Consider the following 55,598-nt stretch of genomic DNA (forward strand, 5'->3'; position numbering starts at 1 on the left):
GCGGGTAACTGAACAGGATCAGCAAGAACTGCCGCCGATTGAAAAAATGGAAGACCTTGAATTTAAGAAGTAAAGGAGCGATTTTATGGGACTACCGGAAATTAATATCACGTTTACCGGAAAAGCTCAGACTCTTGTCCAACGTAGTCAACTTGGAATTGTTGCGTTGATCCTTAAGGATGACACAGGAGAGTTTGATAGTATCGAATATAAAAATCCAGAAGAAGTAGAAACTTCTGATTGGACAACTGAAAATGCTGACTATATCGCAAATGCATTTAAGGGTGATCCTAGTAAAGTAATTGTTGAGCGCTTAGAGACCACAGCAGTTGACTACTCAGCAGCACTTTCCCGCCTGAGAAACAAACGATTCAATTATCTGGCCGTGCCTGCCATCGAGAGTGCAGATGTTCCAGTCATTGCGGAATGGGTTATCTCAAATCGGACTGACAACAAAAAGACATTCAAGGCCGTGTTACCTAATGCAGCTGAAGATCACGAAGCGATTATTAACTTTACGACCAATGATATTAAGGTTGGTGAAAAAGTTTATGACACTGCAGAGTTCACCTCAAGAATTGCCGGCATTTTGGCAGGACTGCCATTTACACGGTCTGCGACATACTTTGTGCTTGATGAAGTAGACAGCATTACAGAAATTGAAGATCCTAATGCTGCTGTTGATGCAGGGGAGCTCATTCTCATTAATGACGGAGAAAAAATTAAGGTCGGTCGTGGTGTGAATAGCCTTGTAACGATTACGCCAGGCGGAACTAAGAATGATGAGTTTAAGAGTATCCGGGTTATTGAGGCAATGGATATGATTCATGATGATATTTACTCTACTTTTGATGATGAATATGTCGGTAAAGTGAATAACATTTATGACAATCAAGTTATCTTCATCAACTCTGTAAATCGTTATTTTGCTAGGTTACAGACTGATGAGATTCTGGATCCTAACGCAACCAATCAAACTCGAATTGATACACCCGCCCAGCGTAGTGCATGGGAAGATGCCGGATTTGATACAACAGACTGGGATGAGCAAAGAGTCAAAGAGACTTCTTTCAGAAAGAGTGTCTTCTTAGCAGGAAATATTAAAATTGTAGATACAATGGAAGACCTCGACTTCTCAATTGCGATCTAAAGGAGGATAAGCATGAACAAAATTCCAAGTAAACGCGTCATTAATGGAACTTATGGCGCCGTATGGGTTAACGGTGAAAAATGGCTTGATGTTGAAACGTTTGAAGGGAAAGTCGTCATTAACTATGAAGATGTAAATATGCCAGGAGATGGTGCAACTCATAAAAAAATGACTGGATGGGCCGGAGAAGGTACTATGACCGTAAAAAAAGTATATAGTCGTGGATCTGCTCTTCTGGCGGACTTTGTTAAGAGAGGTCAAATTCCTGATATTAATATAGTGGGCAAAATCGCGGATCCTGATGCCTTTGGTGCTGAGCGAGTAGCACTCAATGAAGTCACATTCAATGAATTCATGCTTATGAAATTTGAACAAAAAACACTGGGTACTGAAGAAATGCCATTCAACTTTGCCGACTATGATCCAATCGATCTGATTTCAGCGTAAAATACTTTAAATCATGAAGGAGAATATTGATGCCAAAAAAACTTTCTATCACAGATATTTTGCGTGAAAAAGAGAAGTATGAACTTAAAAAAGATACGAAAATGGAACTGAATATTAAAAGGCTTGATGCTACCATTACAATCCAAAAACCAGAACGATCACTTTGTGTTGAAGCAATTGGTATGACGCGGGACCCTAACCAGGCGGCACAAGCAGACATATTTTTGGTTTATAACATTGTGGTCGAACCGAACTTGAGAGATAAGGAGCTTCAAAAAGCTTTCGGTTGTGTGGAACCGACCGATATTGTGGAAAAAATCTTCGAAGCCGGAGAAATCCCACACATTGCTCAAACAGGTCTCGATATGGCCGGATATGGTGATGGTATTGCAAGGGTTACCGATATAAAAAACTAATAAATAGTGATGATGATTTTTATTTTCTTCATCACTACCTCAATAAAGGCTTCAAATTAGAGTATCTAATGGGGTTGCCGGAGGACATGAAAATATTTATGGAAGCAAGTATGTCTTTGTATTTTGATGAAGAGAGAGCTAAGTGGTCAACATCCACGTAGGCTCTCTCTCTTTTTTGTAAGGAGGTTCAGACATGGCCGGAAACCGTGTTATATCTGCGGTGCTTACCCTTAAAGATAAAGACTTCGCTTCAGGGGTTAAGAAAGCAACTGGAGGAACACAAGACTTTCAGCGGAAGGTTAAGCATGCCCGTAATGAGGTGAAGGAATTTGGTGCGGCTGCTGTATCGAGATTCACTAGCATTGCAGAAGGTGCAGCTGGTGTGGCGGCCGGGATGGCTACTGTTGGAGCTGCAGGGGCAGCAGCACTTGGCGGACTTGCAATGAAAGCTGTGACAGCTACATCAGAAATAACTAAGTTCAGCCAGGTTGCAGGTATGAGTACAGAAGGGTTCCAACAATGGGACCACGTTATGAAATCTTATGGCTACTCTGTTGAACAGGCTTCCGGAGATTTAGCTGCACTTGGTGAAAAGGCAATGGACGCATCTAACGGTGTTGGCGAAGGTGCCGAGCTGTTTGGAAAACTCGGGGTTGCTGTTACAGATTCGTCAGGGGCGCTCAAGACCCAGGAACAACTCTTCAATGAAACAATCACTGCCCTTCAAGGGATGGAAAATCAAACGGAGCGAAACGCTATCGCCTCAGCCTTGCTATCTACTACTGGGGAAGAGCTCGTTCCTGTACTAAATATGACCGGTCAGGAACTTGATAACCTAAAAGGGAAAGCAAATATTATCAGTGAAGAAGATTTGGCTAAATCTGAAAAATTTAAGATGTCCTTAAATAACGTAAAGGCTCAAGCAATGGGGTTTGCTACAGAGTTAGGTGTAGGGGCTATTCCGTATCTTCAGAAATTCGTGACCTTCGCCTCAAATAACATGCCGGCTGTTCAAGACAAAGTTTCCTCTGCGATGTCTATTGCTAGCGGAGCCTTATCATGGGTAGGTGAACAAGGAACTATTGCCTTTAAAAATATTAAAACGGCTATCGACGAGAATCAGCCAACCATTGATGCCTTTAAGACAGCTGCTTCAGAAACAGGAGAGTTTTTAATATCAGGACTTGAAGGAGCTCAGCCTTATTTGATATGGATGCGAGATGAAGGATTGCCATTGGTGGTCGATGCCATGACGGAGGTCGTTGACGGTGCAGTGGGAATTTATGAAACAATCACAAACAATTGGTCCACTATTAGTCCATTAGTTTATGGAATTGTTGGAGCTATGACAGCTTATAAACTCGGTATTCTTGCAGTTGCAACGGCAAAAGGAGTGTGGACGGGTGTTACAACCGGTCTGACAATCGCCCAGGGGTTACTCAATGGTGTTATGGCTATGTCTCCTCTTGGATGGATTGCTATTGCCATTGGTGCAGTTATCGCTGTAGGAATTCTACTGTGGCAAAACTGGGATACTATCCGAGCAAAAGGATCGCAATTATGGACTTCTTTGACAGATTCTTTTTCTGGTATCGGTAATGGCTTCAGCGGAATGTGGACCGGGATGAAAGCAGCAGCACGCATAGGCGTAAATTATATTATAGATAAACTAAACCGGATGATTAACGGTTTCAACAACTTTGCAAGTATTAAAATTCCGGATTGGGTACCTGGTATTGGTGGAAAGGGCTTCGAAATGAATGTGCCAACGATTCCGAAGTTTGCTCAGGGTACAAGTTACTTCCGAGGAGGTCTTGCACAGATTAATGAGCGCGGTGGCGAGATCGTTGACCTTCCAAACGGTTCAAGAGTATATCCACATGACCGTTCCGTTCAGATGGCACGTTCAGAAGGTGGCGGAGTATCGATTGGAGAAATTAATATCAATGGTGCAAATATGTCTGTTATAGAAATGGCAGACGAACTGGTACGAGAAATAAAGAAACGCTTGAGTAACTCATAGGGGGTGCAATAGGTGGATGTCTTTTTAAGTATTAATAACCGGGAGCAAGTGATTCGGCTGCCTATTGTGCCGGAAGAGTTTGAAATTTCATTTCCGCATAATAACGAAACTTTTACCAGACTGAATCAAAAAGCCTTGAGACTGATTGGTCTTGAAGGATTAAAAACTTTAACTCTTCAGTCATTTTTCCCTAATCGCTATTATTCATTTGCCCGTGATCACTCCTATATGGGCTTTGAATATATAGATATCATTGAATCTTGGAAAGCTCGCAGGGTACCCATAAGAATTATCGTCACTGATACGCCTATTAACTTGGCGGTGACAATCGAGGAGCTTACTTATACACCCAGGGATGGTTCTGGTGATGTGTACTATACTCTGTCATTAAGTCAATTCAATTTTGTTCATGATTGGCAGGATCGAAATGCAACTTAAATTATGGAGAGCGAGAGGTAATGAGCTTCTGGACATCACGCCAATCACGGATCAAATCACCTGGCGCTCCAATAAAGATGAATTAGGGGTAGAGCTCAATTTCGGCAACGCTTTTGGAGACGCCATCCACAATCCCAAGAAACAGGTTAACCTTGGAGATATGGTGATATTAAAAGACGGGAATCGGGAAGTAACCAGATGCATTGTAGTCGATGAGGATATAACCGGTAGGCAACCGATTCCGTTTACAGCGTTTGACTTAGCCTATTATTTAAATGAGTCAAAACGGGTTTATCAATTCAACAGCATTTCTGCAGATCAGGCAATTAAGCGCATTTGCAGTGATTACAACGTACCGATTTACTACATTGTAAAAATCCCAACGAAGATTGACAAAATATACATGAACGATACACTTTCAGACATCATCAAGGACGTTCTCCTACAGGCTGAAGCTGATCAGGGGATTCACTATCAATTTGAAATGTTCGAGGGTAAATTCCACGTCTATAGATCAAAAGATATTATGATTGTTCCGAGACACCATAACGGACTCATATACGCCCCTAATGGAACTGACGTTATGCAGGCTCCTTCTCGCAAGCGAACAATTAAAGGGATGAAAAATAGCATTCAAGTCACCTCTGACGGACAGGTACTAGCTTCAGAGAGAAACAATGCACTAATACAGTCCTATGGCCTGTTGTCAGAGATTGTGGATGTACAAGAAGAGGATCGCCCACGTGCCCGCAACATTGCAAGAAATACATTGAAAGAGTTAGGAAGGGTCTTTGAGGAAAACTCTTTGAATATGTTGGGGGATAGCCGGGTTCTGGCGGGTAGATTAATCGAAATCACGGAGCCAATAACAGGGATGAAAGGACAGTATATGATTGAATCTGTTCAACACACGGCGCAAAACGGTATTCATATGATGAGTTTGGACTTAAGTATGAAAGGGGTGAGCTGATGGACCCTTTCACAGAGATGGCCAAGCTTTTAAAGGAACGTGAAAACAAACCATATATTGGTCCTCAGACCGGTACCATAACAAGGGTATCACCACTCGAAGTTAGGTTGAATGAAAATATCTTGTTGAATAGCAACCATTTAAGAGTTTCAAAGACGTTTGCTGACGCCACCAAGGAAGCTGGCGAAAAAGTAATCTTAATTCCGTCTGGCGACATGCAGCGATTTTATATCATAGATCTGGAGGTGTGATATGCTTCCAAAAATAACAGAGCTTGAATTCAATGAAGCGATTACCTCGAATGAACAGCCTTTTGTTCCAGGTAAATCGTTTCTTTTTGATTTCGAGACCGGAGAATTTGTATTTATAAACGGCAAAATGGTTGAAATCACTGGTAAAGAGGCACTCAAACAGTGGATTCATAAAACCGTTCTAACGGCTCGTCAAAGATTCCTTGTCTATATTGATAATCCCGAACACGGCATCCGAGCAGAAGACTTAATTGGAACCAATTACCCAGCGGATTTCATTAATAAGTCGATGGAGAATGAATTAACTGGAGCATTGTTAGTCAATAAAGAGATCATTTCTTTAACAAATTTCAGTGCAGTCAAAAGTGAAGGGAAGTTATCAGTTCTCTTCACTGTGAATTCGATATATGACACGTTCCAGGAGGAGGTGACCATTGGTGGATAGACAACAGATACATGAAAATATGCTCAGCGAAATCAGTGATCAATACGACAAGCGAGCAGGAACCTTCACATTCGATATGACTAAGCCAGCAGCCATTGAGATTGAAAAAGCATACCAGAAGAATGAAGAGATTTCTGCAAAGCTTGATATTGAAAACTTGTCCGACTCCGAACTCGCTGCTCGAATTAAAGAGCGCACTGGTATTGAAAGACGTATTGCGACTTTCTCAATTGGGACTGTAGAAGCTGCAGGCAACGGGACGATCTATGAAGGTGATCTATTTGAGACAGATGACGGCATCCAATTTGAAGCGACTGAGACAGTATCTGTATCCGGCACAGGTTCCATACCAATCCAAGCGCTCATTGCCGGAGAGGACGGTAATGTTCCTGCCAATCAAATTATATCCATGCCCGTTACGCTTGATAATATTAACAGCGTGACTAATCCCGAGCCGACATATGACGGTTTTGAGCAGGAGTCAGACATGGACCTTCTCCAACGGTATTATGACAGGATCAGAACGCCCGCCACTTCCGGAAACAGATATCAGTATATGAACTGGGCGAAGGAAGTACCTGGTGTTGGAGATGTGAAGGTCTTTCCTTTATGGAATGGCCCTAATACGGTTAAGGTGGTCATCATTGATAACAACCGGGTACCGGCAAGCACTGAGATTGTGGAAGAAGTTCAAGACTACATCGATCCTGGTATTACAGGATTAGGTGATGGTGTTGCTTCAATTGGTGCTTATGCCACTGTAGTCAGTGCCTCTGGAGTTGATATTGACCTTTCATTCACCCTCACGGTAAATGAAGGATTCACGGAGCAGCAGGCGCTAGATGAAATCACGGACAACGTGACAGATCATTTGCGAGATATCGCATTTCAACAGGACTATGTGTCTTATGCACAGATAGGGTCCATCATAATTAATTCAAATGCTGTTGCTGACTATACTAATCTCACGATAAACAGCGGAACATCGAACATTTCTGTTGCGGATGATCAAGTCGCTGTGATGGGAGTGATTAATCTTGTCTGACATGATTAAGACACTTCCTCTTTTTATGCGTAAAAGTCAGTATATCAATGACGTTTTTGATGCTGAAGGGAAACAGATTGCTGCACTAAATACGGACTTGGATGATATCAGGTTACAGATGGATGTTGATACAGCAACTTGGGGTCTGGACATTTTTGAAAAGGGATTGGACATCCCGGTCAATCACCAGAAGTCCTTTCAGGAGCGTCGCGGAGTCATTAAGTCAAAAATGCGCGGGTCCGGAAAGGTGGACGCAGTGCTGCTGAAAGTGGTAGCTGATTCTTATACAAATGGCGATGTAGTGGTTGATTTCGATGGTGCGATTTTCATTACTTTCACTTCTCAGATCGGCCGGCCGCCAAACCTTGAAGCATTGAAAGAAGCAATTGAGAATACGAAGCCGGCACACCTGCCAGTAACCTATGAATTTAGGTTCATAACGATGGGGGAAGTGAGCGCTATGACAATCGGAGAAGTAAATGCATTGCTGCTTGAAAATATGGGAGGAGGGGTCAACTAATGGCAAAGAAATATTCACCGGAATTAGATTTATATCTACCTGATCCGGTAACCGAAGGAAATGATAACTTCAACCTGGATACAATTTTGAATGAGAACTGGGGAAAGATTGATGAGTTCGCCAAGACACATCAGGCGGAAAGAGCGACACCAACTACTCTTGGTCATGTCAAAGCAGAAACCGATGAGGAAGGGAATTTAATTTTACCCGAATCCCAAAGTGTTTGGGAAGTCATAGCAGATGTAGAGTTAGCCTCGCACACTTATAGTGTCGTTTTTCAGAATTTAGACCTTAATCTATACAGATATTTAAAACTAATTATTAAGGCTAAAATTTACAGAGAATATGATTATAGGCTTAAACTAACTTTTAATGATAATGAAAATGAAATATACAGTTCTAACGCAGTCGGTGGGTATAACTCTGCTGGGATGTATTACAAAACAGGGCAAAGACGGTTTGCTATAGATAATTTACCAAAAGCATCAGGTAAGTTTGCTAGTATTACCGTTGACATCCAAAACTTACCCTACAAAGAAAAAACAATCGACTTCTCTAGTTTTTACATTCAAAACGGGACAGCTCCTTTCAAATATGCAGGTTCAGGAGTAATGGATTATACATCTCAAATTACGAAGATTTATCTTTCGTCTGAGGGACCTGTCGGAGAGAATTTGGCTGCAGGTTCAACTTTTACATTGTTAGGGGTGAAATAGTGTCTATTGAAAAGTTAATTATCACAAAAGAAGGACAGAATGTTTCTACACTGACAAATGAAGAGTTAGTTAGTCTGCAAATACAACAACAGGAATTAGAGAAAGAACAATCTACGCCTAAACCTCCTACTGCAGAAGAAAGAGTTTTGCAATTAGAACAAGAGAACGTCACTAACATGCTTGCTATGACGGATATGTACGAAGAGAACATTAAACTCAAGCAGGAAAACGTTGACACCATGATGGCGGTTACTGAACTGTATGAAATGATGTTAGGAGGTACTGTCTGATGGCTCAAATTTATGCAAACTTGATTCATAAAGGTTATAAAACAATTGATGATGTTCCTGAAAATTTAAGACCTGAAGTAGAGGCGTTGTTAGCAGATGCAGCTAATTAAACGTCTTTTTTATTTACTAAAATTAACTAAGGAGATGACTGATATGGCAACAATTTATGCGACTCTTATTGTAAAAGGATATAAAACTTATGCAGAGGTTCCAGAAACGATTAAACCACAGGTTGCGGAGGTATTAACGCAGCTGGAAGCAGATCACCTGATCACTGAGTAATGTCGCTTCAGGAAGATTATGTGCAGGATTTACAATGAGATTGTCGAATCCCTTTTATGAGGTGATAGAATGATAACCTACAAGGTTGCAGCAGTAAGGTTAGATGTAGTAAATGAGTCAGAGGAAATTGATTCTTATGATTTGCCGGACTTTGAAGTGAACGAAATTGATGAGGGATTTCTTTTGGATCTTGCAATGAATCATAACCCTAAAAAGTATAGGATTGCTAATCTATACGGTACTTATTCGAAGTATGAGAATGGAGTGCATATCCATACCGAGGATAGGGATTACGAGGGGGCTTATGATAATAGCAAGCTGAAATTAATGCGATTATCAATATATGATGGCGATAATATTATTGAATTAGTCAACCATTATCCGGATATTAAAGAAATGTATGATTATGAGTGAGGGCCAATATGGTCCTCTTTTTAATTGGGGAGGAATAGTGAATGGGGGAAACTTGGTTGTTTTTTGACTTTGAAACTCTTGATGTAGCGAAAGCTTATTTTTTTGGAAATGTTAAATTCTTAGATATCTTAATCTGGTTAACCATCGGGGATATAATCACTGGAATCGTCAAGGCATGGAAGTTTGGTAAGCTGCGCAGTAGAAGCGCCTGGTTTGGGTATGTTCGAAAGATGTTGACCTTCTTGGTGATTATAGTTGCAAATATGATGGATCAAGTCCTTGGCTTAAGTGGTGTCCTGACATTCGGGACCGTGCTCTTTTATATCAGCCAAGAAGTATTGTCCATTACTGAAAACCTCGCTCAAGTGGGTGTAAATGTTCCGAAAGCCATCACAGATCGCCTGCAGGTGATAGAAGATAAAAGCCAAGAAAATAAAGACCAAGGAATGAAGTAGGAGCTGCCAATCGGTGGCTCTTTTTAGTTTACTAAAAGGAGTGGTATACATGATTTATGTTGTCTTAAGAGATGGTGGCCATGGAGAGGGAACCCTCGGCAAACGAACACCATATATAAAATCCCTTGGCCGCCAGATAAAAGAGTATGAGTTCAATGAACCTGTCAGTCATCTATTCGGTGAAGAGTTAAAAAGACACGGTGTGATTGTACACGATATCTCACCTGGCACTTCTGATATCTCACTCACCAATAGAACAAATGAAGCTAACCGGCTGTTGAATTATTACATTAGAAAATATGGAGCTGCTAATGTAAGAGTGGTCTTAGTAAGCTTCCACTTCAACGCATTTGACGGTACATTTGAAGGAGCAAACCCAAGTGGTATCTCTGTTCACATACAGCCTGGCAGTATACATGCAAGGCGTTTAGCTGAACATGTAGGCAAATACCTTCGTCAAGGTACTAAACAGGTATATAGGGGCATTGTAGAACAGAATCTACACATCACCAGAGAGTTTGAAGGCGTGGGGATCCTAACGGAAAATGGATTCATGGATCACCAAATCGAAGCGGAGTTAATGCTTGATAAGGATTTCCAAAGAGAAGTAGCAAGGGAAACGGCTCAAGGCGTGCTGGAATACTTCGGACTATCGTATAAAAAGGAGGTTACTAAAGTGGCAGCACAAAAAGACGATGTAAAAGGGCATTGGGCAGAGAAGGAAATACTCAAAGCCAAGAAAGCCAAAATCATTCAAGGTCATGAAGATGGAACTTTTCGTCCAGATGAGCCAGTTACCCGAGGGCAGTTAGCTGTAATATTAGACAGAGCCGGGTTATTGAAATAACAATTTGGAGATGATATATAATCAACATTGAATTACTCCACAAAAAAGCCCTCATTCCTTATGGAGTGGGGGCTTTTTTCTATGTAACTAAATCATAGAAACTAATTTACTATATTCTTTCCCATTCGTTCTGAAGTAAAGAGTGTATTCGATACCATCATCTTCTACTGTCATAATAGTGCAGGATGTATCTTTCTTTCGGCCACCAATAGCCGCCCCGGCAATTAGTCCAAGTCCACCGGTTGCTACGCCACCAATTATTGCACCTGCTGCAGCTTTACCTGCACTTCGTTTTCCTTTTTCATCCCATTCTACCTTTTTTACGTTAAGGGTCACTAGACCAATTTTAAGTACTTTAGGATCAGCTCCCTGACGAATTGAAACTTGTTTTGGTTTTATTGTCGGATGACCGCCAATATAATCAAGCCTTATTTCTTTGGTTCTTCCAGCTTTGATAGCACGTTTTCGATCTTCGCTGTTCTTATTGGCTTGTTCTTTAGCGTTATTCAAATCGGCTTTAACTTGCTCTTTAATTTTATCGAGAAATCCCATACAATAGTCCCTCCTTAAGTCTATATATCTATTGTATTACAAATATTGGGTGAATAACCAGACAAATTAAAAAGGTAAGTTATCAAAATCAAACCCCACCTCTCCTGAGTTTACTATATAAATAATACCTCAATAACTCTTCAACCTTATTCCGGATCCTGGGATTAAAATAACTATGTAATTCTTCATATCCCTTGTAGAAGAACATGAACCTTGTAAAAGTATCGTCATGCTCAACCTGTTCAACCCTCATCCTACATTTTCTCATAGCCAAGTTAGTATCCTTCAAGTCCTTTTGGACAGCTTTCATTGCATTCTCAATCAAGTCCATATATGGCCGGTTTAACTTGAAATTACCTTGCTCAAAAACTTTCCAGTCCCGGTCAAGAACTGTGAGGAGCATAGGAAGGTACATGGCTTGCTCAATAATGTCACGGTCATGTTCAGGTATCCTGGTCATCTTTATTCCCTCTCAGCAGCAATGATTTCTTCAATAAGAATTCTATGGATATTATCATCAATTTCAAAAAGTATGTATTTCATTAGCATATCCACTTTTGCCACAATTCCAGTTAGTTTTCTAAAGAATCCACCCCTCCACACTGTGAGCTTAATAAAAACCGTGTAGTTTAATGATTCCATGACGATGATGCCGATTTCTTCAAACTCTTGCTCGTCCACTTCCGGCTTTCTTTGCCTGACTTCATCAATTGGTATTTGTCTTATTAATTTTACATGTTCAGGCATAAAGAAAGCCGACTGCCATTTTATTTTCCCTCGGTCATTGATCATCCCGTTTCATCTCCTTATACCATTAATTATACAAACATTTGTTCGTAAATCAACTTGAAATCGAACTATCGTTCGTATAAAATTAGGTCAAAAGGAGTTGATACTGATGAACTGCTTGTTTAAAACCTCATTGAAGAATAAGTTACCCATTGAACTAATCTATATAAATAACCAGGGAGTAATCTCACAAAGAGCTGTGATTATGAGGAAAATAACGCCTGATAGCATATTAACTTATGACATGAAAAAACAGCAGCTGAGGTCCTTTAAACAGGCAAACATCTTATCAGCTGCCAAACAACGAAGGAGACTAAATCATGGCTGAATTAACCCAGAGACAGAAAGAAGTACTGGAAGCAATAAGCGAGTATGGAAACAAAAATAACTATCCACCAGCATACCGAGATATCGGTGAAATGGTTGGTCTAAAGTCATCATCCACAGTGAGCTGGTTTCTTCATAAACTCAAAGAAAAAGGATATATCAGTTGGGAGCCCACTCAACCAAGGACTCTCCGTGTAATAAAAACCGCCTCTTAATTGAGACGGTTTTTTTGTGTTCAGTAAAGGAATATTTGTCTACATACTGTCATAACCATTTATCAAGTAGTTCAGAAGTGGACTGCAAATACAAGGGTAGGGGAGAGGTTGAAATGACAATCAAAAAAGTATCACTCTGTTTAAACGTTGATGATCCGGAACAAAAGGTGCTTCATGATTTCGTGACTAAACTTCCTAATGGGGGCAAACGAAACGGAAGCCAGTTTTTGAAAACTCTGGTGGACAGAGAGTACCAAAGATCACTCCAAAAAAAAGAGGTAATTAAGACATCTGGAGGCGGGATCACCTTAAGATTATGACCTCCCTCCTCCATGTCCCTTTTGTTACATTGTTACACGGTTGACACTGTCAATTGTCATGACATTTGGAAGGGGGTGTTTTGATGATAGAAGGAAAGGGGTTAGGAAATAAGAAAGTAAATCGAGTGAACATCTCACTGAACAATAAGATGAGCGCAAAACTAAATAGGTTGTCCACAGCTTGTAACATGAAACCTACCACTCTCGCCTGTCTCTTGGTTGAGACTTGTTTGAATGATCCCGAGTTCGTATTTAAGTTGCAGCAGGAACATAGTATTGATTCTGCTTATAGAATTGTTCCTGTGAAAGATTTTAATACCGGGGAGCTGCAATACATTCTGAATGAGAGGTGATTGATGTGGACTGGGTAAGTTTTGGGACCGGCGTAATGAGTACCATTTTTCTGTTTGCTATTTGGCCAGACAAAGATGAGTCTGAAGAAGATGATGTAGTGATGCAAGACGATGAAATGAAAATCAACGATTTTACGGTCAGACACGTCACACTATCCTGCCAGACCTGCCGAAAGTTAAAAAGGCATAAGGAAATCCAACCGAATCTATTCCAGTGTGTGAAGTGCAAAAGGCACGTTGATATACGAACTGCATAGAAGTATGATATAAAAAAAGGAGCTCCTATATGGAAGCTCAAAATTTTAATTACATACCTGTATAAGAGTTAATTACGCATGTGCAAAGTTGATGACAGGATCACTTGAACCCTGTGAATCAACATAAATAGTCGTCTCAGAACCAACAAGTGCGATATCGGCGCCATCGGCAAGCAAGGTTGTCATCGTTTTATCGCCGCCCCATGTCGTCGTTAATTCAACGTCGAGACCTTCGTCTTCAAAGAAGCCTTTTTCCAGGGCGACATACTGAGGTGCATAGAAAATGGATCGCGTTACTTCAGCAACTTTCACTTTTTGCGCTTTCTGTTCTTCTTGGGCGCACCCCCACATACCAACTGAAAGAATGAGAATCATAAATAATAAAACACTAAGTTTCAGCAGCCTTTTCAAAATGGTTCCTCTCCTTTAGCCTGCCAATCCCCGCCGCATATGGCTGCATAGAGTCGATGCAGGCGGGATGAAAGACAGATATTGTTTGCTACATATCGTATGTAAAAATAAAATTTGTGTGATAGCCTATAAATCGAAGAAAGGGTGAGACGATGAAAAGCGGCACAATTCTTGAAAAAACAATCTTCCCGTCACCGAATCCGGCAGTTGAACTATTTTCTGTTACCTACTGTGCAGACGGCCTCCGGGTGAAGGGCTTGCTTGCCCAGCCAAAAAATGATGGAGTGTATCCCGGCTTTCTATATCTTAGAGGAGGAATCAAAAATATTGGGCAGGTAAGACCTGCGCGTATTGCGCAGTTTGCTTCTGAAGGCTTTGTCGTCTTCGCGCCTTTTTACCGGGGCAATCAAGGAGGAGAAGGGAATGAGGACTTTGCCGGAGACGACCGACACGATGCTTTCGCTGCCTTTGATTTACTCGCTGACAATCCTAAAGTGGCAGGGAGGAAAGTCCATGTCTTTGGGTTTTCCAGAGGAGGCGTAATGGCTCTCCTCACAGCTATCGAGAAGCAGGAAACAGCATCGGTGGTCACTTGGGGCGGGGTATCCGATATGGTTCTGACTTACCGAGAACGAAAGGATTTGCGCAGGATGATGAAGAGAGTTATTGGGGGAACACCCAATAAATATCCGATGCGGTATAAATGGAGGACCCCGCTGTACCATTTAGAGGAAATAAGTGCACCTGTACTTATCATACATGGCGAGAAGGATCATAATGTATCCATTGATCATGCATATAAGCTTGAAAAAAGACTAAAAGAACTGGACAAAATGGTAGATACCTATTATTTTGAGAACTATACACATTATTTTCCGCCGGCAATCAACCGTGAAATTGTTCAGATGGTCTGCAGCTGGATGAAGAAACAAAGCGTGTGACATAGCAGGATGGAACAATTAAAGTTTAAGGGAGTGTTCCTAATGGGAATGGGTTTGGAATTAAATACAATGATTGTGACCAAAGGAAATGAAGAACGAATGGAAGAGAACTTTTTCCAGCTTGTAAAAGAGGGATATCGTTTATATCCGATGGAAATACCAGTCGAAGTGAAAAAGACGAAGGAAGCAGATACGAATGGGATGGGTGTGATCAGGAAGCTTCAGTGGGAAAATGGCCAAACGATCATTACTTATCAATTAACATCCTTGAACAGCACAAATTGATAAAAGGCTGATTCAAAGAGATTGTTGAGCGGGCGAAAAATAACTAAATTATCAGGACATAAAAAAGAGGCAGGCTCAAAATTGGGAGCATGCCTCTTTTTCATATTATGCGTTAAGTGGACCGCCTTTAGATTGAATTTCTTCTGGAACGTTATTGAACTTCGTGAAGTTTTTCTTGAACTTGCCTGCAAGCTCTTTCGCTTTTTCCACATAAGCTTCTTCATCCGTCCATGTTTTACGCGGTTGCAGTACTTCATCAGGTACACCTGGTACATGAATTGGAATTTGAAGGCCGAAAATGTCGTCAGTCGCTGTTTCAACATTAGCCAGTTCACCTTCAAGTGCAGCTTGAACCATAGCGCGTGTATAAGAAAGCTTCATTCTGCTGCCGACACCATACTCTCCGCCAGTCCAGCCAGTGTTCACAAGGTATACTTGAGCATTGTGCTCATCGATTTTCTTACCTAGCATCTCTGCATATACTGTTGCAGGAAGCGGCAGGAATGGAGAACCGAAGCATGTTGAGAACGTTGCCTGTGGAGAAGTGATTCCTCTCTCAGTGCCAGCCAGTTTAGAAGTATAACCACTTAAGAAATGATACATTGCTTGTTCCTTTGTCAGTTTGCTGATTGGAGGCAATACGCCGAAGGCATCAGCAGTAAGGAAGATGATTGTGTTAGGGTGACCGGCAACACTTGGATCAACAATGTTATCGATTGCTTGAAGCGGGTATGCTGCACGTGTGTTTTCTGTCAGTGTGTTATCTTCGTAATCCGGAATGCGGGTGTTTTCATCGACAACCACATTTTCAAGCACAGAACCAAAACGGATCGCATCAAAGATTTGGGGTTCTTTTTCACGAGTAAGGTCGATAGTCTTTGCGTAGCATCCGCCCTCTATATTAAATACCCCATTTGGAGACCAGCCGTGCTCATCATCACCAATCAAGCGGCGGTTAGGGTCAGCAGATAGAGTTGTTTTACCTGTTCCGGAAAGTCCGAAGAACAATGCTACGTCACCTTCCTGGCCTACGTTAGCCGAACAGTGCATGGAAAGGATATCATTTTCAGGTAGCATAAAGTTCATCACAGAGAAGATTGATTTCTTCATTTCGCCCGCGTACTCTGTACCGCCGATCAGTACGGTTCTTTTTTCAAAAGAAACAATGATGAATGTTTCAGAGTTTGTGCCGTCAACAGCTGGATCCGCTTTGAAAGTTGGAGCTGAAATGACTGTAAATTCAGCTTTGTGGCCTTTTATCTCATCTGCACTTGGACGGATGAAAAGCTGGTGGGCAAACAGATTGTGCCAAGCATATTCATTCACTACACGGATTGGCATGCGGTGCTTTGGATCAGCGCCGGCGAATCCTTTGAATTCAAAAATTTCTTCTTTATCTTGTAAGTAATCAATGACTTTATTATAAAGATTATCAAATTTATCTGAAGAAATAGGCTGGTTTACAGAACCCCAAGAAATTTTATCTTTTGTTGAAGGTTCTTCTACAATGAATTTATCCTGTGGAGAACGGCCTGTATATTTTCCTGTCTCTGCACGGACTGCCCCTGAAGCCGTAAGAATTCCTTCATTGCGGTTCAGAACTTTTTCAACTAATTGAGGTACAGATAATTGTACTTTTGTATTTTTTCCGTTAAGTAATTCATTTAGTTTATTAGACAGGCTAATTGAAGTCATTTTTTTATAACCTTCCTTTGTTCTGTATTTAATGCTCTGCCTCAAAGGCTGAAGCTTCTCCCATAAAGCTTCAGCCTTCAAAAAAGAGCCTTATTTAATTACCCCTTTGCTTTCTCAAGAATTAGTATAACACAATAAAACCATTAGTCTATACTATTTAATTATTTTTACTCGATGTTTTTAAATTGTCACAATTTTAAAGGTGAAATACAAGAATTTTTTGAGAGCGCTGACATAATTGCTGTATTAATGATTTAGTCATAAATGGTGGTGAGTAAACATTTATTTCTGAAAAACCCCGGAATAATATATATTAAGTTATGCTATTACGATTTTATCGAATTGTGAACGTTTGTAAAGAAGTTTCTCTTATATAGGAAGGTTTAATTGAATAACGTGGTTTTCAGGGGTTATAAAAATGGTTGGTTTGTACGTGATGAAAAGCTTGTTTCTCTGTTACAGAATACTTTGCAGTGGGCCTTTCTCCTTGTGGCTGTAGGGAAAGTTACGATGGTGAGTGGAAAATTAAGTGTTCTTAGAACGGTTGTAGAGACAGTTAGAGAAGAGTATGCGAAATTAAATGTTCTTTAATCTGCCCAGAGACACTTAGAAAGGAAATTACTAAATCAAGTGTCTTTAAAATGGTGTATAAGAACCAGCAGAAGCAAGTAGATTTGTGCAGCTGAAATAAGTTGCACAATAAGGAAATAAAACTGTTGACACGTTTTGACAAAGTAAGTTAATATTGACCCTTGAACGGATACTCTTATTCCGAGCTGGTGGAGGGACAGCCCCAATGAAACCCAGCAACCTGCTTGAAAAATATACTTGTCAGAAGTATTCAAAAGGATTGGTCCAAACAAGGAGATAACCTCTTTGTCTGTTTGTTTGAACCAAAATCATTCTTAATGATTTAAGCTGTATTGCTTATCCTGATGACACAGTAATCTGATATAAGGTCATTTTTTAAGCAAAGGTGCTAATCTGATGCAAGGTTCTCCTTGATCAATAAGAGTGAAAGGCGCGGCTTTAAATCATAACCTTTCCTCTTTAATAGACGGGAAGGTTTTTTTTATTGAGAATTTCTGCCCCTGCAGATGAAGTCTTTTGATAAAAACACCATGTTTACTTCATACTACTAAGGGAATGAGTACCGTGATTAACTACCTGAGAACAGGCCATTCTGTTCAGCCAATTATTTTTCTTAAGGGAGGAACACCGATGTCAAAAAAACGTCGTCTGTTTACATCTGAGTCCGTAACGGAAGGACATCCAGATAAAATTTGTGACCAAATTTCCGATTCAATCCTAGATGCAATTCTAACTAATGACCCGAACGCACGTGTAGCATGTGAAACGTCTGTTACAACTGGTCTTGTTTTGGTTGCTGGAGAAATTACAACTAGTACTTACGTAGATATTCCGAAAATTGTACGTGAAACAATCAGAGGAATCGGCTATACTCGTGCGAAATACGGTTTCGATGCTGAAACATGTGCTGTCTTGACTTCCATCGATGAGCAGTCTGCTGATATTGCAATGGGTGTGGACCAGGCGCTTGAAGCACGTGAAGGACAAATGAGCGACGAAGAAATCGAAGCAATCGGAGCTGGTGACCAAGGTCTGATGTTCGGTTTCGCTTGTAATGAAACGAAGGAGCTTATGCCTCTTCCAATCTCATTAGCTCATAAAATTTCCCGCCGCTTGACTGAAGTGCGTAAAGACGATGTGCTTCCATATCTTCGTCCTGATGGTAAAACTCAGGTAACGGTTGAGTATGATGAAAATGACAAACCTGTCCGCATTGATACAATCGTTATCTCTACACAGCATCATCCGGAGGTTTCTTTAGAGCGTATCCAAAGAAACCTGAAAGAATATGTCATTGATCCGGTTGTACCGAAAGAGCTTATTGATGAAGATACAAAGTACTTCATCAACCCTACTGGACGCTTCGTTATCGGCGGACCTCAAGGGGATGCCGGTTTGACTGGCCGTAAAATCATCGTTGATACTTATGGCGGTTATGCTCGTCACGGCGGCGGTGCATTCTCAGGAAAGGATGCGACGAAAGTTGACCGTTCCGCTGCTTATGCTGCACGTTATGTTGCCAAAAACCTTGTCGCTGCAGGATTGGCTGATAAATGTGAAGTTCAGCTTGCCTATGCAATCGGTGTAGCACAGCCGGTATCAATCTCTATCGACACATTCGGAACAAGCGATGTTTCTGAAGATGTTCTGATCGACGTTGTCCGCAACAACTTCGACCTTCGTCCTGCAGGCATCATCAAGATGCTTGATCTTCGCCGTCCGATTTACAAACAGACAGCTGCTTACGGCCACTTTGGCAGAAGCGACCTTGATCTTCCATGGGAGCGCACTGACAAAGCTGCGGCCCTTAAAGAGCAGGCAAAAGCGTAATAGAATAATGACTGTTAAAGCCCGGAGTATATTGCTTCGGGTTTTATTGTATGTGAAACCAGGATTACTTCGGCTGGTCAAGCACAGTTAAAAGGAAAATTTAACATTTTCGGTGTCATGAAGAGGGGTGGGACCGTGGAATTGGAAAAAACAAAAATTGGCGTTATCATTAGGCTGCTATGGCATCACGGAATCGGAAAAATCAAAAACCGGCGATGTCAAAAGCTCCAAAACTAAAAACCCTCTCCATCAAAAAGGAGAGGGCTGCTACTGCAAATGATTACTTTCCCGATGAAAGAATAACTCCCATGGATAATGGGTAAAAAAACAGTAAAATCTATTACTTAAGAGGTTTCAATGATTTGTAGTACTGTCCTTTTTCGGCGTACTCCCTTGAGATCCGCTTCATTTCGCTGATATCGTGATCATTCAATTCCCTGATGACCTTGGCCGGCCTTCCGAAGGCCATGCTGTTCGGCGGGATGACCGTTCCAGGGGTGACAAGGCTTCCGGCACCAATAAAAGCCCCTTCACCTATTTCGGCATTATCGAGTATGGTTGACCCCATGCCAATCAGTGCCTTTTTCCTGATTTTACAACTATGTAAGATGACACTGTGACCGATGGTGACTTCGTCTTCCAAGATCAATGGATTGTCAGGGCTTTGATGGAGAACAGAATTATCCTGAATGTTGACCTTGTTCCCAATGATGGTAGGTGCGACATCGCCGCGGATGACGCTGTTAAACCATACTGAGGATTCTTCGCCTATCTCGACATCACCTGTAACTGTTACATAATCAGCAATATAGGCGCTTTCGGCTATCTTTGGCTTTTTGCCATTATATTCATAAATCATTGTACTACTCCTTTCAAAGGACAGTTATAATTAGTCTTAATAATTTGAGTGTATCATTATTGAAAGTAACTATCATTATTTTAGAATGAAGATTTAAGGAGGAATTGCCATGTGGAAATGGGAAACGGATCAGGAGGCTAAGGCGGTTATCGTCATTATACACGGTGCTATGGAGCATCATGGCCGTTACGGGTGGCTCATTGAAATGTGGCGGACATCCGGGTATCATGTCATCATGGGAGATCTGCCGGGGCAAGGCATGACATCAAGGGCTCAAAGAGGACATGTTGATGCCTTTGACGAATACATTGTCGAGGTGAAGGACTGGATTCAGGCTGCCTATCAATTTGACTTGCCTGTATTCTTGATCGGCCACAGTATGGGCGGGCTGGTTGCAGCAAGGCTTATGCAGGAATCCCATATCAACCTTGCAGGCCTGATACTTTCATCTCCATGCCTGGGCCTTGTGGATTCACCGCCAAAACCGCTTCAATTCATTTCCCATATTTTAAACAAAGTGGCGCCGCAAGTGAGATTTTCATCAGGATTGACTGTTGACCTTGCGACTCGAAACCAGGATGTAAGGGAAATAGACAGCAATGATTCATTGTATGTCACCAAAGTGTCTGTGCGCTGGTACAGGGAACTCGACAAGGCAATGAAGCTGGTTTTTGCCAACATGGATAAAATGCCGGATGTTCCTTTGTTGGTCATGCAGGGCGGAGATGATAAGATTGTAGATAAGTCACTCGTGAAAAAATGGTTCAATGAGCTCTCCCTATCTGAAATGCATTATAAAGAATGGTCGAAGTGCTATCATGAAATATTTAATGAACCTGAACGGGACGATGTATTCGAATATGCCAAAACCTTTGTAGAGTCAAGATTGAAAACGATCGGTTATGTAGTCAAAGAATAGCTTTTTCAAAACCTAATTGAGCGAGGTGAAGTATATGTCCATTCCCACTCATCCTTTTTCATTGATGAGTCAGGTTTATCGAAAGGTATTCCCTGTGGTCCACAGCGAACTTGAAGGGTGGTCAAGCAAGGCTGAAGCTATTCCGAATGATGAACTGAAAACCCAGGCCCTTGCAAGTATCCTCCATAAAACGTTCCATTGTGAAGGGGGATCGATCCTGGCCCTGCTTGCTCAATGGAAAAGGGAAAGTGCAATCAGATTCATAGTCGCGTATCAGACAATCAGTGACTACCTGGATAACTTATGTGACAGAAGCACTTCTCTGGATCCAGAGGATTTTTCAGCTCTCCATGAATCAATGAAAGACGCTCTTACAGTAGGTGCTCCACTGCGCCAGTATTACAGACACAGAGAAGATCAGGATGACGGTGGTTATCTGAATGAGCTGGTGCTGACATGTCAATCCGTGCTGTCAGATGTTCCGGGTTATCCTGTCATAAAACCTTATTTACATGAACTCTGTGATTATTACTGTGACTTGCAAATACATAAACATGTTAAAAAAGAAGAGCGAACCGACCGGTTAAAAAGCTGGTTCGAGCAGTATAAGGATACACTGCCAGAAATGGATTGGTATGAATTTTCTGCCTGTTCCGGCTCAACTCTGGGGATTTTTTGCCTTGTGTCCTATGGGCTGCGTGAGGATTTTGAAAGCTTTCAGGCTGACTCTATCCGAAACGGATACTTTCCATATATTCAAGGTTTACATATTCTGCTTGACTATTTTATCGATCAGGAAGAAGATATTGAAGGCGGAGACCTCAACTTCTGTTTCTACTATGAAAGCGAAGAAGAAATGAAAGGGAGGCTTCTTCATTTCCTCAAAAAGGCTGATGAGAATACAAGCCAGCTTCCCCATGCAGGTTTCCATCGTCTAATAAATAAGGGGTTGATAGGAGTCTATCTTTCAGACGAGAAAGCTTGGAGACAGCAAAATGTTTTCAGCTTTTCAAAAGAGTTCCTTAATGCATCAGGCTGGATAACCAAATTTTTTTATTATAATGGAAAAATATACCGGAAGCTGCAGGGCTGGAAGAAAAGCTCCTGAATGATGAAGATGACCATGAAAAATGGTCATCTTTTTTTTTCGTGAATTTGGGGTAATGAGTCAATCTGAACCATTTCCAGGACTTGGATTGGTTCAATTTTACATCCTTGCAGGACAAATGACCTTAATTCAATCCCGGGTAATAAAACAAATAAATTCCTAATTATGTAATAGAGTGTATCTTTCATCCTAAATAGGGGTTTTTATTATAGTGCTATAGATTCTTTTTATTCAGAATTGCTGTATTTTTCAGAAAAATACGGTATATTTACAATTGTTAAAAAGTTATCACATTCAATTTACATAAAGGAGGAATCACGTGTGAAATCACGTAAAGTTTTATCTTTAGCGATGACGGCTGCAATGAGTATTGGCGCATTTGCCGTTCCCGCATCTGCAGCAAGTGTCGCACCTGAAAATGTTTTGGCCAATCCGGGTAAAGCTGTAGAACATCATCATGGTGGTCCATTCGACCTCGGAATTGCCAATGATGACCGCTTAATTGAAATGCTTCAAAAGGAAGGCAAAATCGACAAGAATGCCACAGCTGCCGAAGCCCAGAAGGCGTTAAATAAGTTCTTGGCGAAGAAAGCTGAATCGGCTGAAAAAGAAGCCGGAGAACTTCATGGCGATGAAAAAGAAGTGAAAGCAAAGCTTCAACAAGAAATGAAAAACAATAGTTTGACAAACGGAAAAGGAAACAAGCTTGGACAAGCTAAGAAAAATGCTCCATCATCAGTGGAGAAAGAAGCATACGATGGAGAAATGCGTACTGATAAAGTATTGGTCCTTCTTGTTGATTATCCGGACAAGCCTCATAATTCCATGACTGCAGATGAAACGGACATGTATTATGAAGGTGAAGATGCCTACTCCCGTGAGCATTATCAAGACATGCTATTCGGAGAAGGCGGCTGGGTCGGCCCTGACGGTGAAACATATGTATCGATGAAACAATATTATGAGAAGCAGTCAGGTGGAAGCTACTCTGTTGAAGGTGAAGTTGCTGGATGGTATACAGCTAGCAAGCCTGCTGCAGCATACGGGGGCAACGATCCTCAACCAGACGGCAGCGATGTAAATGCACGAGGGCTTGTTAAGGAAGCATTAGAAGCAGCAGCTGCGGATCCATCAGTAAACATCGCAGACTATGATCAATGGGACCGATATGATTTGGACGGTGATGGGGACTACCTTGAAGCCGATGGACTTGTCGATCACTTGATGGTCATCCACTCCGGTGTCGGTGAAGAAGCTGGCGGAGGTTCTCTTGGATCTGATGCAATTTGGTCACACCGATGGAATCTTGGTGGAGTAACACCAATCTCCAACACGGAAGCAACTGTCGGTTATTGGGGCGGTTCTATGGCAGCTTATGATTACACAATCGAGCCGGAAGATGGAGCGGTTGGAGTTATGGCGCACGAATTCGGACATGATTTAGGTCTTCCTGATGAATACGATACTCAATATACAGGGCAAGGCGAGCCGGTCAGCTACTGGTCCATCATGTCGAGCGGAAGCTGGGCCGGTGACATTCCTGGAACAATGCCGACAGGATTCAGTCCTTATATGAAAGAAATGCTGCAGGCTTCTGCGGTAGTTGATAATAAAGGAACTGAAGGAAACTGGTTGACTGGTTCTGAAGTGAACCTAGAGGATATTGATGGAAATGGACTTGAGTTCCTTCTTGATGAAGCAGCTACAAAAGGAACAAATAATGATGTGGTAAAAGTAAAACTTCCACAAAAAGAAACACTGATCATTACTCCTGCAAGCGGAGAAAATGCTTACTTCTCTGGAAGTTCGGATGACTTGCATAATGTACTTTCTACTACTGTAGATTTAACAAATGCCACAAGTGCAGAGTTCAATTTCAAAGCTTGGTATGATATTGAAACAGATTGGGATTATGCATATGTAACAGTGAATGGCGAGCCGGTAGAGAGTGGAATCACGACAAATACTGATCCGAATGGATCCAACCTTGGGAATGGAATCACTGGCTCATCTGACGGATGGATTGACGCTTCATTCGACCTTTCCGCTTATGCTGGACAAGAGGTAGAAGTGGCAATCGAGTATGTGACGGATGCAGCGGTTTCAAATCCTGGCCTGTATGCAGATGATTTATCCATCGTTGTAGACGGTGAAGAAGTATTGTTTGATGATGCAGAAGGTGATGCACTTGTATCACTGGACGGCTTCACTAAGAATGACGGTATCAAACGCTCTGACCATTACTACCTGTTAGAGTGGAGAAGCCACAACGACGTTGATGAAGGTCTTAAAAACATCCGCCGCGGTGACAGCTTAATGACATTCGATGATGGACTTGTCGTATGGTATGTTGATAAGCAGTACAGTGAAAACTGGACTGGAATTCACCCGGGTGATGGTTTCGTAGGTGTTGTCGATGCTGACCAGCATACAAACTATTGGAGCGACGGGTCTGTAGGATCATCTCGCTACCAGGTTCACGATGCGGCATTCAGCCTTGATAAATCTGAGAAAATGTTTTTGGATTACACGAACTTGCTTGGAATCACTATGAAAGATAATTACACAAAGCGTACTCCATTATTCAGCGACAGTGCTGACTACAGCAACCCGGGTCTTGTTGATGCAGGACGTAACGTACCTAATTACGGATTGAACTTCCGTGTAGTAGGCCAGAGTGAAGATGGAACTGTAGGTAAAGTATTGCTTTACAAAAAATAATGAGTGACTGTTAGAGGGTGGGGGCCATTGGCTCTCACCCTTTAAGCATGTTAATGGACATTTCTTTTTATAAAAATGATAATAATAGACACAAGTGAGAGAAGGAGTTGTTAAAAGGAATGTCTTTAAAATTAAGTGTACTGGACCAGTCACCGATTGCAGAAGGAATGAGTCCTGAGGCAGCTCTTAAGAATACAGTAAAACTTGCTCAGTACGCGGAACAATTAGGCTTCACCCGTTTCTGGGTATCTGAGCATCATGATACAACAAGCCTTGCCGGATCTTCCCCTGAAGTCCTGATTGCCCATTTAGCGGCTAAAACAGGAAAGATCAGGGTCGGATCGGGCGGTGTGATGCTCCCCCATTACAGCCCATATAAGGTAGCAGAAAACTTTAGAGTATTAGAGGGGTTGAATCCCGGTCGGATCGATTTGGGGATAGGAAGGGCCCCGGGGGGAATGCCGATAGCGTCCATGGCGTTGAATAACGGACAACATAGGGATGTTAATCAATATCCTGAACAAATAGATGATCTGTTGGCCTATTTAACAGATGATCTTCCTGATACACATCCTTATCAAGGATTGAAAGCATCGCCTTTAATAAGTACATCACCCGAATTGTGGATGCTGGGCTCAAGTCCATCAAGTGCAATGCTCGCTGCCGAAAAGGGACTTCCGTATACATTTGCCCAGTTCATTAATGGAGAAGGCGGACCCAACTATACCAGTCATTATCGAAACAACTTCAAGCCGTCAGAGGTTCTTGGCCAGCCCAAAAATATGGTCGCTGTTTTTGTGATTTGTGCAGAAACAGACGAAGAAGCGGAAAGTGTGGCTTCAAGTATCGACCTGTCCATCCTGATGGTTGAGCAGGGAATGAAATCCAATGGAACCCCCAGTCCGGAAAGAGCAGCACAATACCAATACAGCCCTTTTGAAAGAGCGAGGATTCAAGAAAATCGCAAGCGGATGGTAATCGGAAATCCCCAAAAGGTAAAGAAACGGTTGCAGGAGTTAAGCCAACAATATGAAACAGACGAAATCATGCTCGTGACGATCACGTATGATTTTGAGGCTAAATTGAAGTCATTTAAGCTTGTGGCTGATGAACTTCTGTAAGTAAGTATTATAAAAAGGATGCCCCGCCAGCGGGTCATCCTTTTTATCGTTTCTCCAATGCAATAATGAACGGCGGGTTATTGATCCCATTCATAAATTGATAACGAAGGACATGTACATAATTTTGGTCTAGTCGTTCAACATATCTAAGGATATAATCTCTTTCTACTGCGCCTTCACGATGGCCGTGATAGATGACAAGGACGATGATTCCTTCTGGTGCCAATACATCCAGGAGTCCCTCGATGGCTTTGATGGTCGTTTTAGGTCTGGTAACAATCGTTTTGTCCCCGCCGGGAAGATATCCCAGGTTAAAAACGGCTCCTGTCACTTCACCATAGTGGACGGGTGGAATCACATTGTTTACGGTTTCATGCCCCTGCTTAAATAACGTGACCCGATCCTGCAAATTGTGGGTTTCAAGTCGTTCCCTCGTGTTGAAAATGGCGTCATCCTGAACATCGAATCCATACACTCGTCCGTTTTCTCCAACCAGCTGTGCTAAGAAAAGAGTGTCATGGCCATTACCAAGTGTGGCATCAATGGCGATATCACCGGGTTTTACGGAAGCAGAAAGGAGCTTGCGTGCAAAGGGGAGAACTTTTTCAAGCTTCATGCTCTCACCTCCGCAATATAGAATTTTCCTTGCCAGCTGTCTCTGCGCTGAAGCTCAGCATCAATCGCATTCAGCACATTCCACTTATTCACACTCCACATCGGCCCAATCATCAGATCAATCGGACCGTCACCTGTGATCCTGTGTACAATCATTTCAGGCGGCAGTATTTCAAGCTGGTCACAAACCAGGCCTACATACTCATCAAATGAAAGGAATTCCAACTGGCCTTTTTCAAATTGTTTCACCATCGGAGTTCCTTTTAATAAGTGAAGCAGATGAATTTTGATCCCTTGTACATCAAGCTTTGCGACTTCCCTCGCAGTTTCCATCATCATACTGTAATCTTCCTGGGGCAGGCCGTTAATAATATGAGAGCAGACACGGATTCCATGTTTTCTAAGCTTATTGACACCTTCTGCATAACATTCATAATCATGTGCGCGGTTGATGAGCCCGGCTGTTTTTTCATGGACGGTCTGAAGGCCGAGCTCGACCCAAAGATAGGTGCGCTGATTCAACTCTGCCAAATATTCGACTACATCATCAGGAAGGCAATCAGGTCTCGTGGCAATCGAAAGCCCGACGACATCTTCCTGTCTTAATACTGTTTCATATTTTTCCCGAAGCTCTTCAACTGGAGCATGGGTATTGGTGAACGCCTGGAAGTAGGCCATATACTTTCCATCCTTCCATTTGCGGTGCATTCTTTCTTTAATATCATTAAACTGTTTTTCAAGCGGATCGACTCTGCTTCCTGCAAAATCACCGGAACCCGCTGCCGAGCAGAATGTACAACCGCCATAAGCGACGGTGCCGTCCCGGTTTGGACAATCAAATCCGCCATCAAGCGCTACTTTAAAAACTTTGTGTCCAAAATGATTTCGTAAATGATAATTCCATGTATGATACCGCTTTACATCAGCGGCATATGGAAATGGGTTTGTCTGGCTGATGACAAACACCTCCTCAACAATCTTTCTAAAAGAGCAGAATTTGCAATAGAAGCATTTTATCATGAAAGGCCTGTATATCCAATAACAGCAGCATTACAGTCTGTTGCAGGAAAAAATTTCTACTGATGATTCTCTTCTGATTACAAACAATAAACAAAGAAGCATAGCTTCATTTCTGAAGTTTTGGAGGGATTACAATGGCGACTAGACAATCAATGGATGAATGTTTGCAAAAGTGCGAAGATGCACTTCGTTTTGCACAAGAACAATATAAATCAGGTACCCAACAAGAACACTATCATGATGAGGAATATACAGATGCCATGCAGAAGGTGGAAGAAGCTGTGAATGATATCAGGCATTTGGCGAACAGCGCCAATTCCCAGCAGCGTGAACAGCTTCACAGAATGCGCTTGCAGCTCCAGCAATTCCAAAATGAAATGGTTCTGTTAGACCATGATCCTGAATCAGTAGGAGGAAAATTACAGTGAAAAAACGTTCAAAGCAAAATAATCCAGAGCAAAAGACAAGAACTGCAGAAAGAAACCTCGATACTGAATTTGGCGAAGAATACAATCCTGTGAAGGAAGCCAAGAAGAGATATGAAAAACAAGGGCAGCCGGTAAAGTCAAAAAACAGGGAAATAGAAAATCAATAAAATATTGAATTGGAAAGCACACCAATCATCAATTTAAGGTGTTCACTTTAGAGGTACAAACGTAAAAATACAAAGTCTTTAGCATACGAATTCGCACCATTATTCGTATGCTATTTTTTATTGGTATTACAACAAGTCATCTACTTTCAAGTGTTTTTTTCGCATCTAGTTTCGCACACGTTACCACAACACTGAAATAAATATTGTAGTCTTGCGATTTTTGTAGCGAATTAACTCCACCCGGCCATCCAAGAGCGGAATCACATGGGTCCAAAGGAAATCAGCAACATGAGCTGATAAAAATAAGGGGAGAAACTTCCCTTATTTAGGAAATGACACTGAAAATAGTTGAAATAAAGGGAATATTTACCGCTATTCATTTGAAAGTCATGAAAAATGGGGTGCTGAACCAGGAATAAGGGGAAAATCTCCCCTTATTTATAGTGAACTCAGCTATGTTTTACAGTTTAAGGGGAATTTCTCCCCCTATTTATGGATATCTGTGACCCTTCACTTAAGGATAGGACTTTCTATAATCTAATCAATTCCGTTCAGTAAGGCCGACAGTTTTGGTTGAACTTTACCTTACGAATCAGGGTGCAGATTAGTTTGCGATTTTATAGAAAAAAGCAATTCAATTAAGGGGACAAATAGTGTTTTTGTACTCAAAACTGAACTACTTGAACATCAATTAGGCGGGCTTTTTACTTTATCAAAGATTCACCCCTCCTTTTTCGTGGTAAAAGAAGAGTAAAGACCATGAATGAGGAGGATTCGTATGGAAGACCTTAAAGATCTTTTAAAAGAGCTGCTTCTGATAAACAGCTCAACAAGAGAAGGAAGCAACAAAGCCATAGAGTATTGCGGCCAATGGCTGGAGGAAAACGGACTGGGCGTTAATATCATTGAGAATAACGGTTATAAAATGCTTGTCTCGGAGATCGGAAGCGGAGATAAAAAGGTAATCTTCAATGGGCATGTTGATGTCGTAAGTGGAAAGGACGAGCAATTTATACCGAGAGAAACCGATGAAAAAATCTATGCCAGAGGTTCAGCCGATATGAAAGCCGGTGTCGCTTCGATGATGTATGCGATGGTTGGATTAAAAGATAAAGACCTCGATGTGAAAATTCAGTTGCAGATCGTGTCAGATGAAGAAATCGGCGGATTTAACTGTACAGGCTATTTAGTTGAACAGGGTTATACCGGTGATTTCGTCATTTGTTCAGAGCCGACGCAGCTTGGGATTGCCCTTCAGGCAAAAGGTGTATTAAGGCTGAACGTGGAGGTGGACGGAGTCCCTGCGCATGGAAGCAGACCGTGGGAAGGAGAAAACGCCATAGAAAAAGCGTTTGATGTTCATAACAAAATAAAAGAACTGCCATTTATGCAGGAAAGTTCCGAATATTATCCGACCCCTTCTCTCAATCTGGCTATTATTGAGGGGGGAGACGTATATAATAAAGTTCCCGGTAAATGTATGCTGAAGTATGACATCAGGTACTTGCCGGACCAGACAAAAGACAGGGTTGTGCAAGAGATTGAAGAGGCGGTTGAAGGTCCTGTGTTTGTTTCCATGTTCAGTAAGCCGGTCAGAACCGACATCAATGATTACTATGTTCAAAAAATCAAGACGGCCCTGGAGGAGCATACCGGAACGGAAGCGGTCTTCTTCGGCCAGCACGGATCAGCAGATACTCAATTCTACGCACAACAGGGAATCCCTGCAATCGAATTCGGCCCTGTAGGAGAAAACTGGCATGGAAATAAGGAGAATGTAGAGATTGATTCTCTTTATTTATATCAGAAAATGCTTGTTGATTTTGCGCAGGAGATTTGAAGATAAGATAAGTTTGTTAATTAGTTTTCCTGAATCTATAAAAGGCAGCTTAGGCTGACGAGTTCTATTTTGAAGTACCAACTTCTAATTAACAAACGAATTGGTTGAGTTATCCACAGCAAATAATGCATAAAAAATCGGTCAGTGGCTGATGCCGCTGACCGATTTTTTATGCAGAACACTTCATCGAATTGTCTAAGAAGGGTTGGGTATCCTATATATGTTCCTATTTTACAAGTTAACCAAAACAATAAACTAAAAGGAGAAAACGATAATGGAATTATATGAAAAGTGGGATATTGTTGAAGTGAAATTAAAATGCTTAAAATTGCTCAGTTTTTTGGAATATGATGAAGTTTACACAAAAAAACACGCAACTAAAGAATTAAGAACAATTATTCATTTACTGGACATAATGGATCAGGAGTTGTAAAAAAGGAGGAATCGATGCCATCAAAATAGTATCTGTCCGTAAAGACACTTATTCCGAGTGAATAAGTGGACTTAAAGCTACTGCTTTCCGGTGCTGTTTTTCGAATTATCTCTCTATTTCAAATCGTATTGCACAGGAGTATGAAAACCCCTATAATCATTTTGGGAATCGAAATATCTAGGGGAGGAAGCGCTAATTTATGCCTAAATCTTTATGGCTTTTAATCGCTGGTATGATGGTCAATGTCACGGCAGCGTCCTTTTTATGGCCGCTCAATACAATATACATTAGCTCGCACCTTGGCAAGTCGCTATCAGTTGCAGGACTTGTACTGATGTTGAATGCTGGTGCCAGTGTCATTGGAAATCTTTTTGGAGGAAGTCTTTTTGACAAAATTGGCGGATACCGTTCCATTTTAACGGGAATTATTATTACGCTACTGGCCTTGACAGGTATGAATTTTTACCATGGCTGGCCACATTATGTAATCTTTCTTGCTATTGTTGGATTTGGTTCCGGCATCGTGTTTCCTTCTGTGTATGCCATGGCCGGTTCTGTTTGGCCAGAAGGCGGAAGGAAAGCATTCAATGCCATCTATGTCGCACAGAATGTCGGTGTCGCGGTAGGTGCGGCGCTTGGAGGATTAGTCGCTTCTTACTCTTTCCAATATATCTTTCTTGCAAACTTGATCATGTATGTCATCTTCTTTTTAATTGCCTTTTTCGGATACAAGAATATCTCTGTCAATACCGGCAAGCAAACTTCATTGCTTAACGAAGGTGCTTTTATAAAAAATAAATCAAAATTCACTGCGCTTATCTTAATTTGTGCTGCTTATATTCTATGCTGGATCGGTTATGTCCAATGGCAGTCAACAATTGCAAGCTACACTCAGGAGATCAATATCAGCTTGAAGCAGTACAGCTTGCTATGGACGATAAACGGTGCCTTGATTGTGTTAGCGCAGCCATTGCTTTCCAAACTTATCCGCCGTTTTGAAAATAACCTTAAGATGCAGATCCAGATCGGGATTGTGATTTTCATGATTTCATTCGGGGTAGCCGGTACCGCTGATGTTTTTCAAATGTTTGCAATTGCGATGATCATTATGACACTTGGTGAGATGCTGGTATGGCCGGCAGTTCCTACAATCGCAAATGACCTTGCGCCTAAAGGGCGGGAAGGATTTTACCAGGGAATCGTTAACAGTACAGCGACAGGCGGAAGGATGATCGGTCCTTTATTGGGGGGTATCATCGTCGACGGATTCGGAATTTCTACAATGTTTACGGCTCTGATTGGATTGTTTGCTGTAGCTATCATCTTTACTGCTGTGTATGACAGGTCACTGAAGAAAAAAGAGTCTGTATCAGTTTCAATCTCTTAATCTTGAAGACTATCCTTTTAGAAGGTTAGTCTTTTTTGTTTACTGAGCAATTGCAGGGCGGGTAATTGCTCAGTTGATGTAATAAGAACTAAATCAATGATTACAGTCATTATGAATGACCAGGTTCCTTATACAAATCTTCTTTTATTGGAATAAAATATTTCAAAATTTAGGCTTGCAACGCAGTATATTTTTGCATAGAATAGTGAATACAATAGTTGTAATATATTTCAACGTTGATAAGGAATAGTAGTGATGAGGGTCCGCATTAGAGAGTTGACGGTCGGTGCAAGTCAACCGGAAATCATCATGAACTCGCCTTTGAGTTGCAGGCGTGAACTAAAGTAAGGCCTGCCGTTTTCCGCGTTAAGGATGGAATCAAGTGAGTGCGTGTACACTAATCTGGGTGGTACCGCGGGAGATTATCAAAGACCTCTCGTCCCAATTATTATTTATTAATAATTGGGGCGGGAGTTTTTTTGTTTTTTACAAAAGCTTTTACTAAGAAAAAGGAGGTTCCGACAATGAGCTTTAACCACAAAGACATCGAACAAAAGTGGCAGCATTATTGGGAAGAACAAAAAACATTCAAAACAGAAACTGAAAAGGATAAACCGAAGTTCTATGCACTGGATATGTTTCCGTATCCATCAGGTGCCGGCCTCCACGTAGGGCACCCGGAAGGATACACGGCAACAGATATTCTTTCCCGCATGAAGAGAATGCAGGGATACAACGTCCTTCATCCGATGGGCTGGGATGCATTCGGCCTGCCGGCAGAGCAATATGCGCTTGATACTGGTAACGACCCGGCTGAATTCACGGAGAAGAACATCAACACATTCCGCCGCCAGATCAAGGCTCTTGGATTCTCTTATGATTGGGACCGCGAAGTCAATACGACGGATCCTCACTACTATAAATGGACGCAATGGATTTTTACAAAGCTTTATGAAAAAGACCTTGCTTACGTGGATGAAGTAGCGGTGAACTGGTGCCCTGCACTTGGAACGGTTCTCGCAAACGAAGAAGTAATCGATGGTAAAAGTGAGCGCGGCGGGCATCCGGTAGAACGCCGTCCGATGAGACAGTGGATGCTGAAAATCACGGCATATGCAGACCGCCTTCTTGAAGATCTTGAAGAGGTTGACTGGCCGGAAAGCATCAAAGACATGCAGCGAAACTGGATTGGCCGTTCTGAAGGAGCGGAAGTTAATTTTGCCATTGAAGGCACTGATAAGAAATTCACTGCCTTCACAACCCGCCCGGATACTCTTTTCGGCGCAACATATGCGGTATTGGCTCCTGAGCACCCACTTGTAGATGAAATCACAACAGGTGAACAGAAGGATGCGGTTTCTGCTTATATCGATAAAGTCAAAGCAAAAAGCGACCTTGAACGCACAGACCTTGCAAAAGATAAATCAGGTGTCTTCACTGGTGCCTATGCGATCAACCCGATCAACGGCGAGAAAATGCCGATCTGGATTGCAGACTATGTATTGATGAGCTATGGAACAGGTGCAATCATGGCGGTTCCGGCACATGATGAAAGAGATTATGAATTTGCGAAAAAATTTGAGCTTCCTATCAAAGAAGTCGTAGCCGGCGGCAATGTGGACGAAGAAGCGTACACAGGCGACGGTGAGCATGTAAACTCCGATTTCCTTAATGGTCTCGGAAAAGAAGAAGGAATCACAAAAGCAATCGAGTGGCTTGAAAAAGAAGGTGTCGGCGAGAAGAAAACGACTTACCGCTTAAGAGATTGGCTGTTCAGCCGCCAGCGTTACTGGGGCGAGCCAATTCCGGTCATCCATTGGGAGGATGGCACGACAACGACAGTTCCTGTTGAAGATCTGCCTCTCACACTTCCAAAGACGACGGAAATCAAACCTTCAGGAACAGGTGAATCTCCGCTTGCCAATATCAGCGAGTGGGTGAATGTCACAGACCCTGTAACAGGGAAAAAAGGACGCCGTGAAACGAATACGATGCCGCAATGGGCAGGAAGCTGCTGGTACTACCTTCGCTACATCGATCCTCATAACGATGAGGAGCTTGCAAGCGAGGAAAACCTTAATCATTGGCTTCCGGTCGATATGTATATCGGCGGTGCTGAGCATGCGGTCCTTCATTTGCTGTATGCACGTTTCTGGCACAAGTTCCTTTATGACATTGGTGTAGTTCCAACAAAAGAGCCGTTTCAGAAGCTGTTCAACCAAGGCATGATTCTTGGTGAAAATAATGAGAAGATGAGTAAGTCGAAAGGTAATGTCGTGAATCCGGATGAAATCGTTGCAACACATGGTGCTGATACCCTTCGCATGTATGAAATGTTCATGGGGCCGCTTGAAGCATCTGTTGCCTGGAGCGAGAATGGGCTTGACGGTTCCCGACGATTCCTTGACCGTGTCTGGAGACTTCTTGTCGATGAGAACGGAAATATCAGTGAGAAAGTGAAAGACGAAGAGAACAAAGACCTTGAGAAGAGCTATCACCAGACAGTGAAAAAAATTACCGAAGATTTCGAAGGACTTCGTTTCAACACTGGTATTTCTCAATTGATGGTATTCATCAATGATGCTTATAAAGCAGATGTGCTCCCAAAAGACTATATCGAAGGCTTCGTGAAATTGCTTGCACCGGTCACTCCGCACCTTGCAGAGGAGCTTTGGAGCAAGCTTGGACATGAAGGAACGATTTCTTATGCTGAGTGGCCATCATATGATGAGTCCAAACTTGTCAGCAATGAAATTGAAATCGTATTCCAGGTAAACGGAAAAGTGCGTGCCAAGTTGACGGTACCTCGTGACATCAGTAAAGATGAACTTGAGAAAATCGCCCTTCAGGATGCTAAAGTACAGGAGTTTATCGAAGGCAAGACTGTACGCAAAGTTATCGCCGTTCCAGGAAAACTTGTTAATATCGTAGCAATCTAAATTTTATCCGGCCGGTGCCTCGATGGCGCCGGTCTTCTTATTTTTCCCGTGCATAGAGCTCTGATATAATGTAAAAATAAGAGTGAAAGGTGGTTACATAATGGAATATAAAACAATAACGACTGACGAATTGAAAAAAATGCTTGAACAGGGAGCAACCCCTGACATGGTCGATGTCCGCGAAGACGAAGAAGTGGAAGAAGGCATGATCCCGCAGGCGAGACATATCAAAATGGGTGATATTCCTGAATCCCTTGATCAGTTTGACAAAGAAAAAGAATACATCCTGATCTGCCGTTCCGGCAACCGCAGCGGCAAAGTCAGCCAATTCATGCATGAGCGCGGCTACAAAGTCATCAACATGGAAGGCGGCATGCTGGAGTGGGAAGGCGAAACACAGCCGAAGGATAAATGTATTTAAGTTAGTGTGAAGCACGCTTTGGGCGTGCTTTTATGTGCATTGAATTGATTTATCGCTTTAAAGCACTAAGAGGGACTGTCCCTCTTAGTGCTTTAAAGCGATAAAGTAGTCGGATTTTCATGAAATTTACTGTATCCTAAGTGCTTTTTACAAACCTGAATTGGTAAGTTGTGTTGATATGTAAGATTTGGTTCATTAGAAGGTTGTCGGTATGCCCCCTCCTACTGCTCTCTATATTGTGCCAACATACGTTTTGTCAGGCAGAAATTAACTAAAAGGATTATATATAACAATGGATAGATGGGAGCTGAATACCAAAGCTTCCACTGTTCATGGTGAAATGAGCCGGTGATAACCAATACCCACTCAAACAGGAGGGCAAAGGCTGACCAGGCTGAGATGTATATTATTTTAATTGAAAGGGCTCTATTAAGAGGAAAAAAGTTAAGGAAGAGAATATTCACCTGTGGATACAAACCAAAAACAATAAATAATGTTTGCGCATCCACACCTTTACCGAAATACCAGTATAATTCATATTTGAATTCTAGAAATATGTCTGTTAGAAGCTGCAATACAAGCGCGAACAGTGAAGTAGCATACATTTCAATTTTTGAAAGTTTTTTTGCTTTAAGAACAACTGCTGTATTCAAAATTAGTATAGAGGATAGCAGGAATAGCATGTTGACCGCCTTAAATGATTTTTGTTCTTAGTATTGAGTTTCATCCCATCCTTTATTCTCTTTATTAACAGCTTGCCATAAGATAAACAGTCCAAATCACAAATTGATTTGGACTGTCCTAAGAGATGATTAATAGGCTTTCGCCCAATACACTAAATGTTCTGCCTCCTTGCCGCAGCAAACACATTCGTTTGAAACATTTTCTCCTTCAAAAGGAATGCAACGTGATGTAGCTCCTGTCTCTTCTTTAATTTTGTCCTCGCAAGCTTGGCTGCCGCACCACATGGCTTTGATAAATCCTTTGTTGGCATCAAGTTTTTCTGAAAACTCCTCAAAGTTCAATGCTACACTCGTTTTTTCTTCGCGGTGATTCAGGGCTTTTTCAAACAGATTGTTTTGCACAGCATCAAGAAGTTCTGCAATCTTGCTTTCTAATTCTTCAAGGCTTACCGTGACTTTTTCACCAGTATCCCGGCGGGCTATGACGACCTGATTGTTCTCGATGTCACGAGGACCAGCGTCCAAGCGAAGTGGAATCCCCTTCATTTCATACTCATTGAATTTCCATCCAGGCTTTTTGTCACTTGCATCAATGCCGACACGGAATGAACCGGCTAAACTTTTTTTGAGGTTGTAAGCAAAGTCGAGAACGCCTTCTTTATGCTGAGCGATTGGCACGATCATCAACTGAGTAGGAGCGGCTTTGGGCGGAATGACCAGCCCTCGGTCATCGCCGTGAACCATGATCATGGCGCCAATGATTCGTGTGGTAAAGCCCCAGGATGTCTGCTGTACATATTGAAGGTTTCCTTCGCGGTCGGAGAATTGGATACCAAATGCTTTGGCGAAACCGTCGCCTAAATGATGTGAAGTACCTGATTGCAAGGCTTTTCCGTCATGCATAAGACTTTCGATTGTATACGTATATTTTGCACCGGCAAATTTTTCTTTCTCTGTCTTCTGCCCTTTGATGACAGGGATAGCAAGGATGTTTTCGCAAAGCTCGGCATAGACCTCAAGCATTTTTACTGTTTCTTCATGGGCTTCTTCATCCGTTTCGTGGCAAGTATGACCTTCCTGCCAGAGAAATTCGAGTGTGCGCAGGAATGGCCTTGTTGTTTTTTCCCACCTGACGACATTGGCCCACTGGTTATACAGCTTTGGCAGGTCACGGTAAGAGTGGATGATGTTTTTGTAATGCTCGCCGAACAGAACTTCTGAAGTCGGGCGTACACAAAGGCGTTCCTGAAGTTCTTCTTCACCGCCATGAGTCACCCAGGCCACTTCAGGAGCAAACCCTTCAATATGGTCTTTCTCCCTTTGAAGCAAGCTTTCCGGTATGAAAAGCGGCATATAGACATTCTCATGTCCAGTCTCTTTTATTCTTTTATCCAATGCATCTTTAATGTTTTCCCATAGTGCGTAGCCATATGGACGGATGATCATCGACCCGCGGACACTTGAGTAATCGATTAACTCGGCTTTTGTTACAACATCTGTATACCATTGGGCAAAATCTTCATCCATGCCAGTGATGCTCTTCACAAATTCTTTTCCCATTCCTTGCACCTCCAATTTTTATAAAAACAAAAAAAGCCCCGCTAAGTTAGGGACCAGAAAACTGGCGGTACCACCCTAATTCAAAGCAAAGCTTTACACTCATATCATGATAACGGCATGACCGCTGCAAGAGCTACAGAACTCAAAGGCAGGTTCGAATGACGGTCAATAGGAGCCTTGCAGCCGGAAGCTCCCTCTCTGTGAAAGACGAAATCAATCTACTGATCCTTCTCAGTGTTTTCAGTTATTTTAAAGTATTATATTTTCCCAGTTGGAAAATGTCAATTTAAAATTTTCGGCTTTTTCGGTGCCTGGTATAAATTCTGGATTTTGTACCAGGCACCTATGATGACTGAAAATTAGACAAAGTGTCTAGAATGCTAATAGAATAAGAAGTAAAGGAGACGACTCATGATTCAGGTAAAAGTATTTGATTATGAGCATGAAAAAGATTTAGAGAAGGATATGAACAAATTTCTGAAAACAGTCGATGAAGGCAATATTGTTGATATCAAGTACCATGTGGCCGCGATGCCGGAAGAGGAGGATGAGCAGATCTACTGTTTTTCCGCGATGGTGGTGTATAAAAAGTGAATGGAGGGGCGGTTATCACTTTACTGCTTTAAAGCGCTAAGAGGGACAGTCCCTTATTGCGCTTTAAAGCAGTAAAGTGTATTCCAGAACAAAAAAACCCGCTTCAGCCAATAATGGCTCGAAGCGGGTTTTAAATTACTGTCCCAAAGCATTCAACGCAGCATTTACTCCTGCGAGCCTCCCGGTCACCAGGGCAGACGTGATGTTATAGCCGCCTGTATACCCGTGAATGTCGAGAACTTCGCCGCAGAAGAACAACCCTTCCATTTTTTTCGAAGCCATGGTTTTGGGCTGGATTTCCTTTACTGAAACTCCGCCCCCGGTAACAAAGGCTTTCTCGATGGAGAGGGTGCCGTTGACGGTGAACCGGAAACTTTTTACCAGACGGGCAAACTCCCTGATTTTATCTCCGGGAATCGTCACTCCCGGCTGTGCAGGGTCGATCTCGGCACGCTCAAGCAGAAACAGCAGATATCTTTCGGGAACCAATCCTTTTAGAATGTTTTTGACTGCTTTTTTCTCTTCTTCTTTTTTGATGAGAGAATTGAGCTCTTGAAACAGCATTTCTTCATTTTTGTCAGGGATGCTGTCGATATTCATGGTCACATGGTCCAGTTTCCACTTTTTCATCGCTTTGACGACATATTGGCTGCAACGCAGCACGGCCGGCCCTGAAATGCCAAGATGGGTGAAGATCATGTCCATTTTGTGGGTGATCAACGGCTTGCCTTTTGGATTCAGGACACTAAGCTCTATATCCCTTAAAGAAAGTCCTTGAAGCTCCTTTTCTTTAATGAATGGTTCATCCGAAGTCAATGGAACTTCTGTGGGGAACAGATTTGTTATCGTGTGGCCAGCTTCTTCGGCCCATGCGTACCCGTCGCCTGTTGAACCAGTATGGGGCACGGATTTTCCGCCGACTGCGATAATGACCGACTTGGCTGCAATTTCCTCACCCGATTCAAGGGTGACCCCGGCAGTTTGTCCATTTACATAGTTCACTTTCCTGACAGGACAATTCTTGCGGACATCAACCTTCAATTCGCTCATTCTATTTAGAAGGGCATCCACGACTGACTGTGCCTTATTGGAGACAGGGAACATCCGCCCGTGGTCTTCTTCCTTCAGGGCTATCCCAAGATTTTCAAAAAAAGCGATAATATCTTCATTATTGAAGACGGAAAATGCGCTGTAGAGAAAACGGCCGTTTCCGGGGATATGCTTGATAATTTCTTCGATCGGCAGACGGTTGGTCACGTTACAGCGGCCGCCGCCTGAGATGGCAAGTTTTCTTCCGAGTTTGCTGCCTTTATCGATAAGGAGTACCTTGCCGCCGTTTTCCCCGGCTGCGATGGACGCCATCAACCCTGAGGGACCGCCTCCGATTACGATTACATCATATTTTTTCATATTTACACCAACTTTCAAGCTTTCATCGCTAATTTTAATGTTATTTGCCATAGATTACAATCTTTCCGCCAATAGCTTTCTAGTTGTGTTTCAGAGGTCTGGGTAGTAAACTACCTATAGTGTGAAATTAGATGTTTTTGAAAGGGATTTTTTATGTCATCGACTTTAATTAGAGGTACGTTTATATTAACGCTCGGCGTATTTATTTCAAAATTTCTCGGCCTTTTTTTTGTTATACCGTTTTACGCTTTACTTGGCGATGAAGTTGAAGCGACTTCCTTGTATTCTTATGGATATGTCCCTTACACGATTTTTTTGACGATTGCGACGGCGGGTGTTCCCCTTGCAGTGTCAAAGTTCATTTCTAAATATAATTCGCTGCAGGAGTACAGTGTCGGCAGGAAATTGTTCAAGTCCGGCCTTGTCCTGATGACCCTTACCGGTGTCGTTTCATTTCTGATTATGTATGCCTTTGCCCCGTTCTTTGCAAAAATAACGATTCCAAATGATGAACAGGTTATCACGGTTGAGCAGGTTACGACGGTCATCAGAGCTGTCAGCTTTGCTTTGATCATCATCCCGTTCATGAGTTTGATCAGGGGATTTTTCCAGGGGCATAACTCAATGGGACCGACGGCGGTTTCCCAGGTTATCGAGCAAATTGTCCGTATCGTCTTCTTGCTTGTCGGTGTGTATGTCGTCCTGTATGTCATTAAAGGCGAAATGACGACCGCCATCAGTGTGGCCACTTTCGGAGCGTTTGTCGGAGGGGTTGCGAGTCTTGCCTCCTTGATTTGGTACTGGTTCAAAAGGAAGCCTCACTTTGACAAGATGCTGGAAGGGGATAAAGGAACCGTTGATATTTCTTTGGTGGAAATCTATAAAGAAATCATTGCTTATTCGATTCCTTTTATCTTTGTCGGCATTGCGAATCCGCTGTTTCAGCTCGTCGATCAGGTGACGTTCAACAGAGCGATGGGGGCAATCGGCAATGCCGATATTGCCGATACAGCATTTGGTGTCCTGAACTTCGCATCGCATAAACTGGTCATCATTCCGGTTTCACTTGCGACAGCCTTTTCAATGTCTCTGCTTCCTTTGATTACTTCAGCGTACACGCAGAATGAATACGGAAAGATGAACCGCCAGCTGGATCAGACATTCCAGATCCTGCTGTTTTTAACCATTCCGGCAGCTTTGGGGATTTCCCTATTGGCAGAACCGACTTATACATTGTTCTACAGCCACAGTGACCTGGGGACAGAAGTGTTGAGAACGTATGCACCTGTTGCGATCTTGTTTGCTTTATTTGCTGTCACAGCAGCGATCCTGCAGGGAATCGATAAACAGAAATATACCATTCTCAGCCTGCTTGTCGGCTTGCTGATAAAACTTGCCCTGAACATTCCATTGATCAAACTGATGGAAACTCAAGGTGCAATTCTTGCCACAACACTGGGATATCTGGCTGCAACCGCCATCAACCTTGTTGTCATAAAAGTTTACGGAAACTACCGGTACAATACAGTGGCCAGAAGAACCTTATTGATCTTAATGTTCAACGTTGTAATGGGTGTCGCAGTCATCATTCTATACGGAATCCTGGCTCGATTCCTGGATCCGGCAGCCCAGATGCAGGCTATTGCCCTTGTTGCTATTTGCGGGCTGGCCGGAGCTGGTATTTATTTCTACTTAAGCTTCAGGTCAAGGCTTGCTGATAGATTGTTTGGTGAACGGGCCGCCAAGGTCAGAAGAAAGTTAAAGCTTGGACAGTAGTAATTCTATAAGGCTGTTTTCTGAAAGAGCCTTTATAAAATTTGCTATTCCAGGTAAAAAATAAAGAGGCGGTCTGTGTAGCCGCCTCTTCATTTTTTTGTTTTTTAAAAAGGGGAGTTAACTAGTAGCCCAACTGTCTTTGAATTCTCTCTACTTGTCTCTCCAAACGGTCTATACGGCGGTCCAATCGCTGATATTGTCTTTCAAGACGGTCCAGCCTTGTTTCAAAATTGCCGTATCCGCCTCCATAGCCCCCATCATAACCCGGTGTTTGCGGGAATCCGGGGAGAGGCAGAAAGAGGCCGCCCTGGCCTTGTTGTCGATGATACATAAGTGCACACCTCGCATTATTTTTATATTCACTACAGCCTATGCTTCATTTTAATTAGCGTATAGGCAATCACCTACAGGACAGGAAGTGAACTGAAATGAGATTAGATAAATTGTTATCGAATATGGGATACGGAAGCAGAAAAGAAGTGAAGAAGCATTTGAAAGGCGGAGGTACGCTTGTGAATGGGGAGGTCGTAAAGGACCCGAAGTTTCATATTGATCCTGACAAAGATATGGTTACCGTTCATGGAGAGGAAGTCGTTTATAAAGAATTCGTCTATTTGATGATGAACAAACCGCCGGGAGTCCTGTCTGCCACCGAGGATACGGAAGGGGAAACGGTCATCGATCTGCTTGAAATGGAGGATCAAATTTTCAATCCGTTTCCGGTAGGGAGACTGGATAAGGATACAGAAGGACTGCTGCTGATCACGAATGACGGGCAGCTCTCACATCAACTGCTTTCGCCGAAAAAACACGTCCCGAAAACGTATTTCGCCATCATAGATGGAGAGGTCACAGAAGAAGATGTCAGCGCTTTTGCTGAAGGAGTCGTTTTGGATGACGGCTATAAAACAAAGCCCGGAGACTTGGAGATCATCTCATCCGGTATAAGATCGGAGATTCAACTGACGATTACCGAAGGAAAGTTCCATCAGGTGAAAAGAATGTTTGAATCAGTTGAGAAGCGGGTGACTTATCTTAAAAGAATGACAATGGGGCCTCTCCCGCTGGATGAAACGCTTGAGCTTGGAGAATACAGGGAGCTGACGGATGAAGAGGTTGAGGAGTTAAGAAACTATAAAGTGGAGAACTAAGAAAAGAGCTGATGCCCGGGGCGTCAGCTCTTTTTTGCTTTTTATGCTGTTGAAGATTAACATTCACTTTAGTGTTCGTTGACTATGTAGCTAGGAGGTCATTTTAACCTTCTTTTCCGTCGTTGTCCATTGGCCTCTGCAAGGACTTTCTACCAGGTCATTGTAGGCCAATACATTCAGATCTCTTTGAATGGTGCGCGGAGTAATGCAGAACTCATCTACCAGGTCCTGTGTTGAGACAGTTCCATTCTTTTTAATGTAAATGTAGATTGATTTGATTCGAGTCAGCATTCGATTTGTTGAAGGTTTCAAAAAACCACTCCCTCATCTTTTTTCCCAAAGGCCAGCCTGAATATCAGCTTTAAGAGTTTTTCTCATCAAGGAATTTTATCCGTTTGAGACAGCTCCTTTTCATTTGGTTTTTCATAGATGCCGGAACACTTATATTGTACCCTTCTTCAATGGCTTTTTCTAGAAAAATGTCCAAATTTACAAAAAATTTAAATTCCATTGAGCTCATTGATACTAGTATTATATGTAATATATTGAAAAAAATTAAAACTTTTTTTTCGATAATCCGTATCTACCTTTAAGGAGGGGAATTCATGAACACCTTAAATGTCTCAATCAAGCAGGGCGGATATGAAACAGGGAGTGCCTTAATACAGGATATTTCCTTTTCGATCCATCCTGGGAGAATTCTCGGGATGATTGGATCAAATGGAGCGGGGAAGACTACGACAATCAAAGGAATGATGGGGCTCTTGCCGTTTATGGAGGGGGAATCTGGTATAGCAGATAATGTCTCTTATTCTTACATTCCTGAGAGGCCCGTTTATTATGATGAACTTACACTTTGGGAACATATAGAGTTTGTCGGCAGTGTAGAAAATATTCCTCATACGGTCTATAAAAGAAAAGGGGAAGAGCTTTTGAAGAAATACCGGCTGATTGAACACGCCCATCAGTTTCCTTCCACCTTTTCAAAAGGGATGCAGCAAAAAGGAATGATTGTCCTTGCTCTTCTTACAGAGCCGGAACTCTTGATCATTGATGAACCGTTCATCGGGCTGGACCCGAATGCAACGAAATTAATGCTGCGGTCTTTAGAAGAAGAGAGGGAAAGAGGCGGAGGGATCTTAATGTGTACCCATGTATTGGACACTGCCCAGAGGATCTGCGATGAGTTTGTCGTTATTGACCGGGGGAGTGTGCTTGCTTCTGGCAGTCTGGACCAGGTCTTGAAGGAATGCGGAGCGGAAGGCGGAAGCCTGTATGATTGCATCCCTGAAGAAGAGAGGGAAAACATTGACTAGCTTTGGCCTGTTTTTAGCGAGGTACCGCAATAATATCCTTTATCAATATAATGTAATCAAATCGGTAGCTGACTGGACTGTCATGCTTTATATCATCATTCCCGCAATGGTAATTGGGACACTGATATACCGTTCATGGTGGCAGGAGATCCCTGCTTGGGCGGAAAGGCTGCCGTTTCAGTTGTTTTTCTTCCTAGCGTTTTTATTTATCCTAAGCGGCTATTTCCGGACCTTTGTGTTGGAAGCCGACCAGGTTTTCCTTGTAAAGCATAAGAAAATCTTCCTGGCCCTGAAGAGGTGGGGAATAGTAAGCTCTTATTTCTCTATGACCATAATGACAGTTTGTATAGGTGTCTTTCTGGCGCCTTTTTGGCTGAAACATTTTGAAATCAGCATGGAAGCTTTTGGTGTGTTTCTATTATTCTTCTTTTGTTCGAAAGTAAGCCATACTGCTGTCAAAGGGACAATCGTGGGATTAGAGAAGAGCTGGAGCAAAACAGTATTTTCATTTTCGGCCATTTTCTTGCAGTTGGTGCTGTGGGCAGGTACCTACCGGTTGGTTGAAGGAGAATCCTATTTGCCGTTGGCAGCGGCCAGCATCTTATTAATCGGGCTTACGTTCATGATTAATGGCAGGCGGATACGAAGTAAGAAGTCGATTGCCTCCGATTTGCAGATTGAAAGAAGCTTGAAAGTGAAATGGATTTCCCTCATTTTCCAACTATCTTATCATGTTGAAAATGACAGCATAAAACCGCCGAGACAGAAACCAAGAATATTCAGGAAATCCCAGACGATCTTCAAGAACAGGACGGCGTACTTTGGGTTTTTAGAATTTTTCATCAAAGTCATGATGAGAAATTTCTCTTACAGTGGAACCTACCTTCAATCCCTTGGTGCACTCTCATTCTCTCAACTTGTACTGCCGCCCCTCTGGCTGAAGCTGGGTGCCGCATCGTTGATCGCTTTATCAATTCTGGCATGGAATGACTGGGCTTGGAATAAGCTCATCGCAATGCACCCAATTGGAAACAAATACAAGAACCAGTTGGAATTAATGAGGGCCAAAAACACAACAAAGACAGCTGCGTTCATCCCATTCCTGCTCATCCTGTTATTTTCTTTGCTGCGCTACTTCAGTGTACTATAATAGCGCTTTACCCCTTTAAAGCGCTAAGAGGGACAGTCCCTTATCGTGCTTTAAAGGGGTAAAGCGCCAGTCGCAAAGGTTTGCATGAGGCGGGATAATGTTTAGAATAGGGAGTAGTTACACCATTTAGGAAAAGGAGACTCATATATGAACATTAATTGGATGGATGAAGTAGAAAAACGAAAAGATGATTTGTTAAAGGATTTGCAGCAGTTCCTACAGATCAAGAGTATCCTTGACGAGGAAAATACGACAGAAGAGGCTCCGCTTGGTGAGGGAGTCAAAGAAGCACTTACATATTTATTGAAGCTTGGCGAGAAAGACGGGTTTTCGGCGAAGAATGTGGACCATCTTGCAGGCCACCTGGAATTCGGCCAGGGAGATGAATTGCTTGGCGTTCTCTGTCACGTAGACGTCGTTCCCGAGGGAGACGGCTGGAGTGTCGATCCTTTCGGCGGAGAAATCAAAGACGGCAAGATTTTTGCCAGAGGAGCGATTGATGACAAAGGCCCGACGATTGCAGCCTATTATGCCATGAAAATCGTTAAAGAACTGGGCATACCGCTTGGCAAGCGAGTCAGAATGATCATCGGAACGGATGAAGAAAGTGACTGGAGATGTGTAGAACACTATTTCAATGTCGAAGAAATGCCGACCATGGGCTTTGCTCCGGATGCAGACTTCCCGATTATATATGCCGAAAAAGGGATTGCCGATTATGATTTGGTAACAGGAACAAACCCAGATAAAAAACTGGATTCAGATATCGAAGTCCTGAGTTTTGAAGCAGGAAGAAGATACAATATGGTCCCTGACTTCGCACAGGCCAAACTGGCTGTTTCAACGGACAACTCCCGGTTTGTTCAGCAATATGATTCATTCCTTGATTCCCAGCAGCTAACAGGCAAGTATTATATCGAGAATGGAGACTTTATCCTTGAACTTGAAGGAGTTTCTGCTCATGGGATGGAACCGAATAATGGAAGGAATGCTGGATTGCTGCTCGCCAATTTTTTGAGCGAAGCGGACATTGATCCATCATCTAAGGATTATTTTACTTTTATCAATAACTATTTCTATGAGGATTCAAGAGGAAAAAATCTTGGAATTAATTATGAGGATGATATCACAGGACCTTTGACAATTAATGTCGGAAAGATCCGCTATCATTATCAAAACGGAGGCTCTATCGGATTGAATATGAGATACCCGGTAACATTCCAGCTTGAGGATGCGAAAAGCAAACTGGAGAACCTGGTACAAGGACATAACTTATCCATCGAGAATTTCTCTGATTCCAAGCCTCACCATGTATCAAAAGATCATGTTCTGGTAAAAACCCTGCAAAAGGTTTACGAAGAGCAAACGGGTGATAAAGGGGAACTATTAAGCATCGGCGGCGGAACCTATGCCCGTTCATTGGAGTCAGGTGTCGCATTTGGAGCGTTGTTTCCTGGAAGAGCAGATGTAGCGCACCAAAAGGATGAGTACATGTTCGTCGAAGACCTGTTAAAAGCAACGGCTATCTATGCACAGGCAATAGCAGAGCTTGCACAGGAATAGTTTTTGGAAAGGGAGAGAAGAAATTGGATAACGTGATACTGAATGGACAGATCATTGACAGAGACAAAGCGAAAGTGGACATTGAAGACCGGGGATATCAATTCGGAGACGGAATTTATGAAGTGATCAGAGTATACAATGGCAAGCTTTTTACCGTTGATGAACACCTTGAAAGGCTGTATCAAAGCGCTGAAAAAATCAGTATGGCCATCTCTTACACGCTTGAGGAGCTTAAGGGTCTATTCACTTCTTTAGTCCAAAGAAACAACATAAAAGACGGAATCGTCTATTTGCAATTCACACGCGGAGTGGCTGCCAGACAGCATCACTTTCCGGACCAAAGTGTGAATCCGGCTTTCTCGGCTTACACAAAAAAGATGGAACGGCCTAAAGAAAAGCTGGAAAATGGTGTTCAGGCAAAGCTGGTTGAAGATGTCCGATGGCTGCGATGCGACATTAAAAGCCTGAATCTTCTCGGCAACATCATGGCCAAACAGGAAGCTGCCGAAGCAGGATGCTTTGAAGCCATTTTGCACAGAGGAGACACCATCATGGAGGGATCATCTTCCAACATGTTCATCGTCAAAGATGGAGCCGTTAAAACACATCCAGCAACCAACCTGATCCTGAACGGCATCACCCGCAGAGTCATTTTGGAAATTTGTAAGGAACAGGGTATCACAGTAAAAGAAGAAGAATTCACCATTGAAGAGCTGCTGGCTGCAGACGAAATCTTCCTTGCCAGCACCACGTCAGAAGTCATGCCGATCGTTAAAATAGGCAACGAGTTTTCATTAGAATCACCTGGTGAAATCACCAAGAAACTCCAATCTCAATTTGAAGCTAAAATTGTGGAGCAGTGCGGATAACCCTCCTGCTGCGGAGGCGAAGAACAGTCTATGATAATAGGCTGTTCTTTTTTTAGATAGGGTTTACAAAATTGCAGTTGAATTTAATTTCAGTATTCATTAATAATCTGCAAAATTTTCTTTTGGAATTCTACCGCCTCATAAGAAATTTCTTTTCCTTTGGCGTGGATTCCCCAAAAATAATTAAGTATCTTGCCTGGATTCATAAACGGAATAACTGCCAAATTGCCATTTTTTAAGTCCTTATGATTGTTAAAGGTGAAATTATAAACCAGGGACGAAGCATGTCCATCCAAGGTTGCGTTTTTAAGTACTTCTATATTATTGGTCGTGAACAAGACGGGAGCATTGGGTAAGTATAGATCTATAAATTCATTCGTTCGCTTTGAATTATACATAACAAGCTTCTCATCCTTAAGATCTTCAATCGTTACGTAGTCTTTGTAAAAGAGGGGAGAGCGTTTATTAACACAGAGGCAGGCATACCCTGTGTAGAGTAACTTATAGTCTATAAAGTCACTGATGCTTAATGCATCCAACTCATCCTTGCCAAAAGGAGATATGGCCATATCTATATCTCCGTGCATTAACCTGTTCATTGTATCATCTTGGTCGAGCTCTATTATTTCTACTTTTACATTACTGTGTTCCTTATAAAAAAGTAAAAAGGCATCGTATACAATATAGGTAATGGAGGGAGCACAGCCTATCTTAAGAAGTTTTTCCTCCTCCTTGATTGAAATATCCTTATACATTTTTTCAATGCTGGTGATAATCTCGTTGCCGGTGCTTATTATTTTCTTGCCGTCTGAAGTGGGAACAGTACCTTTTCGGGAACGGTAAAAAATGGTGACTTTCAATTCTTTCTCTAATTGCGAAATAGACTGGCTTAAGGCTGAAGGCGATAAGTGTAAGCGCTCTGCAGCTTTAGTAATGGAGCCTTCTTTGCTTACTTCTAAAATATATTTTATTTGCTCAATATTCACTGTAAAAGCAGCCGCCTTCCTTGAAGTTAAGTAATACTTAAGTATTAGTTTAACATCATTAAATTTACTTTAACACCTCCAGAATTTATAATTTTTAGGAGAAGTAAAATATTTGAAATTACGGCTGATATATATATACTCTGGAGGAGATTGTTTGAGAGAGTGTGATTTGCATAGACAAATAGAAGAGACCAGGGATAAATTATTTGAGACTGCAGCCCGATATGGATTGGGAAATGAGAAGACAATTAAAGTAAGTCAAGAGCTTGATATACTATTAAACAACAAACAAAGAAAACAGCTAAAGAAAAGGCCATTTTCTTGTTAAAGGACTACACTTAGGTTCTCCGAGCAGGATTTCCACCAGTAAAGATCTAATATTTACTAGAGCTTGCCATACATGTTTTGAAAGGATGATGAAAATGAGTGAAAAACAGTCAATGCAAGATACAATGCCCATCAAAGAGAGGGCTGTGTCGTTTCTGAAACTAGTAGCTTCGGGAAAAGTCCGGGAGGCCTACATGAGCCACGCAGGTCCTGGATTTATTCATCACAACCCGTATTTTCGGGGAGATGCAGAGTCACTAATGGCAGCGATGGAAGAGAATGCAGAAGAGAATCCAGGGAAAATATTTGAAGTGAAACGAGCGATTGAAGAGGGAGAAACCGTCGCGGTCCACTCGCATGTGAAACAACATCCAGAGGACATAGGTGCAGTGGTTGTCCATATCTTCCGCTTCGCTGATGACCGAATTGTTGAATTATGGGATGTGGGGCAGCCCATTCCAGAAGACAGTCCCAATGAGAATGGAATTTTCTAAGGCCCGTATATTCAAATGCAGAGGCTGAACTCGACGAGTCTGTAGCACAATCTATACTTTCATTAATAAAAAAAAGAAGTCCCTTCAATCAAATTGGGGGACTTCTTTGTAATCATAATAATTCCTTAGCAAAATACAGTATTTGACCCATAAGTTTCTATTTCCTGTGTCCGTTTTTATCGACATAAATCGATTTCACGATCGTTCGCTCGAAGTTGTGTCCGGCTTTCGTTTTCCCTTTGACGTCGAGAGTGATGGTGTAGATTCCCTCTTCTTTGTAATTGAAAGGCACTTTTCCTTTTGAAGCCATCATCATAAGTGAATCCTTTTTCTTTTTGCCGTCTTTATTGATTTTGACTTTTACCTGGAAGTCTTTAACTTTACTGCCTTTGTTTATTAATTCCAGCGTGGAATCGTCGAAGGTGATTTCATCATTCAGGCCGGAATGGAAGCCGACAGTCATCAAGTAAGCAGCTTTATTTGTTTTTGCTTTGACGGTCCATTCCCCGGATTCAGGTTTTTTTATCTGGAAACTGTGATGGTGTCCGCCTTTGAAAATTCCTTTATCTACATCGTGGATGAAATCTTGATAGATGACTCCGGAAGGACTGATTAATTGCAGTTCCTTCATTTTTTTATCGCTCAGCCAATCTAAATCAACCTTGGCCACATCTTCTTCTACGTGGAAGGATTCCTGGCGTTCTAATTCAAATTGTCCTCCGCGGTGAAGAGTGCTGATATTGACGGGTTCCTGCTCAAGCAGGCCTGATTCAGCGCTTCCCTCCACAGCTGCGAGAGTTGCTTTCAATTGCGGACTTGTTGTTAGGTAAGGCAAGAAATATTGAAAGGTGCCACCTTCACGCACTGTAGAATGATTCCAGCTGCTGACCCGGACCTCCGTGCTGTATGGGAGGCGTGAACTTGCCACCGTGACAGCACCATCATTGGATCCGTAAGAGCTTAAGTAAAGACCGCCCCAGTAAAGTGAGGAACCAAAGCGGCCCCAGCTTGTGCCACCCAATGTGTATATTGGGTTTTTCGGACGGTTCAGGTGAGAATCAATTTGAGGCCGGTAATTTTTCATGTATCCTGTCTGAAGTGAGTAAGTTGCATCGTTTTTACTTCCTAGGATACTCGCAAGCCAGCCGGCCCAGCCGCTGTATGCAAGGTCGGCGAGTTGTGATCCGTAATGAGGTGTCGATAAGGTAATGAGGTTTGAGACATAAGGGTGTGCCCCGTAATGGACCAAAGCGTTTTGAGCATCGATGCCTCCTTTACTATGAGCGATGATAACTATCTTTTTTGGGCCGAAATGGCTGTAGATATCCCGGATTCTATTGTTGATAATTGTACCGTTATCCCACATGTCCTTGTCTGGATGAACATCAATGAATGCAGTCTGGTAGCCGTTATTGTAGGCCGTCTGATACATGTTATTATTTTCCCACCAGGTTTTGGAGGAGCTGTTAATTCCGTGAACAAACACAAGCACCGGTTTATTGGGATCGATGTAACCCGGTGTATCACCAGCATACCATTGGCCTGGAACCCCACCCGGATCATCCTTTCCGCCAATTGTCCCTGCTTGGCTACTGTTAGGAAGAATCAAAAGCGCAACTAGAAACATCAATATCATCCTTTTCATTTTCCCACTCCATTTCCGCAGAAATCAGGGGATGTTCTCCCCATTTATCTTATCGGAAAACCACTGGTTCAGAAGCATTTTTCTGAAAATGAGCAGATTGACATGTAGAGGATAGGAAGATGGATGGATGGGATTAGAGTATAGTAAATCGATATCATTCTCACTCTTCATTATGAGAATTGTTTTAGTTGTTATGATAAATTTGATTGTATAAGAAAAAAAATCAAACGAATACTACCTTGTGGGTAAACACTAGAGGATTTTGATTGGGAAAGGATACAGCAATCTTCTACTATCGTTTACATAAAAAATCAGGAGGTATGCGGAATGAAACATAAGAGGTACGGATTGGTGTTAACGCTGTTCATGTTGATCTTCATGTCATTTTCAAATGGAGTCTTTGCAGAAGAAGCACCCGGTATGAAGAAGGATATCGTCGATACCGCTGTTGAAGCAGGAGAATTCAATACACTGGCAGCGGCTTTGAAAAAGGCTGGTTTGGTTGAGACGTTGAAGGGAGAAGGTCCCTTTACGGTATTTGCTCCAACTGATGCAGCGTTTGAAAAGCTGCTGAAGAAATTGGATATCACAGCGGAAGAATTACTGGCAAGAGACGATTTAAAAGAAATTCTCCTATATCATGTTTTACCTGGGAAAGTTTTGTCTGGCGACTTGAAAGAGGGAATGAAGGCTGAGACACTGGCGAAGAAGACAGTTGATATCTCACTTGATCCTGTTCAAGTTAACAATGCAAATGTGGTTAAAGCAGATATAGAAGCGTCAAATGGTGTCATACATGTGATTGATGAAGTTTTATTGCCGTAGGAACTATTTTTTTAAGTAAGGACTAGGCTGAATTCTTATAAGGATTCAGTCTTTTTTTTTGTAGGTGTATTAACTCCTGAAACGAAAAATTTGCCCTTTTAAAGGATTATTAGCATATCTTTCCGTCTAAGAAAGCAAAATAAAATGGTGGACCTCCCATGAAGAAAAATCCGCCGAGAGGTAACAGTGGCAGTGAAATCCAGACAGTCTTCTGGGGTTAAAAATGATAAGGGTGGTGAAAATAATGTCAAAGAAAAAGAATAAAGATCTTCAACATAATAATGCTATGCCAAAAACCGATGTGGAATTTGCTCAAGATGGACTTGAAAAAGTGGCATTAAAGGCTCAAGAAAGAAAAAAGTAATCAATAAATTTAAAACCATGGAGCGGTTTTGAAAATATGCAGCCAAATGGGGGCTTGTTTAACCCAAGGCATTCTTCGCTATGGAGAATGCCTTGGGTTAATATAAGGAGAAGCATGACGAAGGGGACCTCACTGCGAACCACTTACATCTCAACCTTATTTTTGATAGCATGGGAATATAAACAGGTTTTTAAAAGTATAATAGTTTGATAGTTACATAGGAGAACATCCATAAGAAAAGGGGTTATAACATGCTGAAGAAGTTCGCAAGTGATGCATTGGGATTAAGTGATATCGGAAAAATCATCAAGAAAGAGGATTTCGACAAAACATTGTCGGATGATTATGTCCTCCATGAAGATGGGGAAAAAATTCACTTTCTGATCAAATCAAAAACAGATGAATATTGCTTCACAAACAGGGCGCTCATTCATTTGGATGGAGATAAAGCTGCAAGCAGCAAGCGGAATCTCCGCCGTTATGAATATTACCGCCACCAGATCAACAATGTTTCAATCGAGACTGCCGGAACGATCGACCTTGACCTGGAAATCAAATTCACGTTAGGCAGCCTGGCTTTCTCAGTCGATATTGATAAAAAAGAAGGGGAAGCGATAGCCGATTTATACAAATCCCTGCTTGCAATCTCTCACATTCAGGAAGAAGCAAAACGGAAGATCGATTCAGCGGAGAAAAGCTTAACGATTGCCAGAGACCTTATCAATAATAACCGATTTCACGACAACGACATCTCTAATGAGTTTAAAGAAGCAACTACTTTTGCTTTCGACTGGATGAATGACCACTATACGGCGAATACGAAAAAAGACTTCGGAGACATTTTTAATCGTTATATCCAAAATTAAGCAAAACAGCGCCTGCCCCCCCTGATATATATAATCAGAAGGAGGCGCTGCTTTATTAATATATAAGTGTCTAAGTTAACCCTCTGACTTTAGATCTTAAAGGGTCCTTAATAGAACATCCATTTCCTCTTCAGTTACAAACTTCCATTTGATATCTTTAAATAACTCCTTATCAACTGTTTCGAGGAGTTCATCTATTTCGTTATGAGTCAGCTTTGTTGTTTCTTTATTCATGTAGCACTCACCTTACCCTTTCATAGATACTATTCGTAGCTATCCTATATTTTATGAGGGTATTTTTAACCTACTTATAAAATGGTGTTTGATTTCCACTCCAGGTGAGTGACTCCGCGGGGCGGGCGGTGAACTAAAAAGCGGAAGCGGCCGTTCAGCGACGTACAGATTGGAGGGCTTTCGTATGAGATAAAGGAATCACGAAGAGCGAAGCGATTCGATGATGACTTATCGCAAGGAGAAAGACCGAAATCCGCTAGGTGCTGGCCGCTGGAGCTGGATTCGCCTGCGGGGTTACGTTCCGGTGGGTACGTAACCTTGGTCTCACCTGTCCCGCTAATCCCGCAGGAGGTCACTCACCTTCCGTTCCAATCGTCAAAATATGCTTTACTGCAGGAATAAAAGACAATAAAATCGAAATTATTAAAGAGTCTTTATTAATTTACAACCATTTTTTGCAATCAAACTAACTACAGGACGATAATCTCATACACCACTTTTTTCTATGCTAAAACTAGTGTTAATTTTGCCATCAGAAACTTGCTAAATATATTTTCATTAAAAGAAGGATGAAATCAAAATCAGTCCTGTCTATGCAATTTTTGCCGTCTAAGCTGTCCTCATCGAAAACTGATCACATTATTATAAATTATTGAGTTTGTTATTTTCACCCTATTTTTCCGACTGTCAAATAAGAAAGAAGGCGAATGCTTTTTTTAGCCTCCGCCTTGAGATGTTTTATCGTTACTGCTTCTTTTGGCCGCTCTTTATGCGGTTCATTTCAAGTTCTGCCGCATATTCCTCTTGTGACTTCCCTTGTTTTTGACTTTCCGATTGAATCTTTTTGAATTTATTATCATTTAAATTAGGCATGGATACACCTCCTTGTGAACATGGATATTATGTACAAAGAAAGAATTTTTATTCAATCGGAAAAATCCATTGATTGTACATATATTGACGAAAAAAATGATAGATAAACAAATAAGCACCGTGTAAAATAAATATAAAAAATGCAAGACCACCATATTGATCATCCATTTTGGGATGCAGGAGGGAACGGAAAAACTTTATAAATGACTCGTTTTTTTTTGACGCTCCTCTAATTGAGGAGTTTTACAATGACCCTTCAGAATAAAAGAAGTCTAAGTATTCCCAATATTAAAACAAGAGGTTGATGAATGTTGACAATGGATGCGAAAGAATTAAGTGTAAAAGAGCAAACAATCTTTAATCACATCGGAAATAAAATTAAGACGGACGATAGAGAAATCAACATAATTGCAAGATTGGAAGAGCCGCTCATTGTCATTTTAGGAAATGTTCTGAGCCATGAAGAATGTGATGAGTTAATTGAATTGTCTAAAGACCGTGTTCAACGCTCCAAAATAGGCAGTTCAAGAGAGGTCGACCAACTGCGGACAAGCAGCAGTATGTTTTTCGAAGAAGCTGAAAATGATGTTGTGGCAAGGATTGAAAAGAGAATCTCACAAATTATGAATATACCGGTTGAACATGGAGACGGACTTCAGGTACTGAATTATAAAATCGGACAGGAGTATAAGGCCCACTATGATTTCTTCAAGTCTGCAAAAAATCCAAGGATCAGCACCCTGGTTATGTACTTGAATGATGTGGAGCTGGGCGGGGAGACCTTCTTCCCGGAATTGAACTTCTCCGTATCTCCACAAAAAGGAATGGCTGTCTATTTTGAGTACTTCTATGATAACCAAACCCTCAATGACAAGACCTTGCACGGCGGTGCTCCTGTAATAATTGGCGATAAGTGGGCAGCGACACAGTGGATGAGACGTAAGAAAGTAACATAATGAAATGCGGTGAAGGGGGAGCATCCCAAGTGCTCCTCCTTTTCTTATGAATTTATTTTTTGAATTATTAAAAAGTTGAAACTTTTGATCTTGCGGATTCGTATATCAAATAAGAGGTGATGAAGATGGCAGGATTTCTATTTTTGTTACTGTGTCCAATTGTTATTACTCTGATTACCATAGGTATTTCGAAATCAGCAAATCGCCGTTATGCTCAGGGAGGAAGCAGCAATTCTGTCCTTTACTCTGGTGACTACAGCTCCGAAAACTGTGACAGCTTTGGCGGCGGTTTCGGCGGAGATGCCGGAGGTTGTGGAGGAGGAGAATAAGCCTCATCCCCAATCATTCTAATAAGGGGATCTGTGAAATGGAGAAAAACCTGATGTTTGCCTGGGTTGCTTCCTGGTTTGCGCTTGCTGGACAGTTGGCATTTTTTATCGGAGTGGCCCTGTACACAGGAGACTGGCGATATGTCATGTGGAGTTTCATGGTCAGCATGATGGCGGGCGTGCCCAGTATGATTCATACCGGAAGAGAACAGAGAAAATTAAATATGAAAAAAGCAGGTAAAGTTTAATGAGGATTCGGAGTAAGGGGGCGGTTGCTGGTTGATGAGCAGCCGTTTTCTAATTGGAGAAGTTGGCTTAATAAGCTAAATATGACGGTGTCCAAGAAAACGGACGTGCTTTTTCTTTGGATGAAC

General features: G+C 42.0%; 67 protein-coding genes, 1 pseudogene, 1 riboswitch and 2 other annotated features (1 of these 71 cut by a window edge). Of the genes and pseudogenes, 51 read left to right on the forward strand and 17 right to left on the reverse strand.

All coding sequences use genetic code 11. From position 1 onward, the window contains the following. The 18 genes from M1E09_RS04290 to M1E09_RS04375 form a co-directional block, all read left to right on the forward strand. Positions 1 to 73, forward strand: the end of a protein-coding gene (locus tag M1E09_RS04290; RefSeq protein WP_456273628.1) for a phage tail terminator family protein. 398 nt of this gene lie to the left of the window's left edge; 73 of the gene's 471 nt are visible here — the last part of the coding sequence; the start codon falls outside the window, past its left edge; the stop codon is at positions 71 to 73. A 12-nt stretch (positions 74 to 85) separates the two neighbouring features. Beyond that, positions 86 to 1,150 carry a phage tail sheath C-terminal domain-containing protein gene (locus tag M1E09_RS04295; RefSeq protein ID WP_456273629.1) on the forward strand — a complete coding sequence of 355 codons (1,065 nt, stop codon included), beginning with the start codon at positions 86 to 88 and terminating at the stop codon, positions 1,148 to 1,150. 12 nt (positions 1,151 to 1,162) lie between these two features. Next, positions 1,163 to 1,597: a phage tail tube protein gene (locus tag M1E09_RS04300; protein ID WP_456273630.1), complete on the forward strand. Its 435-nt coding sequence runs from the start codon at positions 1,163 to 1,165 to the stop codon at positions 1,595 to 1,597. A gap of 29 nt (positions 1,598 to 1,626) precedes the next feature. Further along, the gene (locus tag M1E09_RS04305; RefSeq protein WP_456273631.1) at positions 1,627 to 2,013 is read left to right on the forward strand and encodes a phage tail assembly chaperone; all 387 of its coding nucleotides are present in this window, start codon (positions 1,627 to 1,629) and stop codon (positions 2,011 to 2,013) included. Positions 2,014 to 2,206: 193 nt separating this feature from the next. Continuing rightward, positions 2,207 to 4,036, forward strand: coding sequence for a hypothetical protein (locus M1E09_RS04310; RefSeq protein ID WP_456273632.1), 1,830 nt, complete (start codon positions 2,207 to 2,209; stop codon positions 4,034 to 4,036). Positions 4,037 to 4,048: 12 nt separating this feature from the next. Continuing rightward, complete coding sequence (locus M1E09_RS04315) at positions 4,049 to 4,474, forward strand: hypothetical protein (RefSeq protein ID WP_456273633.1); 426 nt, start codon at positions 4,049 to 4,051, stop codon at positions 4,472 to 4,474. Further along, positions 4,464 to 5,444, forward strand: a complete 981-nt coding sequence (locus M1E09_RS04320; RefSeq protein WP_456273634.1) for an XkdQ/YqbQ family protein — start codon at positions 4,464 to 4,466, stop codon at positions 5,442 to 5,444. The genes M1E09_RS04315 and M1E09_RS04320 overlap by 11 nt, the downstream gene beginning before the upstream one ends. Next, positions 5,444 to 5,695 (forward strand): DUF2577 family protein, encoded by a 252-nt coding sequence (locus M1E09_RS04325; protein WP_456273635.1) that lies wholly within the window; start codon positions 5,444 to 5,446, stop codon positions 5,693 to 5,695. Before M1E09_RS04320 ends, M1E09_RS04325 begins: the two co-directional genes overlap by 1 nt. Position 5,696: 1 nt before the next feature. After that, entirely contained in the window at positions 5,697 to 6,140 is a 444-nt protein-coding gene (locus M1E09_RS04330; protein ID WP_456273636.1) for a DUF2634 domain-containing protein, read from the forward strand. Then, positions 6,133 to 7,185, forward strand: a complete 1,053-nt coding sequence (locus M1E09_RS04335; RefSeq protein ID WP_456273637.1) for a baseplate J/gp47 family protein — start codon at positions 6,133 to 6,135, stop codon at positions 7,183 to 7,185. The genes M1E09_RS04330 and M1E09_RS04335 overlap by 8 nt, the downstream gene beginning before the upstream one ends. 1 nt (position 7,186) lies before the next feature. Beyond that, the gene (locus M1E09_RS04340) at positions 7,187 to 7,705 is read left to right on the forward strand and encodes a putative phage tail protein (RefSeq protein WP_456274897.1); all 519 of its coding nucleotides are present in this window, start codon (positions 7,187 to 7,189) and stop codon (positions 7,703 to 7,705) included. Continuing rightward, the gene (locus M1E09_RS04345; protein ID WP_456273638.1) at positions 7,705 to 8,421 is read left to right on the forward strand and encodes a hypothetical protein; all 717 of its coding nucleotides are present in this window, start codon (positions 7,705 to 7,707) and stop codon (positions 8,419 to 8,421) included. The genes M1E09_RS04340 and M1E09_RS04345 overlap by 1 nt, the downstream gene beginning before the upstream one ends. Further along, complete coding sequence (locus M1E09_RS04350; protein ID WP_456273639.1) at positions 8,421 to 8,711, forward strand: hypothetical protein; 291 nt, start codon at positions 8,421 to 8,423, stop codon at positions 8,709 to 8,711. The genes M1E09_RS04345 and M1E09_RS04350 overlap by 1 nt, the downstream gene beginning before the upstream one ends. Continuing rightward, complete coding sequence (locus tag M1E09_RS04355) at positions 8,711 to 8,821, forward strand: CD1375 family protein (RefSeq protein ID WP_456273640.1); 111 nt, start codon at positions 8,711 to 8,713, stop codon at positions 8,819 to 8,821. Before M1E09_RS04350 ends, M1E09_RS04355 begins: the two co-directional genes overlap by 1 nt. A 43-nt stretch (positions 8,822 to 8,864) precedes the next feature. Continuing rightward, positions 8,865 to 8,993, forward strand: a complete 129-nt coding sequence (locus M1E09_RS04360; RefSeq protein ID WP_456273641.1) for a CD1375 family protein — start codon at positions 8,865 to 8,867, stop codon at positions 8,991 to 8,993. Positions 8,994 to 9,062: 69 nt separating this feature from the next. Further along, entirely contained in the window at positions 9,063 to 9,407 is a 345-nt protein-coding gene (locus M1E09_RS04365; RefSeq protein WP_456273642.1) for a hypothetical protein, read from the forward strand. Between the two features lie 41 nt (positions 9,408 to 9,448). Next, positions 9,449 to 9,862: a phage holin family protein gene (locus M1E09_RS04370; RefSeq protein ID WP_456273643.1), complete on the forward strand. Its 414-nt coding sequence runs from the start codon at positions 9,449 to 9,451 to the stop codon at positions 9,860 to 9,862. 49 nt (positions 9,863 to 9,911) lie between these two features. Next, the gene (locus M1E09_RS04375; protein WP_456273644.1) at positions 9,912 to 10,709 is read left to right on the forward strand and encodes an N-acetylmuramoyl-L-alanine amidase; all 798 of its coding nucleotides are present in this window, start codon (positions 9,912 to 9,914) and stop codon (positions 10,707 to 10,709) included. Positions 10,710 to 10,796: 87 nt separating this feature from the next. On the opposite strand, the gene M1E09_RS04380 is transcribed toward M1E09_RS04375, so the two are convergent. From M1E09_RS04380 to M1E09_RS04390, 3 genes are all read right to left on the reverse strand, one after another. Continuing rightward, positions 10,797 to 11,261, reverse strand: a complete 465-nt coding sequence (locus tag M1E09_RS04380; RefSeq protein WP_456273646.1) for a hypothetical protein — start codon at positions 11,259 to 11,261, stop codon at positions 10,797 to 10,799. Between the two features lie 88 nt (positions 11,262 to 11,349). Continuing rightward, positions 11,350 to 11,721: a hypothetical protein gene (locus M1E09_RS04385; protein WP_456273647.1), complete on the reverse strand. Its 372-nt coding sequence runs from the start codon at positions 11,719 to 11,721 to the stop codon at positions 11,350 to 11,352. 2 nt (positions 11,722 to 11,723) lie between these two features. Continuing rightward, positions 11,724 to 12,053 (reverse strand): YolD-like family protein, encoded by a 330-nt coding sequence (locus M1E09_RS04390; protein WP_456273648.1) that lies wholly within the window; start codon positions 12,051 to 12,053, stop codon positions 11,724 to 11,726. A 317-nt stretch (positions 12,054 to 12,370) separates the two neighbouring features. Between M1E09_RS04390 and M1E09_RS04395 the strand changes: the two genes are divergently transcribed. The 4 genes from M1E09_RS04395 (at position 12,371) to M1E09_RS04410 (ending at position 13,522) form a co-directional block, all read left to right on the forward strand. Then, positions 12,371 to 12,592 (forward strand): LexA family protein, encoded by a 222-nt coding sequence (locus M1E09_RS04395; RefSeq protein ID WP_456273649.1) that lies wholly within the window; start codon positions 12,371 to 12,373, stop codon positions 12,590 to 12,592. A gap of 113 nt (positions 12,593 to 12,705) precedes the next feature. Continuing rightward, on the forward strand, positions 12,706 to 12,912 hold the full coding sequence (locus tag M1E09_RS04400; protein WP_456273650.1) for a hypothetical protein: 207 nt from the start codon (positions 12,706 to 12,708) through the stop codon (positions 12,910 to 12,912). Between the two features lie 83 nt (positions 12,913 to 12,995). After that, positions 12,996 to 13,265, forward strand: coding sequence for a hypothetical protein (locus M1E09_RS04405; RefSeq protein WP_456273651.1), 270 nt, complete (start codon positions 12,996 to 12,998; stop codon positions 13,263 to 13,265). 5 nt (positions 13,266 to 13,270) lie between these two features. Continuing rightward, positions 13,271 to 13,522, forward strand: coding sequence for a hypothetical protein (locus tag M1E09_RS04410; protein WP_456273652.1), 252 nt, complete (start codon positions 13,271 to 13,273; stop codon positions 13,520 to 13,522). An 81-nt stretch (positions 13,523 to 13,603) separates the two neighbouring features. Here the strand turns inward: M1E09_RS04410 and M1E09_RS04415 are convergent. Then, positions 13,604 to 13,873, reverse strand: a pseudogene (locus tag M1E09_RS04415) (ABC transporter substrate-binding protein); the annotation flags it as partial. A 212-nt stretch (positions 13,874 to 14,085) separates the two neighbouring features. Between M1E09_RS04415 and M1E09_RS04420 the strand changes: the two are divergent. Both M1E09_RS04420 and M1E09_RS04425 read left to right on the forward strand, forming a co-directional pair. After that, on the forward strand, positions 14,086 to 14,874 hold the full coding sequence (locus tag M1E09_RS04420) for an alpha/beta hydrolase family protein (protein ID WP_456273653.1): 789 nt from the start codon (positions 14,086 to 14,088) through the stop codon (positions 14,872 to 14,874). 42 nt (positions 14,875 to 14,916) lie between these two features. Next, positions 14,917 to 15,159: a DUF2584 domain-containing protein gene (locus M1E09_RS04425; protein WP_456273654.1), complete on the forward strand. Its 243-nt coding sequence runs from the start codon at positions 14,917 to 14,919 to the stop codon at positions 15,157 to 15,159. Positions 15,160 to 15,264: 105 nt separating this feature from the next. Here the strand turns inward: M1E09_RS04425 and pckA are convergent, their stop codons facing one another. Beyond that, a complete protein-coding gene (gene pckA, locus M1E09_RS04430; protein ID WP_456273655.1) occupies positions 15,265 to 16,854 on the reverse strand; it encodes a phosphoenolpyruvate carboxykinase (ATP) in 1,590 nt (529 codons plus the stop codon). Between the two features lie 387 nt (positions 16,855 to 17,241). Here pckA and M1E09_RS04435 point away from each other — a divergent pair, with 387 nt between their 5' ends. Both M1E09_RS04435 and metK read left to right on the forward strand, forming a co-directional pair. Then, on the forward strand, positions 17,242 to 17,445 hold the full coding sequence (locus M1E09_RS04435; RefSeq protein WP_456273656.1) for a hypothetical protein: 204 nt from the start codon (positions 17,242 to 17,244) through the stop codon (positions 17,443 to 17,445). A gap of 172 nt (positions 17,446 to 17,617) precedes the next feature. Further along, positions 17,618 to 17,869, forward strand: a riboswitch (SAM riboswitch). A gap of 206 nt (positions 17,870 to 18,075) precedes the next feature. After that, complete coding sequence (metK, locus tag M1E09_RS04440) at positions 18,076 to 19,275, forward strand: methionine adenosyltransferase (protein ID WP_456273657.1); 1,200 nt, start codon at positions 18,076 to 18,078, stop codon at positions 19,273 to 19,275. A 340-nt stretch (positions 19,276 to 19,615) separates the two neighbouring features. Here the strand turns inward: metK and M1E09_RS04445 are convergent, their stop codons facing one another. Beyond that, entirely contained in the window at positions 19,616 to 20,134 is a 519-nt protein-coding gene (locus tag M1E09_RS04445) for a gamma carbonic anhydrase (protein ID WP_456273658.1), read from the reverse strand. Positions 20,135 to 20,243: 109 nt separating this feature from the next. Here M1E09_RS04445 and M1E09_RS04450 point away from each other — a divergent pair, with 109 nt between their 5' ends. From M1E09_RS04450 to M1E09_RS04465, 4 genes are all read left to right on the forward strand, one after another. Then, a complete protein-coding gene (locus tag M1E09_RS04450) occupies positions 20,244 to 21,053 on the forward strand; it encodes an alpha/beta hydrolase (RefSeq protein ID WP_456273659.1) in 810 nt (269 codons plus the stop codon). Between the two features lie 34 nt (positions 21,054 to 21,087). Further along, complete coding sequence (locus M1E09_RS04455) at positions 21,088 to 22,161, forward strand: tetraprenyl-beta-curcumene synthase family protein (RefSeq protein ID WP_456273660.1); 1,074 nt, start codon at positions 21,088 to 21,090, stop codon at positions 22,159 to 22,161. A 321-nt stretch (positions 22,162 to 22,482) separates the two neighbouring features. After that, positions 22,483 to 24,882 (forward strand): immune inhibitor A domain-containing protein, encoded by a 2,400-nt coding sequence (locus M1E09_RS04460; protein WP_456273661.1) that lies wholly within the window; start codon positions 22,483 to 22,485, stop codon positions 24,880 to 24,882. A 119-nt stretch (positions 24,883 to 25,001) separates the two neighbouring features. Next, on the forward strand, positions 25,002 to 26,003 hold the full coding sequence (locus tag M1E09_RS04465) for an LLM class flavin-dependent oxidoreductase (RefSeq protein ID WP_456273662.1): 1,002 nt from the start codon (positions 25,002 to 25,004) through the stop codon (positions 26,001 to 26,003). Between the two features lie 43 nt (positions 26,004 to 26,046). On the opposite strand, the gene M1E09_RS04470 is transcribed toward M1E09_RS04465, so the two are convergent. Both M1E09_RS04470 and M1E09_RS04475 read right to left on the reverse strand, forming a co-directional pair. Beyond that, positions 26,047 to 26,619 carry a class I SAM-dependent methyltransferase gene (locus M1E09_RS04470; RefSeq protein WP_456273663.1) on the reverse strand — a complete coding sequence of 191 codons (573 nt, stop codon included), beginning with the start codon at positions 26,617 to 26,619 and terminating at the stop codon, positions 26,047 to 26,049. Then, entirely contained in the window at positions 26,616 to 27,575 is a 960-nt protein-coding gene (locus M1E09_RS04475; RefSeq protein WP_456274898.1) for a TIGR01212 family radical SAM protein, read from the reverse strand. The genes M1E09_RS04470 and M1E09_RS04475 overlap by 4 nt, the downstream gene beginning before the upstream one ends. Before the next feature lie 197 nt (positions 27,576 to 27,772). On the opposite strand from M1E09_RS04475, the gene M1E09_RS04480 reads away from it, so the two are divergent. From M1E09_RS04480 to M1E09_RS04510, 7 genes are all read left to right on the forward strand, one after another. Next, positions 27,773 to 28,066, forward strand: a complete 294-nt coding sequence (locus tag M1E09_RS04480) for a YtzC family protein (protein WP_456273664.1) — start codon at positions 27,773 to 27,775, stop codon at positions 28,064 to 28,066. Then, positions 28,063 to 28,233, forward strand: a complete 171-nt coding sequence (locus tag M1E09_RS04485) for a glycogen biosynthesis protein GlgD (protein ID WP_456273665.1) — start codon at positions 28,063 to 28,065, stop codon at positions 28,231 to 28,233. Before M1E09_RS04480 ends, M1E09_RS04485 begins: the two co-directional genes overlap by 4 nt. A gap of 778 nt (positions 28,234 to 29,011) precedes the next feature. Continuing rightward, positions 29,012 to 30,073, forward strand: coding sequence for a M20 family metallopeptidase (locus M1E09_RS04490; protein WP_456273666.1), 1,062 nt, complete (start codon positions 29,012 to 29,014; stop codon positions 30,071 to 30,073). 274 nt (positions 30,074 to 30,347) lie between these two features. Beyond that, the gene (locus tag M1E09_RS04495) at positions 30,348 to 30,506 is read left to right on the forward strand and encodes a hypothetical protein (protein WP_456273667.1); all 159 of its coding nucleotides are present in this window, start codon (positions 30,348 to 30,350) and stop codon (positions 30,504 to 30,506) included. Between the two features lie 199 nt (positions 30,507 to 30,705). After that, positions 30,706 to 31,893, forward strand: a complete 1,188-nt coding sequence (locus M1E09_RS04500; RefSeq protein WP_456273668.1) for an MDR family MFS transporter — start codon at positions 30,706 to 30,708, stop codon at positions 31,891 to 31,893. A gap of 227 nt (positions 31,894 to 32,120) precedes the next feature. After that, positions 32,121 to 32,340: a binding site (T-box leader), on the forward strand. Between the two features lie 77 nt (positions 32,341 to 32,417). Next, the gene (gene leuS / locus M1E09_RS04505) at positions 32,418 to 34,832 is read left to right on the forward strand and encodes a leucine--tRNA ligase (RefSeq protein WP_456273669.1); all 2,415 of its coding nucleotides are present in this window, start codon (positions 32,418 to 32,420) and stop codon (positions 34,830 to 34,832) included. Positions 34,833 to 34,932: 100 nt separating this feature from the next. Beyond that, positions 34,933 to 35,253, forward strand: coding sequence for a rhodanese-like domain-containing protein (locus M1E09_RS04510; protein WP_456273670.1), 321 nt, complete (start codon positions 34,933 to 34,935; stop codon positions 35,251 to 35,253). A 221-nt stretch (positions 35,254 to 35,474) separates the two neighbouring features. Here M1E09_RS04510 and M1E09_RS04515 read toward each other — a convergent pair whose 3' ends face one another. Beyond that, positions 35,475 to 35,936, reverse strand: a complete 462-nt coding sequence (locus M1E09_RS04515) for a CBO0543 family protein (protein WP_456273671.1) — start codon at positions 35,934 to 35,936, stop codon at positions 35,475 to 35,477. 129 nt (positions 35,937 to 36,065) lie between these two features. Beyond that, complete coding sequence (proS, locus tag M1E09_RS04520) at positions 36,066 to 37,496, reverse strand: proline--tRNA ligase (protein ID WP_456273672.1); 1,431 nt, start codon at positions 37,494 to 37,496, stop codon at positions 36,066 to 36,068. A gap of 45 nt (positions 37,497 to 37,541) precedes the next feature. Continuing rightward, positions 37,542 to 37,740, reverse strand: a binding site (T-box leader). Between the two features lie 167 nt (positions 37,741 to 37,907). On the opposite strand from proS, the gene M1E09_RS04525 reads away from it, so the two are divergent. Further along, on the forward strand, positions 37,908 to 38,090 hold the full coding sequence (locus M1E09_RS04525) for a sporulation protein Cse60 (RefSeq protein ID WP_456273673.1): 183 nt from the start codon (positions 37,908 to 37,910) through the stop codon (positions 38,088 to 38,090). A 135-nt stretch (positions 38,091 to 38,225) separates the two neighbouring features. Here the strand turns inward: M1E09_RS04525 and M1E09_RS04530 are convergent, their stop codons facing one another. Continuing rightward, positions 38,226 to 39,500 carry an NAD(P)/FAD-dependent oxidoreductase gene (locus tag M1E09_RS04530; RefSeq protein ID WP_456274899.1) on the reverse strand — a complete coding sequence of 425 codons (1,275 nt, stop codon included), beginning with the start codon at positions 39,498 to 39,500 and terminating at the stop codon, positions 38,226 to 38,228. Positions 39,501 to 39,653: 153 nt separating this feature from the next. On the opposite strand from M1E09_RS04530, the gene M1E09_RS04535 reads away from it, so the two are divergent. Further along, positions 39,654 to 41,276, forward strand: coding sequence for a putative polysaccharide biosynthesis protein (locus M1E09_RS04535; RefSeq protein ID WP_456273674.1), 1,623 nt, complete (start codon positions 39,654 to 39,656; stop codon positions 41,274 to 41,276). Positions 41,277 to 41,397: 121 nt separating this feature from the next. Here M1E09_RS04535 and M1E09_RS04540 read toward each other — a convergent pair whose 3' ends face one another. Further along, the gene (locus M1E09_RS04540) at positions 41,398 to 41,607 is read right to left on the reverse strand and encodes a hypothetical protein (protein WP_456273675.1); all 210 of its coding nucleotides are present in this window, start codon (positions 41,605 to 41,607) and stop codon (positions 41,398 to 41,400) included. 97 nt (positions 41,608 to 41,704) lie between these two features. On the opposite strand from M1E09_RS04540, the gene M1E09_RS04545 reads away from it, so the two are divergent. Then, positions 41,705 to 42,427, forward strand: a complete 723-nt coding sequence (locus M1E09_RS04545) for a pseudouridine synthase (RefSeq protein WP_456273676.1) — start codon at positions 41,705 to 41,707, stop codon at positions 42,425 to 42,427. Positions 42,428 to 42,517: 90 nt separating this feature from the next. Here the strand turns inward: M1E09_RS04545 and M1E09_RS04550 are convergent, their stop codons facing one another. Beyond that, positions 42,518 to 42,739, reverse strand: a complete 222-nt coding sequence (locus tag M1E09_RS04550; protein ID WP_006837601.1) for a DeoR family transcriptional regulator — start codon at positions 42,737 to 42,739, stop codon at positions 42,518 to 42,520. 293 nt (positions 42,740 to 43,032) lie between these two features. On the opposite strand from M1E09_RS04550, the gene M1E09_RS04555 reads away from it, so the two are divergent. From M1E09_RS04555 to dat, 4 genes are all read left to right on the forward strand, one after another. Further along, positions 43,033 to 43,743: an ABC transporter ATP-binding protein gene (locus M1E09_RS04555; protein WP_456273677.1), complete on the forward strand. Its 711-nt coding sequence runs from the start codon at positions 43,033 to 43,035 to the stop codon at positions 43,741 to 43,743. Next, on the forward strand, positions 43,703 to 44,893 hold the full coding sequence (locus tag M1E09_RS04560) for an ABC transporter permease (RefSeq protein ID WP_456273678.1): 1,191 nt from the start codon (positions 43,703 to 43,705) through the stop codon (positions 44,891 to 44,893). Before M1E09_RS04555 ends, M1E09_RS04560 begins: the two co-directional genes overlap by 41 nt. 147 nt (positions 44,894 to 45,040) lie before the next feature. After that, a complete protein-coding gene (gene pepV / locus M1E09_RS04565) occupies positions 45,041 to 46,456 on the forward strand; it encodes a dipeptidase PepV (RefSeq protein WP_456273679.1) in 1,416 nt (471 codons plus the stop codon). A gap of 23 nt (positions 46,457 to 46,479) precedes the next feature. Continuing rightward, positions 46,480 to 47,325, forward strand: a complete 846-nt coding sequence (gene dat, locus M1E09_RS04570; protein ID WP_456273680.1) for a D-amino-acid transaminase — start codon at positions 46,480 to 46,482, stop codon at positions 47,323 to 47,325. 89 nt (positions 47,326 to 47,414) lie between these two features. On the opposite strand, the gene M1E09_RS04575 is transcribed toward dat, so the two are convergent. Next, positions 47,415 to 48,311 (reverse strand): LysR family transcriptional regulator, encoded by an 897-nt coding sequence (locus M1E09_RS04575; protein ID WP_456273681.1) that lies wholly within the window; start codon positions 48,309 to 48,311, stop codon positions 47,415 to 47,417. A gap of 169 nt (positions 48,312 to 48,480) precedes the next feature. Here M1E09_RS04575 and M1E09_RS04580 point away from each other — a divergent pair, with 169 nt between their 5' ends. Together M1E09_RS04580 and M1E09_RS04585 are read left to right on the forward strand one after the other, a co-directional pair. Next, the gene (locus M1E09_RS04580) at positions 48,481 to 48,639 is read left to right on the forward strand and encodes an aspartyl-phosphate phosphatase Spo0E family protein (protein WP_456274900.1); all 159 of its coding nucleotides are present in this window, start codon (positions 48,481 to 48,483) and stop codon (positions 48,637 to 48,639) included. Positions 48,640 to 48,733: 94 nt separating this feature from the next. Next, a complete protein-coding gene (locus M1E09_RS04585) occupies positions 48,734 to 49,132 on the forward strand; it encodes a nuclear transport factor 2 family protein (RefSeq protein ID WP_456273682.1) in 399 nt (132 codons plus the stop codon). Positions 49,133 to 49,289: 157 nt separating this feature from the next. Here the strand turns inward: M1E09_RS04585 and M1E09_RS04590 are convergent, their stop codons facing one another. After that, positions 49,290 to 50,777, reverse strand: coding sequence for an esterase/lipase family protein (locus tag M1E09_RS04590; protein ID WP_456273683.1), 1,488 nt, complete (start codon positions 50,775 to 50,777; stop codon positions 49,290 to 49,292). A gap of 327 nt (positions 50,778 to 51,104) precedes the next feature. On the opposite strand from M1E09_RS04590, the gene M1E09_RS04595 reads away from it, so the two are divergent. Both M1E09_RS04595 and M1E09_RS04600 read left to right on the forward strand, forming a co-directional pair. Continuing rightward, positions 51,105 to 51,602, forward strand: a complete 498-nt coding sequence (locus tag M1E09_RS04595; RefSeq protein WP_456273684.1) for a fasciclin domain-containing protein — start codon at positions 51,105 to 51,107, stop codon at positions 51,600 to 51,602. A gap of 615 nt (positions 51,603 to 52,217) precedes the next feature. Next, a complete protein-coding gene (locus M1E09_RS04600; protein ID WP_456273685.1) occupies positions 52,218 to 52,832 on the forward strand; it encodes a PH domain-containing protein in 615 nt (204 codons plus the stop codon). 96 nt (positions 52,833 to 52,928) lie between these two features. Here the strand turns inward: M1E09_RS04600 and M1E09_RS04605 are convergent, their stop codons facing one another. Both M1E09_RS04605 and M1E09_RS04610 read right to left on the reverse strand, forming a co-directional pair. Then, positions 52,929 to 53,066 carry a hypothetical protein gene (locus tag M1E09_RS04605; protein ID WP_456273686.1) on the reverse strand — a complete coding sequence of 46 codons (138 nt, stop codon included), beginning with the start codon at positions 53,064 to 53,066 and terminating at the stop codon, positions 52,929 to 52,931. 744 nt (positions 53,067 to 53,810) lie between these two features. Further along, entirely contained in the window at positions 53,811 to 53,939 is a 129-nt protein-coding gene (locus tag M1E09_RS04610; protein ID WP_456273687.1) for a hypothetical protein, read from the reverse strand. Positions 53,940 to 54,256: 317 nt separating this feature from the next. Between M1E09_RS04610 and M1E09_RS04615 the strand changes: the two genes are divergently transcribed. The 3 genes from M1E09_RS04615 (at position 54,257) to M1E09_RS04625 (ending at position 55,472) form a co-directional block, all read left to right on the forward strand. Beyond that, positions 54,257 to 54,895: a 2OG-Fe(II) oxygenase gene (locus M1E09_RS04615; RefSeq protein ID WP_456274901.1), complete on the forward strand. Its 639-nt coding sequence runs from the start codon at positions 54,257 to 54,259 to the stop codon at positions 54,893 to 54,895. 125 nt (positions 54,896 to 55,020) lie between these two features. Next, on the forward strand, positions 55,021 to 55,224 hold the full coding sequence (locus M1E09_RS04620) for a hypothetical protein (protein WP_456273688.1): 204 nt from the start codon (positions 55,021 to 55,023) through the stop codon (positions 55,222 to 55,224). Between the two features lie 38 nt (positions 55,225 to 55,262). Continuing rightward, positions 55,263 to 55,472 carry a hypothetical protein gene (locus M1E09_RS04625; RefSeq protein WP_456273689.1) on the forward strand — a complete coding sequence of 70 codons (210 nt, stop codon included), beginning with the start codon at positions 55,263 to 55,265 and terminating at the stop codon, positions 55,470 to 55,472. Positions 55,473 to 55,598 lie beyond the last annotated feature (126 nt).

The sequence above is a fragment of the Bacillus sp. AK031 genome, from assembly GCF_053903065.1.

Bases quoted from the DNA above. Each gene is read 5' to 3' on its own strand.
- M1E09_RS04545 (WP_456273676.1), top strand. From the start codon at position 41,705: ATGAGATTAGATAAATTGTTATCGAATATGGGATACGGAAGCAGAAAA.
- metK (WP_456273657.1), top strand. From the start codon at position 18,076: ATGTCAAAAAAACGTCGTCTGTTTACATCTGAGTCCGTAACGGAAGGA.
- proS (WP_456273672.1), bottom strand. From the start codon at position 37,496: ATGGGAAAAGAATTTGTGAAGAGCATCACTGGCATGGATGAAGATTTT.
- M1E09_RS04340 (WP_456274897.1), top strand. From the start codon at position 7,187: ATGATTAAGACACTTCCTCTTTTTATGCGTAAAAGTCAGTATATCAAT.
- M1E09_RS04585 (WP_456273682.1), top strand. From the start codon at position 48,734: ATGAGTGAAAAACAGTCAATGCAAGATACAATGCCCATCAAAGAGAGG.
- M1E09_RS04600 (WP_456273685.1), top strand. From the start codon at position 52,218: ATGCTGAAGAAGTTCGCAAGTGATGCATTGGGATTAAGTGATATCGGA.
- M1E09_RS04445 (WP_456273658.1), bottom strand. From the start codon at position 20,134: ATGATTTATGAATATAATGGCAAAAAGCCAAAGATAGCCGAAAGCGCC.
- M1E09_RS04500 (WP_456273668.1), top strand. From the start codon at position 30,706: ATGCCTAAATCTTTATGGCTTTTAATCGCTGGTATGATGGTCAATGTC.
- M1E09_RS04450 (WP_456273659.1), top strand. From the start codon at position 20,244: ATGTGGAAATGGGAAACGGATCAGGAGGCTAAGGCGGTTATCGTCATT.
- M1E09_RS04300 (WP_456273630.1), top strand. From the start codon at position 1,163: ATGAACAAAATTCCAAGTAAACGCGTCATTAATGGAACTTATGGCGCC.
- M1E09_RS04625 (WP_456273689.1), top strand. From the start codon at position 55,263: ATGGAGAAAAACCTGATGTTTGCCTGGGTTGCTTCCTGGTTTGCGCTT.
- M1E09_RS04470 (WP_456273663.1), bottom strand. From the start codon at position 26,619: ATGAAGCTTGAAAAAGTTCTCCCCTTTGCACGCAAGCTCCTTTCTGCT.
- M1E09_RS04555 (WP_456273677.1), top strand. From the start codon at position 43,033: ATGAACACCTTAAATGTCTCAATCAAGCAGGGCGGATATGAAACAGGG.
- M1E09_RS04590 (WP_456273683.1), bottom strand. From the start codon at position 50,777: ATGAAAAGGATGATATTGATGTTTCTAGTTGCGCTTTTGATTCTTCCT.
- M1E09_RS04530 (WP_456274899.1), bottom strand. From the start codon at position 39,500: ATGAAAAAATATGATGTAATCGTAATCGGAGGCGGTCCCTCAGGGTTG.
- M1E09_RS04490 (WP_456273666.1), top strand. From the start codon at position 29,012: ATGGAAGACCTTAAAGATCTTTTAAAAGAGCTGCTTCTGATAAACAGC.
- M1E09_RS04405 (WP_456273651.1), top strand. From the start codon at position 12,996: ATGATAGAAGGAAAGGGGTTAGGAAATAAGAAAGTAAATCGAGTGAAC.
- M1E09_RS04615 (WP_456274901.1), top strand. From the start codon at position 54,257: ATGGATGCGAAAGAATTAAGTGTAAAAGAGCAAACAATCTTTAATCAC.
- M1E09_RS04525 (WP_456273673.1), top strand. From the start codon at position 37,908: ATGATTCAGGTAAAAGTATTTGATTATGAGCATGAAAAAGATTTAGAG.
- M1E09_RS04465 (WP_456273662.1), top strand. From the start codon at position 25,002: ATGTCTTTAAAATTAAGTGTACTGGACCAGTCACCGATTGCAGAAGGA.
- M1E09_RS04425 (WP_456273654.1), top strand. From the start codon at position 14,917: ATGGGAATGGGTTTGGAATTAAATACAATGATTGTGACCAAAGGAAAT.
- M1E09_RS04395 (WP_456273649.1), top strand. From the start codon at position 12,371: ATGGCTGAATTAACCCAGAGACAGAAAGAAGTACTGGAAGCAATAAGC.
- M1E09_RS04515 (WP_456273671.1), bottom strand. From the start codon at position 35,936: ATGCTATTCCTGCTATCCTCTATACTAATTTTGAATACAGCAGTTGTT.
- M1E09_RS04360 (WP_456273641.1), top strand. From the start codon at position 8,865: ATGGCAACAATTTATGCGACTCTTATTGTAAAAGGATATAAAACTTAT.
- M1E09_RS04385 (WP_456273647.1), bottom strand. From the start codon at position 11,721: ATGACCAGGATACCTGAACATGACCGTGACATTATTGAGCAAGCCATG.
- M1E09_RS04375 (WP_456273644.1), top strand. From the start codon at position 9,912: ATGATTTATGTTGTCTTAAGAGATGGTGGCCATGGAGAGGGAACCCTC.
- M1E09_RS04365 (WP_456273642.1), top strand. From the start codon at position 9,063: ATGATAACCTACAAGGTTGCAGCAGTAAGGTTAGATGTAGTAAATGAG.
- M1E09_RS04605 (WP_456273686.1), bottom strand. From the start codon at position 53,066: ATGAATAAAGAAACAACAAAGCTGACTCATAACGAAATAGATGAACTC.
- pckA (WP_456273655.1), bottom strand. From the start codon at position 16,854: ATGACTTCAATTAGCCTGTCTAATAAACTAAATGAATTACTTAACGGA.
- M1E09_RS04295 (WP_456273629.1), top strand. From the start codon at position 86: ATGGGACTACCGGAAATTAATATCACGTTTACCGGAAAAGCTCAGACT.
- M1E09_RS04535 (WP_456273674.1), top strand. From the start codon at position 39,654: ATGTCATCGACTTTAATTAGAGGTACGTTTATATTAACGCTCGGCGTA.
- M1E09_RS04510 (WP_456273670.1), top strand. From the start codon at position 34,933: ATGGAATATAAAACAATAACGACTGACGAATTGAAAAAAATGCTTGAA.
- M1E09_RS04455 (WP_456273660.1), top strand. From the start codon at position 21,088: ATGTCCATTCCCACTCATCCTTTTTCATTGATGAGTCAGGTTTATCGA.
- M1E09_RS04390 (WP_456273648.1), bottom strand. From the start codon at position 12,053: ATGATCAATGACCGAGGGAAAATAAAATGGCAGTCGGCTTTCTTTATG.
- M1E09_RS04620 (WP_456273688.1), top strand. From the start codon at position 55,021: ATGGCAGGATTTCTATTTTTGTTACTGTGTCCAATTGTTATTACTCTG.
- pepV (WP_456273679.1), top strand. From the start codon at position 45,041: ATGAACATTAATTGGATGGATGAAGTAGAAAAACGAAAAGATGATTTG.
- M1E09_RS04305 (WP_456273631.1), top strand. From the start codon at position 1,627: ATGCCAAAAAAACTTTCTATCACAGATATTTTGCGTGAAAAAGAGAAG.
- M1E09_RS04320 (WP_456273634.1), top strand. From the start codon at position 4,464: ATGCAACTTAAATTATGGAGAGCGAGAGGTAATGAGCTTCTGGACATC.
- M1E09_RS04380 (WP_456273646.1), bottom strand. From the start codon at position 11,261: ATGGGATTTCTCGATAAAATTAAAGAGCAAGTTAAAGCCGATTTGAAT.
- M1E09_RS04495 (WP_456273667.1), top strand. From the start codon at position 30,348: ATGGAATTATATGAAAAGTGGGATATTGTTGAAGTGAAATTAAAATGC.
- M1E09_RS04325 (WP_456273635.1), top strand. From the start codon at position 5,444: ATGGACCCTTTCACAGAGATGGCCAAGCTTTTAAAGGAACGTGAAAAC.
- leuS (WP_456273669.1), top strand. From the start codon at position 32,418: ATGAGCTTTAACCACAAAGACATCGAACAAAAGTGGCAGCATTATTGG.
- M1E09_RS04310 (WP_456273632.1), top strand. From the start codon at position 2,207: ATGGCCGGAAACCGTGTTATATCTGCGGTGCTTACCCTTAAAGATAAA.
- M1E09_RS04330 (WP_456273636.1), top strand. From the start codon at position 5,697: ATGCTTCCAAAAATAACAGAGCTTGAATTCAATGAAGCGATTACCTCG.
- M1E09_RS04610 (WP_456273687.1), bottom strand. From the start codon at position 53,939: ATGCCTAATTTAAATGATAATAAATTCAAAAAGATTCAATCGGAAAGT.
- M1E09_RS04370 (WP_456273643.1), top strand. From the start codon at position 9,449: ATGGGGGAAACTTGGTTGTTTTTTGACTTTGAAACTCTTGATGTAGCG.
- M1E09_RS04540 (WP_456273675.1), bottom strand. From the start codon at position 41,607: ATGTATCATCGACAACAAGGCCAGGGCGGCCTCTTTCTGCCTCTCCCC.
- M1E09_RS04355 (WP_456273640.1), top strand. From the start codon at position 8,711: ATGGCTCAAATTTATGCAAACTTGATTCATAAAGGTTATAAAACAATT.
- M1E09_RS04595 (WP_456273684.1), top strand. From the start codon at position 51,105: ATGAAACATAAGAGGTACGGATTGGTGTTAACGCTGTTCATGTTGATC.
- M1E09_RS04560 (WP_456273678.1), top strand. From the start codon at position 43,703: ATGATTGCATCCCTGAAGAAGAGAGGGAAAACATTGACTAGCTTTGGC.
- M1E09_RS04345 (WP_456273638.1), top strand. From the start codon at position 7,705: ATGGCAAAGAAATATTCACCGGAATTAGATTTATATCTACCTGATCCG.
- M1E09_RS04420 (WP_456273653.1), top strand. From the start codon at position 14,086: ATGAAAAGCGGCACAATTCTTGAAAAAACAATCTTCCCGTCACCGAAT.
- M1E09_RS04400 (WP_456273650.1), top strand. From the start codon at position 12,706: ATGACAATCAAAAAAGTATCACTCTGTTTAAACGTTGATGATCCGGAA.
- M1E09_RS04480 (WP_456273664.1), top strand. From the start codon at position 27,773: ATGGCGACTAGACAATCAATGGATGAATGTTTGCAAAAGTGCGAAGAT.